A 57671-nucleotide genomic window follows, 5' to 3' on the forward strand; every position below is an offset into this window, starting at 1 on the left:
ATATCGACGGCGCGAGACTGCATTTTCGCGACGAAGGCACCGGACCCATACTGGTACTGCTGCACGGCTCGCGAGCGAGTTTGCACCAGTGGGACGGTTGGGTCGCCGAACTGGGCGGCCAATATCGCATCATTCGCGTCGATGCGCTGGCGCATGGACTGACCGCGAACGACGGCGGCGATTTCAGCGCGCAGCGGCAGGGTTATCTCCTCGACCGGCTGCTCGAGCGACTTGGGGCTCAGCACTTCGCGCTCGCAGGAACATCATCCGGTGCCACCCAGGCGATTGATCTTGCGGCAAGGCACCCTGAGCAGGTGGAGAAGTTGCTGCTGTCGACCGTGCCGCTGCGCCTTCCTTCCAGGCAGCGCCTGTCGGTGCACGACCGGCTGATTTTCTTTCTGCATGACGAGGTTCTCGGATCGAAAGGCACCGATCTGTATTGGCGGACCTTCCTGCAAAGCATTTATGGTGATCCGAGCAGGGTCACGCAGGCGTTGGTAACCCGGTATCGAATTCTGAATACCTTGCCGGGGCGGGAGGAGCAATTTCAGGCGCGACTCGCCAGCTGGCAGCGTCGTGGTGGGGCTGCGCGGGACTATGCGTTGGCGGGCAAAGTCCGGGTACCTGTACTTGTGCAGTGGGGTGGCGCTGGGTCCGTGCTGCCGCGGGAGCTGCATTGCGAGATAGTCGCCGCGTTCACCGCAGCCACGGTCACGACGATTACCTACCCCGAACTGGGCCACAAGCTGGTCATGGAAGATCCAGTGCGCACCGCTCGCGATGCCGCCGCTTTCCTCCGAGCCAGCGGCGAGCGTAGCGCCGATGACGGTCAGGCGGGTGCGCCCGCAGCTGGCTGCGGCCTGTCTGCATCCCGAAGCCTTGCCAGTGTGTCGGCGTCCAGCTTGTAGAGCATGATCAGGCCGATGCCAAGCAGCTGGCAGGCCGCCGGAACGAGCGCTACAGCGTAACGGGTCATGTCCACGGCCGATTGTGGCTGCGCGCCGCGCCCCGCATCACCGGAAATCATGCCCGCCGCGGAAAATGCAAATCCCACGATCAGCGGCCCCAACACGAATGATGTGGTTTGCATGAGTTCGAACAGGCCGACAAAAAGGCCGCCGCGCTGCTCCTTGCTGCACAATCGATCGTATTCGATGGTATCTGCAAGCATTGCCATGGCGACTAGTACGCTGCCACTGCCGAGCGCTCCGGACAGCACTGCGCGCAGCAGCAGAAATACCTGAGGCTCGCTCGGGACAGCGAACAACCACGACAGGTTGACGAGCCCCAAGGCAGCAAAAAGCGCAATCGCCAGGCTGCGTCGCTCGATGGTGCGCAGCGCCCGGTTCCACAACGGTACGGCTGCAACACCAACCAGATTGCTAGCCAGGCCAAACAGGGCGAGTGCACTTTCGCCGCGCCGCAATACATCCGACAGGAAGAACAAGAACGCGGCACCTATGAACGCTGTGCCGAGCTGAAGTGTCATCTTGACCAGAAGAATGACCAGGAACGGCTTGTTTTTCAGCGCTGAACGATACGATGCCGCAGGTGTCGATGTGCCGATCCCTGGCGATAGCGCGGGCGCTTTCCCGGTTGCTGCCACGACCCAAAGCATTGTCGCGCCAACGACAACTGCAGCGGCAACGGACATCAGTGCGTAAGCGTCCTTCTTGCCGCCGAGCGCTGCGATAAGGGCGGGGGCGCCTGCGGTGATGACGATTCCCGCCGTGTAGACAAAGAATGTGCGCCAGGCCATCAATGTCGCTCGCTCGGCATAGTCGTTTGTCATTTCAGCGCCCTGCGCCATGTACGGTATGGCGAACAGGGAGTACCCGGTGCAGTAGAGCAACAGCGCCGCGAGCGCAAACACGTAAAGCGCCGGTCCGATATTCATCGACGGCAAATTGAAAACCGCTACGCAGCCAGCTGTGGACAGCAAGGCCCCTGCGAACATCAACGGGCGCCTCTTGCCCCAGCGGCTTTGCGAGCGGTCACTCAGCGTGCCGATGAGGGGGTCGATCACGGCATCATAGATGCGAGTGATCGCGAGTAACGTACCCGCGATGGCCGCTGGCATACCTACATGACGTACCAGATAGAACACGACAAAGAGGTTGATGAGGTAGAGCATCGACGTCGCGCCGAGGCCGCCGAGTCCCCAGCTTGCCCGCAATGACAAGGGCAGGCCCGTGGTCATTGCGCGAGGTCGCGTGCAACACGAAAACCGAGGTGATCGTTGCGCGTTGCGATCGGATCTCCGATGCGTTGCGCCGTCCGTACGCTCCACGCGCTCAGTGACCACGCGCCCCCTCGCACGTTGCGCAAGCTGCAATCGCCACCGGTGATCCATGCCGACCCGTCTGTTGGCGCGGCTTCGTATGATTCGTGATGACAGTCCTCGAGCCATTGCGCGCTATTGCCCGTCATGTCATGGAGTCCGAAGCCGTTGGCCGGAAAAGATCCGACCTCGAGCGTTCCCTGGTGTGTTCGGCCGAAGTTCGCCTGGGACGCATCGAGCGTATCGCCCGAGTAGTACGCTGTGCTGGTTCCGGCGCGCGCCGCATATTCCCACTCGGCTTCGCTCAATAACCGATAGGGCTGTCCGGTGCGCTCGCGCAACCAATCGACGTAGGCCCTGGCGTCGGTCCAGTTGACGTTGATTACGGGGCGCCGTCCGCGACCCCAACCTGCATCGTCCGGCCGGTATCCCCTGCAACCGCCGTCGGCGACGCAGGCGTCCCACTCCGCGAACGTCACGCTGTAGCGCCCAACCGCGAATCGATAGCCGATGCGGACTTCATGCAGCGGGCTCTCCATTTTGTCGAACATGGCCAGCACCGCCAGTCTGCGGCGATCTTCCGCTCGCGAGCCCATGGTGTACCGTCCCGGCGGCAACACGACCATCTCCGGGCAGACCGCGCAGTCCTGCAGCCGCCGGCCTGGGGCAGGATCCCGACCTGCAGCAGCGCATCCACAGATCAACGCGAAAGCCAGCAGCGGCACTATGGCCTGCGGGTGAAATCTAGATTGCACAGTTCACCGGATTGTAGGCGAAGAGCCCCAGGCCTTCGTCGACGGTGACATTACCCACGGATCTGGAATAACGGTCGGGATCGCTGGCGTGAAAAATGCGCACCGCCTTGCGCGACTCCTCGAAGACGAAGCGCGCCCGTTCACGACGCGCAATCTCGTAGCGGTGCAATGCCGCGGGTATGGATTCGCCTGTGGCGAAACAGCGCGCAAGGACCACGGCATCTTCGATCGCGAGGACCGCTCCGTGCCCGAGAAAGGGCAGCACCGGATGGGCCGCATCGCCGAGGAGCGCGAGGTGTCCTTCGGTCCATCGCTCGAGTGGTGTGCGATCGAACAAGCCCCAGCGAAACAGCGCGCCGTCTGCAATTGCCATCATGATGAAGCGGACAGTGTCGGTCCAGCCCGAGAATTCCTCGAGCAGCTCGTCACGCTGCGCCGGTATCGACCAGCCCTCCTCGGTCCAGGTATTGCGTTCGGCGAAGGCAACGAGATTGAGCAGGCGGCCGCGCTGCACGGGATACACATTCACCATGTGGCCCGGTCCAATGAAAATGCCCGAGCTCGGTTGCAGGTCGAGTGCACTGAGATGCTCCATCGGGATGAGCGCGCGCCAGGCGACATAGCCCGTGAATCGCGGTTGCTCGGGCGAGAAAATCTGCGTACGCACCGAAGAGCGTTGACCATCAGCGGCGATGCAGGCAGCGGCAGTTTCGATGCTGCCATCCGCCATTTCGATCTCGACATGGGGCTCGAGGCGGCGCAGGCCACGCACTGCCTTCGCCAACTGAATTGCATCGGCATCGTTTGCGTGCACCGCGGCGGCCAATGCGCCATGCAGGTCGGCGCGATGAATGAGGTAATAGCGTTCGCCGAAGCGCTCGAGCAAACTCCGGCCACGGTTCGAAAGCATCAGCAGCCTGCCATCGCGGTAGTGCCGCGCGAACTGCTCCTCGGGCATGGTCGCGCGTTCGCGCAGGAATTCACCGAGCCCCAGATGATTGAGCGCGTGTGCGGCCGTTGGGCTGAGCGAAAGGCCCGCGCCGACTTCGGCTAGCTTTGGCGCCTGCTCGTAGACCCGCACTCGCAGGCCTGCGCGTTGCATTGCAAGCGCGGTGCATAGTCCGCCGATACCGGCGCCAATGATGGCGATCGAAGGTTCTTGCATGAGGGCAGGTCCGATCGGCAATATCCCATGCGAATCATCGATCGCCTGAATGAAGAGCATTGCCGCTCCTGGGGATTTCAATATTGGTCTCTGCGAATCGCGAGCACGGGTATTCGGAATTGCGTCGCGGCTGGCGCATGGTCATCGCCGCCCTGGTGGGCGTGGCTTGCGGATCCTCGCCAATTCCCTACACCGCGATTGGCCAGCTCATCGGTCCCATGCGCGAAGCGCTTGGTTGGTCGATCGCCGAGATCAGTCTGGCAATCACCTTGTTCGGCCTGTGCGCATCGGCTATGGCGCCCCTCGTCGGTGCCATTGCCGATCGGCGCGGCGTGCGTCCTGTTGCCTTGCTGTCATTGTTGTTGTTTGGTCTCGCATTCGCGGCGCTCGGCGCAACGCCCGCCGTCGTTGGCGCCTGGTGGTTGGCATGGGCGCTGGCCGGACTTGTGAGTGTCGGGTCGGGAACGTTGAGCTGGACGCGGGGTATCGGCCTGTGGTTCTTCCGCCAGCGCGGGATTGCGCTTGGATTGGCGCTGATCGGCACCAGTGTGACGGGTGTGATGGTGCCGCAGGTCGCGGGCTGGGCAATCGATCGTTTCGGTTGGCGCTCGGTGTTCCCGCTGCTCGCACTGCTGCCATTGCTGGTGGCATTGCCCGTGGTCTGGCGTTGGTTCCGTGAGCCGCCTCCCGAACACAGACCGCCCGAGGTTTTTGCGGAAGGAAAGCCGGTCGGTCTGCCCGTAGCCGCGGTTGTACGCGGCTACCGATTCTGGGTGATGATCGCCTCGATACTACTGATTGCGCTGGCCTATGGCGGCATCTTCGTGCACCTGCAGCAGATGCTGGAACTGGCGGGTTTCGACCGCACGGTCGCTCGCGGCGTGGTCAGCAGCATGGCCGCGGCAATTCTGCTCGGGCGCGTCGCTACGGGCTGGTTTCTCGATCGCTTCTGGGCGCCGTTGGTGACATTGCCCGTGCTCAGTCTGCCGGCGCTCGCTTGCATATTGCTGGCGAACGATACGCTCGTTCTGCCGATCGCGTTCTTCTGCGCACTTGCGGTTGGTCTCGCGGCCGGCGCGGAAACCGACATGATCGCCTTCATGGCGGCGCGGTATTTCGGCATGGCGCACTACGGCAGGATCTACGGACTGCTGTTCCTGCCCTTCGGCATTGCGTCGGCCATTTCACCGACACTCTATGGAATTGCCCGCGATCGGACCGGCGATTATGACGCGGCGCTTGCCTTCGCCGCCGGCATGTTCATCGTTGGCGCTGCGCTGCTGTTGGCACTCGGTCGTTATCCGGATTTCACGGCAGAGAAAAAAGCTGCCAACCCTGGTCACTTTGTGGCACCGGCTGCGAGCGCCGACTCGAGGGCGCGCTGAGTGAGCCGGGTCAGTCGTACGCCTTCGTCATGCAGTACACAACGATGCCTTTGGCCATGCACGGCGTGTGCGAACTCCTCGAGTTGGGTGCGAAAGTAGTGATCGAAATCGCGGCCACCCATCCGGTGCATCGCAGACGCGGGGAGTTGCGGCTCGATGATCAGTTCGTCGTCGACATACAGGTAGTCCCCGTCCTCGATCCGGACCATTGACCGCTCGAAGTGCACGCAACGGCGATCGACGACAAAGCTCTGGTTGTACGACAGGTGGATCTGCGCAAGACGGGATTGCGGATAACGAAGTATCATCATCGCCTCGTCTTCGCCTTGCCAATCCGCCTGGAGTCGTGCCGCCTGACACTGGACAGAATCAGCTTGCTCGCCCTGAAACACCAATTGCACGAAATCGAGCGCGTGTGGCGCGAACAAGGAAAGTATCAGTCCTTGCCGAGGCGTGCGCGTTGCCCACCAGGGCGCCTGCGGACCCTTCCAGTGCACAAGGTTGGCCACGCTGACGGCGCGCAGTGTGCCGAAATCATCACGATGATCCTGCAGCCATCGTATCGGCGCGCTGTGCCGCAACGTAAGCCCCACGGCAAGCACGCGGTCAAGACGATGCGCGGCATCTGCCATGCGTTCGGCGTCGTGCACCGTTTCCGCCATCGGTTTTTCGACCAGTACGTGCCGGCCGGCTTCGAGAGCGGCAATGGCCTGGGTCGCGTGCAGTGAGTTCGGCGTGCAAAGAACGACCGCATGCACGTCATCGCGCGCGAGTGCGATGTCGAGGTCGGCGCAGGCTGCAGCTGCGCCGTATTGATCGGCGAACCGACGGGCGCGGTCAACGTCCCTGTCGACGGCGGCGGTCAGGCGAAATTCACGCTGCAGCGCAAGAATCGCACGTGCATGTGCGTGCGCGATGCGGCCGCAACCTACGATAGCAACACGAATAGGAGAGTGGTTCATGTCAGGACGAATCCCGGTGCATCGCTACGGCGGCTTGACCAAAACCCTGCACTGGGGATTGGCGCTGCTGCTCATCATCGAGGTGCCTGCAGGTTTCGTAATGAGCGCAACCTATGGCCCCAGTTTCAAGGACCCGCAGGTGCTGTCGCTGCATCTGTTGGCGTCCCAGTTCCATCATACCGGCGGGTTCATCGTGCTGATTGCCGCAATGCTGTGGGCTGCGCGCAGGCTGGGTGCAGGTCGACCGGATTGGGACCCAGGCCAAGGCCTGGGACAAAGATGGGCCGCTACCGCCGTGCAAACCAGTCTATTGCTGTTACTGATATTTGTCCCCTGGGCGGGCTGGACCGCGTTGTCGGCGCTTGCTGATTCGCCGCAATTCGGCGTGACGCACCGCTGGTTGTTTGGTTTCGATGGCCTCGTGCCGCGCATTTGGGAGCCGCTGCCTTTCAGTGATCCTCGCGGTTACCGGCGCTTTGCGCAACTGCATGTCATCGGGCTGTGGGCAGGGCTCGGGTTGCTGGCCGCGCATGTCGGCGCCGCGCTCTGGCACCACTTCGTCAAACGTGACCGGGTGCTGCGGCGAATGTGGCCGCTCGGCGAGTCCTGACCGGGCGCATCGTCAGGGCCGCAGCTGCGGCGTCGCGGCTTCGATGTAGGCGCTTGTCAGCTGCGCGAAGCGTACCGGTACCTCGAGCGGTGGGTAATGCCCGACATCGGGCAGCATGACTTTCGACACCTGGGTACTGCTCAGATAGCCTGCCAGTTTGTCGGCCGATGCGGGCACCAGGAGTGCATCCCGTCCGCCCCAGATGAGCAGCGTCGGCGCCCTGACCCGAGCCATCGCCGCGCTCGCTTTGTCGTGATCGGCCACCAGCCCGATCAGTGCCGTGTAATTCTTCTCTATGACGCGCCGATTGAAATCATAGTACTGGGTACGGATCTCCCTCGACAGTCGCGAGGGTTCACCGCTGAAGAAATCAAGGAACGAGTTCCAGAATCGTTCCGACTGAAAACCTGTTTCCTTCGCTTCGCGCTGGGCATCGGCAAATTCAGGCGTGAACGTGATGTGGCCCGTACTGACCGGATCGGACGGCGTGTTCGACAGTATCAGTCGATCGACCCGATCCGGAAAATCCGCGGCGATGTACATGCAGGTCGTGCCGCCGCTCGATACTCCCACGCAGGTCACACGATCCACACCGAGGCTGTCGAGCAGATGTATGGCGAAAGATGCCGGTTCGACATGAGCAGCGGCTTCGTCCGAAACGGGCCCTGACAGACCCTGTGGCGGGATGTCGTAGCGGATGACGCGGTAGTTCCTTTGCAGCAGGGGCGCGATGAAGTCCCAGGTACGCAAGGTGCTCTGTGAACCGTGGATCATGAGAATGGCGGGCCCCTGCCCTTCGTCCCGGTAATGCACCTCGACGCCGTCGATTGTCGCAATGCGACCACCCGAATCGAGATACTTCGCCCGTAACTCGCTCACGGTGAGTCGTGGGTAGTTCGCTGCGAGAGCCACGGTCGGCGCCAGGATGACAACGGCAAGCCAGGCAACCCGGCGTGACAGAACATTGCGGCACTGAAGCATCATGACCTCACTTTAGGATTCATCCGCGCTGCGCGACGCCAAGATTAGCCCATTCGCCCGCAGGCAGGGCCTGGCCGGACCAGCAATTCAATATTGGAATTACTATCCTATCGCACTGCGTTGTACTGTGGCGCTTATGCCGGACTCCAATCTTCCTGTGGCGCGCGTTTCCCACTCGGTACTCGAGGCCCAGTGGCTTGCCGCCGAAGTGCAACGCCGCTATCGCGTGGCTGGCCGGGTGGTCGGCTTCCTGCTCTACCGCGGAATGAACGACGTTTACCTGATGCAGGATGACGATGCGCGCTATGCGTTGCGTGTCTGGCGGCGTAGCTGGCGCGATGTCGATGCGGTGCGCTATGAACTCGAGTTCCTGGACTTCCTGCGCCAACGGCAATTTCCTGCCTCGACGCCAATTCGTCAAGCGGCGGGCGATCTGTATTTCAAGGTCGACGCACCGGAAGGCGAGAGGGCGGTGGCGCTCTATACCTGGGCGCCCGGGCGCAAATTCGGCGAGGTGCTCGATGAGCGCACTGCGGAACGCATTGGCGCCGCATTTGCGCAGATGCATTTGCTCGGACTCGAGTACTACGGCGAACGACGCGCTTCCACAGACGATGCCATCAGCTTCATGGTCAATGTGCCGCCACTGCTCGAGTTTCTCTACGATCGGCCGGACGACGCGCGATTTTACGAGACGCTGGCGCCGCGCCTCGTCGAGCGCCTGCGGGTGCTTGGTCGTGCAGGTGTACCGATGGGCGTATGCCACCGTGACTTTCATCCGAGCAACGTCCATGTCGATGACGACCAGCGGCTGACATTGCTCGATTTCGACGCGGCAGGCGAAGATTTCCTGATGCAGGACGTCAAGAATTTCACCTGGGGCAATCTTTTCTACGGTTTCTCGCCTGTCTACGCCGAGGCCTTCGAGCGCGGCTACGATTCCGTGCGGCCGTTCACCACCCTGGAACTCGAGAACCAGGATCTTTTTCTACTTGCCAAGGCGTTCCGGCTGGTTGCCGGAATGGCGCACAGCTCCGCAGCCGTCGGACGCGGTACGTTGCGCTTCCGCGGCCTCGATTGGCTCGGCCAGTACATCCGCGATCGCGCGCGCGACTGTGATCTGGCGTGACGAGCCGCTCGGCCAGTCCGTGGTGGTTCGTAACGCTGTTGTCATTGGCCGCCGTACTGTCGATCATCGACCGCGGCATCATCAACCTGGTGGTCGATCCGTTGCGCGCCGAGCTCGGTCTGAGCGAAGTTCAGGTCGGCGCGCTACAGGGTCTCGCATTCGGCATGATCTATGCCGTAGGTGGCCTGCTGCTCGGCATGTGGGTCGATCGCGGCAATCGGCGCAATCTCGTGATTTTCGGTATCTCGGTGTGGAGTCTGGCAACGGTAGCCGCCGGACTTGCGCGCGGCTTCGGCGAAATGTTCGCCGCCCGGCTGATCGTGGGGCTTGGCGAGGCCGCGCTTGCGCCCGCGGCGATTTCACTCATCGCCGATTTGTTTCCGCCGCATCGGCGCGCGCGGCCGACCGGCGTGTTCATGGCCGCACAGGGGGTTGCTTTCGGAATTGCCATCAGCCTGACCGGGATGGTGATCGCTGCCGCGGCCGGGAATCAATTTGCAGTCATTGGTCTGCCAGCGACACTTTCGCCCTGGCGCATCACCTTCGTGCTTTGCGGCGCGGCGGGTTTCGTCCTCGTGCTTGCACTGGCCACTTGTCGCGAGCCGGCACGCAATTCGCGCGATGGAGCGCCGGATGTGCGGGCTCAGGCGCGGGCGGCCCTGCGCCACGGCCGCGATCGATGGCGCTTCCTGCTGCCGCTGTACCTCGGCTTCGCTGTCTGCTTCATGGCGGTCTACGGCGCCGCTGGGTGGAACCCGACGATGCTGATGCGCGGTTTCGCATTGACGCCCTCCGATCTTTCCGCAACGCTTGGGCCGCTCATGGTGGTATTCGCGGCCGCAGGGCCCCTGATCGGAGGTGCCATCATCGATCCCATCGTGCGTCGCGGCGGTGACCGTGCGCGGCTCAAGCTGGTCGCGGCCGTGACCCTGTTAGCAATTCCTTCGGGGCTCGCAACCCTGGCGCCTTCCAGCGCCATCGCGATCGGGCTGGTCGCTTCGGGGAGCGCGATTTATCCTTTTGTGGGACTCGGTGTGCTTACCTGCCTGCAATCACAACTGCCGGCCGACATGCGCGGACTCGGCGTTGCGGTGACGGGCCTGCTCAATACGTTTATCGGCGCCATCGGCGGACCACTTCTGATTGCCTGGATCACGGAGCGGCTGCTCGCGGATACTGCGCGGGTTGGCGAATCGATATCGTTCCTGGTCGTGCCCTGCCTTTTGCTCGCAAGCACGTTGTTCATGGTCGCTGCGAGAGCATTGCCGGCCGAGGGCCCGGGCGAGGTCCCGACTGGCCGCGTTGACGGAGTCAGGGCCGGTGAGCGCTGAAGATCTTGCGGGCGCCGGTGATCGCTGGGTCGGGGCGGCCGCACTGGCGGGTGGCAAGCACTATGCCTACTGCAATTTCGGTGCCCTGCACTATCGACGGCTGTGCAGTACGGAAAATTCGGGCGCGCTGCCGGCAGTCCTGTTGTTGCACCAGACGCCGTTCGGACTCGTTGAATGGGTCGACGTGCAGCCGCGGCTTGCCCGGCTCGGTTTCGATGTCATCGCACCCGACAATCCTGGCTTCGGAATGTCGGACCCACCGCCAGCGACGGTGACGATTGCGGATCTCGCGGACAATCTCGCGACCTTCCTCGATACGCTCGGGCTTGCGGACGTTGCTGTCGCCGGACATCACACCGGCGCGGCGATCGCTGCGGCGTTTGCTTCCCGCCACGCGAACCGCGTCAGCGCACTGGTGCTTCACGGCTGCCCGCTCTATTCCTTGCAGGAGCGCAGCGAGCGCCTGGCGCGAGCGCAACCTTCGCTTGCGCCGACAGCCGATGGCAGCCATCTCAGCGACCTGTTTCGCTCGATAAACGGGTACGCGGGCGATGCGACTGCCAATATGGTGTCAACCACCTGGGCCACATTGGGCGCAGCGCTTGCAGGCAGCTCGCCATCGGTTTACCGCGCGGTATTCGCCAACGACATGACAGGCGATATCGACGCGATCCGCGCTCCCACACTGGTGCTGACGGATGAGGCAGACAACCTGCACGACAAAGACCTGCAGGTGCAGGCGCGGCGTCAGGATTTCGAGCTGTCGATATTTTCAACGCGTGGTTCCTTTGCCCTGATGCAGGACCCGCATGCCTGGGCGGCGAAGGTTGCCGAGTTCCTGCGCAGGGCGCAGCCTCGGAGTTTGCCGGATTCCAGATCATGTTGAGACGGGGGGTACGCCGATGATTGCCAGAGCTTCTGATCCGACCGCTCGTGCACGGGGTCCCGCGCGGGTCGCGCTGGTACTCACGCTGCTTGGTTTTGCCGGACTCGGGCTCGCGGGCGATCTGCCGCGCCCCGGACGGAGCTTTCGCGACTGCAAGGTCTGTCCGCAGATGGTCGTCGTGCCACCCGGCAAATTCATGATGGGACGGGACGACGGCGAGGATGGACGCTATGAAGGGCCGGTACGGGAGGTGGTCATACCCAAAGCTTTCGCCGTGGGTCGTTTCGAGGTGACACAGGCGCAATATCGGGCTTTCGTCATCGCATCTGGTCACACGAGCGCCGGCACGGGTTGCAATGATTTCCGCGGCAACAAGGTCGAACCCGTGCCGGGTACGAACTGGCAGGATCCCGGCTACGGTGAACCCGTACAGGATGATCAACCCGTCGCCTGTGTACGCTGGAGTGATGCGGCCGCTTATGCAGCCTGGCTCGCGGGTCATACAGGAAAAAAATATCGGCTGCTCACCGAGGCCGAATGGGAATACGCAGCCCGCGCCGGCAGCAGCGGAACCTACACCTGGGGCGAGCAAGCTGAACTCGCCTGCCGGTTCGCGAATATTCATGATCGGTCCGCGGCTCGCAGGTATCCGGATCTGCCCTATGAGCCGCCCCCCTGCGACGATGGTTATGCGGGGCTCGCTCCCGTCGGGCGCTTCGCGCCAAACGCCTTCGGGCTCTACGACATGATCGGGAATGTCTGGGAGTGGATCGAGGATTGCTATGAAATGCCCTATGGTTCCACCCCGGTCGATGGTTCGGCTCAGCTCGCGGTGGGCTGTGACCGGCGCGGCGTTCGCGGCGGCTCGTGGCGCACCGCCTACAAACGTCAGCGTCCATCGTTTCGCGGGCGCGACCCGGAAGCGTTGACCAGCCAGATCTTTGGCATTCGAGTCGCGCGCGATTAGGGCGATTTTCGGTGATGACACTCGGAGGCTTCCATGATGCCTAGGCGACGCCTGGTCGAAATCCTTGGGCTTGGGCTGGCTGCGGCGTGCTCGTGCTCGGCAGGCGCTGCGACGCTCAGCATCGATACGGGCCGTATTGCCGGCGAGCGTCAGGGCGAGGTCACCGTGTTCAAGGGCATTCCCTACGCCGCGGCACCGGTAGGTGCATTGCGTTGGCGCGCACCACAGGCCCCGCCGAGTTGGCGAGGAGTGCGTGCGACGAAGCAATTCGGATCCGCGTGCCTGCAGCCGCAGCGCGATTCGGTCGCAGAGAACCTCGGCGCGCCCATATCCGAGGATTGCCTGTATCTCAATGTCTGGCGACCTGGCGAAGGCGAGGGGCCCTGGCCGGTCATGGTCTGGATTCACGGTGGCGCTTTGACCCACGGCGCAGCATCGACGCCCCAGACCGACGGTGCCGCCATCGCTGCTCGCGGCATCGTCTTCGTGTCGTTCAACTATCGCCTGGGTTACCTGGGATTCTTCTCCCATCCGGCGCTCACGCGCGAGGCGGCCGACGGCGGCCAGATCGCCAATTACGGGCTCATGGATCAGGTCGCAGCGCTGCGCTGGGTGAAGCGCAACATTCGCGCCTTCGGTGGCGACCCATCGCGTGTCACGGTTTTCGGCGAATCGGCTGGTGCCTTTTCGATTCAATTGTTGATGGTCAGTCCGCCCGCCCGCGGCCTGTTTGATCGGGCGATCATTCAGTCCGGATACTATCGCGGTTCATTCCCGCGCCTCGATGCGGTGGCCCCCGATGGCCGGGCGTCGGCACAATCTGCAGGCATCGCTGCGCTCGATGCCATCGGAGTCAAGGCGAAAAACGCCGATGAGCTTCGTGGACTCACCGTTCCACAGCTTCAAGCCATGCCGCAGCATGGTTTCAGTGGCGCTGTTCCGGCAATTGACGGCCGTTATGTCACTGACGACCTCTGGCCCGCGTGGCGCGCTGGCAAGGCGGCACCTGTTCCGATCATCGTCGGGGCGACGGCACTCGAGACGCCGGCATTGCCGCCGTCGATCCGCGCGCGTGTCAACGAGACGCTGTTGAAATTCATCTCGCTCGAGGAACAGGATGGATTGGTCGCGGCCTACGGCGGGCCAGCCGCTTTCGATGAGCATTTCAGCAGCGATTTTTCCTTCGCTGCGCTTCTTTACAGTTTCGCGCGAATGCATCGTGCGCACGGGCATCCCGCCTATCGCTACCGGTTCGGTGCATTACCGGAGTCGGCCGCCAATCGCTTCCGCGGATTGCCTCACGCCGGCGAGCTGCCTTATGTGTTTGGTACGCTGGAGCACGCCAACTGGCCGATGCAGGGGCGCGACCGGGAAATTTCGCGAGCGGCGCTCGATTATTGGACGGCATTTGCCCGCGGTGGAGTGCCAGCACCGCCGGATCGAACCGCCTGGCCGCTCGCTGACGATGATCAGATCATGTTGTTCGACAACGATGGCGCGCGCGCGATCATCGACGATCGGGCGCCACGGTATCGTGCCGCTGCAGCGATTCTCGATCCACGTTCCTGAGCGCGATGCGTGATCTCGTGCAGCCTTGGGCGAGCGCGGGGCAGCGGCCGTCAATCTGCGGTGGTCAGTCGCGGCGGGGCCGTGCAAGCCCACGCTGCACGGCCTCACGCTCGAGCAGGGTTTTTCGCCAGCGCACGACCCGAGGCCAGGCGGACAGTTCGCCATGTTCGTCGGCGAGGCCCGGTATGCGCAGCGCCGAATTGGTCCACGGGAATGTGGCAATGTCGGCGATCGAGTAGTCGGTTCCCGCCAGGTGACGTTGCACCTCCAGGCGGCGATCCATTACGCCGAGCAGGCGCTTCGCTTCGCGCGTGTAGCGTTCGATGCCATAGGGCACGCGTTCCCTGGCATAGATCGTGAAGTGACCAGCCTGGCCAAACATCGGCCCGACGCCCGCCATCTGGAACATCAACCACTGCAGTGTCGTGTAGCGTGCCTCGCCCGCGGCGGCCAGCAATGCACTGCCGGTCTTCTCGGCGAGATAGATGAGAATCGCGCCGGACTCCCACAGCGTGATCGGCCTGCCGCCGGGGCCCGATGGATCAACGATGGCCGGGATCTTGCCATTTGGATTGATGGCAAGAAAATCGGGCTGGAATTGTTGTTCCTGGGCAAGGTCGATCAGCCGGAGTTCATAGGGCAGCCCGACTTCCTCGAGCATGATCGAGACCTTGTGCCCATTGGGTGTGGCATGCGTGTAGAGTTGGATCATGGCTACAATGATAACGGCGATGCGGTCGATAACCGTTGGCGTATCGAATCTCGACACAGCGCTGCGCCTCTTTCATGACGTCATGGGCCTGTCGCTCGAGTGGCGAGAAGCCTTGCCGCTGGATCTTGCGGCGGCCTGGGGCCTGCCGGCGAAGCAGCGCGGCGAATGGGCCGAACTGTCCTGCCGCGCCTACCCGACAGGGCGCCTGCGGCTCCTTGCACTCGATCCGGCGCCCACGCAGCGGGTGCGCTTCGACAGCCTGCTCGGCGGTCCGGACAGCGGCCTGGACGTCGGCCCGAAGGCGATCGACTTCTATGTTCGCAGTCCCGCAGAGCGCTGGTGGCGCGAACTCGTCGATGCCGGATGCATTGCGCGCTCGCCGCCGGTGCGTCATGTAATCGGCGATGTCGACAGCGAAGAGGCGGTATTGTTCGGCCCCGATGGTGTGCCGCTGCTGATCATGGTCGGCCACCACCACCACGCCGCGCAGATGCGAGCCGGTTCGCCGCATGGTAATTACAGCGAAGTCGCAACGGTGTCCGTGGTGGCGGGGGACCTCGATGCGACACGTCGATTCTATGGCGACGTCCTCGGGCTGGTTGCGGTGCAGGACGACGAGACACCGGAGACGCATCGCGAGGCCGTCAATCGGCTGGTCGGCATACCCGCCGACTCCAGGGTGCGCTTTTTGCTGTACCAGGACCCGGGTGAGCCGAGCGGCAAGATCCTCATCGTGCATTTCGGCGGCGCGTCGCAAAAGTGCCTGGCGGGGCGCATGCATCCGTCGCGACTCGGTGTCGCTTTGTTTACGCATGGTTGCAGCGACCTGCCGCAACTGCATGCACGGGTCAGGGCCCTCGGCGACTCCCGCATCGGCCGCGTCGAAGTCCCACCGGTCGAAGCAGCCGGACGCGAACGTATGCTGCTCGGCGGGCCCAATGGCGAGCTGTTCGAAATCGAATCGAACTGACCGGCTTCCTGCCGACCGGGCGACTGTGACGCAGTTCCGCCGTTGCGCGTCGGCACATGAAACCGATCACAACCGCGAAACCAGCCGATCTGAAAAATCGCGTAGAACTCAATGATCGCGCGCGCCAACCGATAACCGCTTTTGCCACCGGTGCCGTTTCCCGGTGATTGAAAGCGATATGTCGAACCCGCACGCACAGGATGGCGTCGTCCTGCCCTCGCAAATCACGATTCGCGAGGCCGCGAAACTGCGCACGCAACTGCTCGCCGCGTTGTCGCAACCGAGCGAGCGCGTCGATGGCACGCAGGTTTCCCGGATAGACACAGCGGGGATCCAGGTAATTCTTGCCTATGTTCAAGATCGCGCCCGTGCCGGACGCAGCGTGAGCTGGTGCGCGGTGTCGGACGCGCTGCGCGATGCGGCTGCACGACTGGGGTTGACGCAGTCACTCGGGCTTGGGTCCTGAGGTTGTCGCGATGACCGTCGACCTGACCCAGTTTCATGCAGCATTCTTCGAAGAGAGCGTCGAGGCGCTCGACTCGATGGAGGCTGCGCTACTGAAGCTCGACGTCGGTACGCCGGATGCGGAGCTGATCAATACCATCTTTCGCGTGGCGCACTCTATCAAAGGAGGCAGCGCGACTTTCGGCTTCAAGGAGATCGCCTCCTTTACCCACTCCCTCGAGACCCTGCTCGATGAATTGCGCGGCCAGCGGCTCGATGTCTCGCAGTCGCTCCTCGATTTGCTGCTGAAATCCGTCGATGTCATGCGGGGCATGCTGAGTGCGACGCAGACGCAGCAGCCGATCGATGCGCAACTGGCCGCAGATGTGCAGTTCGATATCGAACTGGCGATCAATGCCAGGCCGCAGCCCAAAAGCGAAGCGGGCGAGCAACCCATGACTGCCGTGCCGGAAAAGGACGCGACCCCGGCGCAAGCGGGTTGGTCGATCCGATTCAGTCCCTGGCCGGAACTGCTGGCGAATGGCAACGATCCGCTGCGAATCATTGCCGAGCTCGAGGCGCTTGGCAGCGTGTCGGTGCATGCCGACCTGTCGCGCCTTACCGCCCTGGCGGATCTGGCGCCGGACAATTGCCTCCTGCAGTGGGTGATCGAAGTACGAAGTGAAGTTACCCGCGAAGTCATCGAACAGGTATTCGAGTGGGCAGAGGGTGAGTGCAGCCTCGTGATCGAAGCGCTCGCCGCCGGGCACGAGGCCGGCGCCGCCAAGGTCGCAGTCTCCGCAGCCGCGGCGGCAGCGATTGATCCGGGTCCCGCGGTTGCCGAAACGGTGACGACAGCGGCAGCAGCCATCGCATCACCCGCTTCGCAGGCGAAGCCGGCTCCCGCTGCGAAACCACCCGCCGCCAATGCAGATGCGGGTTCGATTCGCGTCGGCATCGAGAAAATCGATGAACTCATGAATACGGTTGGCGAACTGGTGATCACGCAATCCATGCTGACCCAGCTTGCGCTCAAGGCCGAAGGTCCGATGATGGATCGCATGCGCGAGGGCCTCGCGCAACTCGAACGCAACATGCGCGAGTTGCAGGACAGCGTCATGCGCGTACGCATGTTGCCGATCAGTTTCGTGTTCAGCCGGTTTCCGCGCATGGTGCGGGATCTGGCGCAAAAGCTCGGCAAGAGCGTCGAGTTGAAGATCACCGGCGAGAACACCGAACTCGACAAGACGGTGATGGAGAAAATCGGCGACCCTCTGGTGCACCTGGTCAGAAATTCCATTGACCATGGCCTCGAGTTGCCCGCCGACCGGCAAGCTGCCGGCAAGCCTTCGACCGGGACGGTGTCACTCAATGCGTTCCACCGCGGTGGGAATATCGTCATCGAGGTGTCGGACGATGGGCGGGGGCTTGCCCGAGAGAAGATTCTGGCCAAGGCGCGGGCGCGCAACCTGGTCGGCGCGAACGATGTGCTGACGGATGCGCAGATCAACGAGTTGATCTTCATGCCGGGTTTCTCCACCGTCGACCAGGCGACCGATGTATCCGGACGCGGTGTCGGCATGGATGTCGTGCGACGAAATATCAGCGAACTCGGGGGCGCGGTCGAGCTGCGCAGTGAGACCGGCAAGGGCAGCTGCTTCACGATTTCCCTGCCTTTGACGCTAGCGATCGTCGATGGCCAGACCGTCGATGTCGGCGGCCAGACCTATATCGTGCCGCTGCTGTCGATCATCGAGTCGCTGCAGCTCAAGCCTGGCACGATCAATCGCATCGCCGGTGGCAACGAAGTCTTCAGTTTTCGCGGTGAATATCTGCCGATCGTTCGGCTCTACGAGGTGTTCGGCGTAAAACCGCGCACGCGCGAACTCACGGAAGGCCTCGTGATGGTTGTCGAAGGTGATGGTCGTCGCATTGGACTGTTCGTTGACGAGTTGCTCGGGCAGCAACAGGTTGTCATCAAATCCATGGAGACCAACTACCGCCGAATCGACGGAGTGGCCGGCGCGACCATTCTCGGCGACGGCGAGGTTGCGCTCATTCTGGATCTTGCAGGCCTCGTGCGCCTGGTCAACCAGCGGATTGCCGCCTGATCCACATTCGGAGGAAAACACAGCATGTCGAGCGCAGACAATCACCATAACTTCGTCGCGAGTGACGACGCATCGCAGTACCTGACATTCATGGTGGCCGGGGAAGAATACGGCGTGGAGATCCTGCGCGTGCAGGGCATCCAGGGCTGGGACCGGGTGACGCAGATTCCGAACGCGCCTCCCTATGTCCTCGGTGTCATCAATTTGCGCGGAGCCATCGTGCCGATCGTGGATCTGCGTGTGCGCCTCGGTCTCGAGCCAATGCAATTGGCGCCGACCACGGTCGTGATCGTCGTCAAAGCGCAGGTCACAGAGGTCGAGCGCACCGTGGGTCTCGTGGTCGATGCGGTCTCTGATGTGCACAGCATCGGAGAGGGCGACCGCCGCAAAGCGCCAGACTTCGGCCAGGAGCGCAAGCTCGCTTTCATCTCGGCGCTGGGCGCCTTGGGCGAGAAGATGGTCATTCTGCTCGATCTCGATGTGTTGCTCGACGACAACGCGCTGCCGGAGGCGGTAGCGGCATGAAGCAAATCGCACAATACACGCAACGCAGCGTCACGCCGGCGCTGATCATGCTTTGTATCGGCATGGTTCTGGGGACGCCGCGAGCCGCAGCCTGCGATAGCGAAGAGCCCTGCGATGGCCTGTCGCTCGAAATCGGCTATACGGGCGATGGTCGCCATGTTGCCGCCGGCGGACTCGCAACCGGCACTGCGTACTCGGATGTACTTGATGTCGCCGCGGGTCTGCGATCGACCCGGCTGTTCTCGAGTAGCGACTTCACTGCACGCCTGTCATTGATGCACACCGGTGGTCGCAGCGCGAGCGAGGAGCTGGTCGGCGACATGCTGGGCATCAATGGGATCGACGCACCGCCTGGCTGGCGACTCTACGAAGCCTGGACGCAATGGGACTTCGGATCCCGACACACGATGTCCGTAAGGGCGGGTTGGCTTGATCTCAATGCGGAGTTCGATGCCCCTGCCACGGCAGAAATATTCACGCACTCGGCCTTCGGTCAGGGCGGCGACTTCGGCCAATCCGGCGTCAACGGGCCCGCGAGCTGGCCGATCACTGCGCTGGGCCTGCGCGTCGCGAGCGCGAGTCCCGCGGGATACGACTTTCGCCTGGGCGTCTACGAGGCCGTTGCGGGCGATGTGACCCGGGACCGATTCGTGACGACCGACTGGAGTTCTGCCGAAGGCGCTCTGCTGGTCGGAGAGCTCGGCGTGACCCGCGCCAGCTGGAACCGTCTCGCGATCGGCACGTGGTACTACAGCTCGAGCTTCGAGCGCATCGATGCCCCGCTTCGACCGGTAGCGGAGCAAAGCGGCTACGGAAACGGCGGCATCTATCTGCTGGCAGACAGGCGGATATTCGCCCTCGATCGCTGGCGCGTTGACGGATTCCTGCGGATCGGCGCGGCGGCAGAAGAGTTCAACCCCCTCGACAAGTTCCTGGCGACCGGTGCCGTCGTTGCCGGCCTCAATCCCTTCAGGCCCGATGACCGCGTTGCCATCGGTCTGCTGATCGGGCGAACCGGCGCACCCTACCGCCGGATCGTGCGCGCCGCCGCCCGTGAACCGGCGGCACAGGAGCTGGCGCTTGAGCTGCTTTATCGCGCCGAAATCGGCGACCGGCTGGCGATCGTGCCCAACCTGCAGCTCGTGCGCAGCCCCGGCGCCGACACGCAACTCAGCGATGCCTGGGTGGTTGGATTTCGTTTCGAGCTGGGTATGGCGCACGAGTTGCCATTGCAATCCCAGAGTGTCCGTGGTGCTCCCGCAGCCGCCGTGGCGGTGCGTTAGCGCAATGATTTCATCCCGAGGAAGATCCCATGTTTAGCAAACTCGCCAATCTGTCACTGCGTAGCAAGCTGTTCGCGATCCTGATCGCCATGCTGATACCCATCGTCATGCTTGCGTGGATGATGTCGTCCGCATCGCTGTCGGCCATTCAGGTCGGCAAGGACGAACTGTACGGCATTAGCGCAGTACGACCGCTCGCAGCACTCACCATCAATCTGGCCGAGCATCGTGATCACGTCGCTGCAGTGCTGGCCGGTCGCGACGAGGAGCGCGGCGAGCTGAACGAGCATGCCGCCGCCATACGCGAAGCCGTTGCCGAGCTCGACAAGGTCATGCCCGCGCAGGGTGCGACCGCTGCGGCCACCTGGCGCAGTGTACGCGCTGAAATGCTCGATGCGGCCGATCGCTCGCTGTCGCTCAGCATCGCTGCGAGCAACCAGAAACACGCCCGTCTCATCGACGCGGGCAATTCACTCATCACCGATGTGGCTGCGAGCAGCGGCCTCGAACTTGATCCCGCATCGGCGACTTTCAAACTGATGGCGGTCTCGGTGCTGACCTTGCCGAAAACGATCAGTGCCGCCGCGGAGGCGCGCCGATTCATCGAGCGTCTGGAGGAAGGCGCACCGACACAGGCCGAGTGGCTGCATTTCGGAGATCGGGTGGGTTTGGCCACCTACGGGATCGGCGAGTCCCTGCGCCAGCTGCAAGGAGCGGCCGAGTCGGACACGACCATTGCGGCGCGCGCACTCGATGGCGCCAAGAGTCTTGGTGACATGCAGGGTCAGTTCATCGCCGAGCTGCGCAAGCTCGCCGATGAGCGGAGTTTTGCGAGCGCGACGCTCGAGGACTTCTCGCACCGCGGCGAGCTGGCGGTCGAGCGTTTGGCAGAGATCCAGACCAGCTCGCTCGATGATCTCGAAGCGCTGCTGCAGGACAGGGTACGCGCGGACCAGCGTACCCTGTGGATTGATGCCGCGATAGTGGCCACATGCCTAAGCATTGCAGTCGCGCTGCTGTTCTGGGTCAGCGCCTACCTGACCCGAAAGGTCACTGCGGCGACTGCGGCATTCGCGAGGCTACAGGAGGGGCATTTCGACAACGCCATCGGGGAGCAACCGAGGGATGAACTGGGCCGATTACTGACCGCGCTCGACGGCATGCAGAGCGGGTTGCGACAGAAGATCGAAGCCGAGCGGGTAGCCGCAGCGGCCAACAGTCGCATCAAGGAAGCGCTGGATGCGACGTCGGCCAATGTCATGGTCGCCGACGAAAACCTCAACATCGCCTACGTCAATCGCAGTGCGCAACAGCTGATGCAGAATTGCCAGGCGGACTTTCGCAAGGACCTGCCGCGATTCGATGCGTCGAATCTCGTCGGGCAGTCGATCGACCTGTTCCATCGCGATCCGAGCCACCAGCGTCGGTTGCTGGCAACTTTGACCCAGACATTTTCGAGCGAAATGACCATCGGTGGACGGCGGATGCGCATCGTTGCCAATCCGGTTACGGATGGCAGCGGCCATCGGCTCGGTGCGATCGTCGAGTGGTTCGACCGCACGCAGGAGGTCGCAACCGAACAGGAAGTCGGTTCGCTCGTGGAGGCCGTCGCCGAGGGCAAGCTCGACACGCGCATCGCGCTCAGCGGCAAGGCGGGATTTTTCGAGACGTTGGCCAAGGGATTGAATGGCCTTGTAGACAATGTCGCGGGTGTGGTTGATGAAGTGCAGAAGCTGGTCGACGAGGCCAATCGTGGCGATCTCACCCATCGCATGGACCTCGAGGGCAAGCAAGGGCTATATGTCCGTATCGGCTCTGGCATCAACGCGCTGGTCGAGAACATGTCCGGCGTCGTCAGCCAGGTCAAGAAAGCGGCCACGGAAGTGTATCGTGGAGCGGAAGAAATCTCCGCGGGCAATGCCAACCTGTCGCAGCGCACAGAACAGCAGGCCTCTTCGCTGGAGGAAACAGCCTCCTCGATGGAGGAAATGACTTCCACCGTCAAGCAGAACGCCGATAACGCCGGCCAGGCCAATCAGCTCGCCATGGCGGCGCGCGACCAGGCGGAGAAGGGTGGTGCCGTGGTATCGCGCGCCGTCAAGGCAATGACGGAGATCAACGACTCGTCCAAGCGAATTGCCGACATTATCAGCGTCATCGATGAAATCGCCTTCCAGACCAACCTGCTGGCGCTGAATGCCGCGGTCGAAGCCGCTCGTGCGGGAGAGCAGGGGCGCGGCTTTGCGGTGGTTGCAAGCGAAGTGCGGAATCTCGCCGGGCGCAGTGCCACTGCGGCGAAGGAGATCAAGGATCTCATCCAGGAGAGTGTGCGTCGCGTGGATGAGGGCTCGACGCTCGTGACCCAGTCTGGAACGACGCTCGAGCAGATCGTCGCTGCCGTCAAGAAGGTGAGCGACATCGTTGCCGAAATCACGGCAGCCGGGCGCGAGCAATCGGCCGGCATTGATCAGGTCAACAAAGCCGTCATGCAGCTCGACGAATTGACACAGCAGAATGCTGCGCTGGTGGAAGAAGCCACGGCCGCCAGCCAGTCGATGGCGGACCAGGCGCGGATCCTTAACGAAACCATGCACAAGTATCGCGTGGCCGGCGGCGATGCCAGCGTCAGCGAGGCGCCCGCAGCGACCAAACAGGAACGCCGCAAAACAGGGAGGCCCTGGTCCAGGCCGGAAGCGAAGGTGGCGGCAGCGCAGCCTGCCAAGGTTGCCGTGGCGAATGGCAGCGACAGCGAGTGGCAGGAATTCTAGGCCGCGCGCCTTCGGAGGAATCAACCATGGCCAAGGTACTCGCTGTTGATGATTCGGTCGCCATGAGGCAGATGGTGGCTGCGACCCTGCAGACGGCCGGTCACGAAGTCGTTTCGGCAGGTGACGGCGTGGAGGCGCTCGAGCATGCGCGCCGGGAGAGCGTCGACATCGTGATCACCGACGTGAACATGCCCAACATGGATGGCATCACGCTGGTACGCGAGTTGCGTCAGCTCGACAGCTACCGCTACACGCCTCTGCTCATGCTCACGACGGAATCGAGCACGGAGAAGAAGATGGAGGGCAAGGCGGCCGGTGCCACCGGATGGATCGTCAAACCGTTCAATCCAGAGCGACTTCTGGCGACCGTTGCCAAGGTCGTTGGGTGAACACCGTGGCCAAATCGGAGGCGGACAGTGCATCGGTGGCCGTGCGCTCGGCCGAGCATATCGCCAGGTCCGTGGCTGCCTTTGAATCGAGCATGCACGGACTGTCCGATGCGTTCTCGGAAATCGCGACAGTGGCTGCGATGATCCGCAGGTTGCCGGACGCGAAGCTGCTCGGCGAACGTCTCGCCGCCGCCGCATCGCATGCAGCTGTGTGTCTGCAGGCCCATGACCGGCTCGTGCAGGAACTCGCCATCGTCTGCGATGAACTCGGCCGACCGATTGTCGGCGTGCCGGTCAGTCGCACGCTGCGCGACGTTGACGCGGAAGCGGGTCGCGGTTCCGTCGAGCTCTTCTGAGCTTTGATTCATATATGCAATCCGGCGCGAATGCAATTCCCGACAAACCGCGGCGACGCGATTTTCATCTCAGCGACACCGAGTTCAACGAGATCTGCCGTCGCGTCAAGGCGGTTGCCGGCATTGCCTTGTCCGAGAACAAGCGCGAGCTGGTCTATAGCCGGATCGCCCGCCGCCTGCGCGCGCTCGAGCTCGACGGTTTCGCCGACTACCTGCACATGCTCGATGAGGACGACGGCACGGAGCTGGTCGAGTTCTGCAATGCGTTGACGACCAATCTCACGTCTTTCTTTCGCGAGAATCACCACTTCGACTATTTGCGCGAGCAGGTGCTGAGGCCGCGGGTCGGGCAGGCGGCGGCGAGTCGTCGCATTCGCATCTGGTCGTCGGCCTGCTCGAGCGGCGAGGAACCCTATTCGATCGCGATGACCGTGGCGGAAGCAATTCCGGATTTTGCTCGCTGGGACATCAAGATCCTGGCGACGGACATCGACTCGGAAATGGTGGCGCGCGCCAAGGCAGGGCGATACCCGGAAGACAGGGTCAGGGGCATGGCATCGTCACGGCTGCAGCGGTTTTTCCGCGAGGCCTCCGATGCCGGGCGGAGCGAGTATCTGGTGTCCGAGCAGATTCGCGCGCTCATCACCTTCAAGCAGCTCAATCTGATGCAGGAACTGCCCATCAAGGGGCCTCTGGACGTGATCTTCTGCCGCAATGTCGTCATCTATTTCGACAAGGACACGCAAAGACAGCTTTTTGCGCGATTTGCGCCCCTGCAGCGCAAGGACCAGATTCTCTTCCTCGGTCATTCCGAAAGCCTGTTCAAGGTGTCCGAGGACTGGGAACTCATCGGCAAGACGATATACAGGCGGCGATGACATGGCGAGCAACAGACCGCTGAAAGCCCCGTCGCCACCCAGGCCATTGCCCGCTTTCGCGCATATTTCCCAACACTTCGACCGCGACCTTGGCAGCTGGTGCGCGCGGATACTGCCGGGTCAGTACTACGTGAGCCGCAACGATGAAATGATCGATACCGTGCTGGGTTCCTGCGTGTCGGCCTGCTTGCGCGACCCGCAAGCCGGTGTCGGCGGCATGAATCATTTCATGCTGCCTCAATCGAACGGCACGAGCGGCAATTCATGGCTCGATCCGAAGACCGGCCTTGCGACCCGCTACGGGAGCTTTGCCATGGAGAGCCTGATCAACGATCTCCTGAAGCTCGGCGCAGCCCGCGAGCGACTGGAGCTGAAATTGTTCGGTGGTGGCAAGATACTCGAGTCGAGCATCGATGTCGGTGAGCGCAATGCGGCGTTTGCCCGCGAATTCGCCCGGATCGAAGGGTTGCAGATCATTGCCCAGGACCTGGGCGACATCTATCCGCGCAAGGTGATCTATCACCCGTTGACAGGAAGGGTGAAGGTCAAGCGCCTGCATGCGCTGGACCGTGCGCGCATTGCGGGCGAAGAACGCAACTACGCAGCCACTATCCAGTCGGCGCCCGAAGGCAACGACGTAGAACTGTTCGACTGAACGGCATAATCAATCCGGGCAAGATTCATGTCAGCGAACACCAAGGGACAGACAGGCAGCCAGGGACGAACGCGTGTACTTATCGTCGATGACTCGGCGTTGGTCCGCCAACTCCTGACCGAAATTCTTTCGGCCGACAAAGGTATCGAAGTTCTGGGAGCTGCACCCGACGCGCTGGTCGCGCGAGAGAAGATCAAGAAGCTGAATCCGGATGTGCTTACTCTCGACGTCGAGATGCCAAAAATGGACGGACTCACGTTTCTGCGCAATCTGATGCGATTGCGGCCGATGCCCGTCGTCATGGTGTCATCCCTGACCCAGCAAGGCGCGGAAATCACCCTGGAGGCGCTGGCAATCGGCGCAGTCGATTTTCTGCCCAAGCCGCAACTCGACATCGCCGGTACATTGCGTGAGTATGGCGATGAGCTGATAGCAAAAGTACGGATGGCCGCGGGGGCGCGCGTGCGGCCCTATGACGCGCGACAATCTCCGCCGACCGCCGCATTGACCGACGCAATCGCGCCACGACTTTCGGCGGATGCGGTCCTGCCGAAGTCGGTGCCGCTGCGAAACCTGCGAACAACCGACAGGCTCATTGCCATTGGCGCATCCACCGGCGGTACGGAGGCCATCAAGGACGTACTGACACAGCTGCCGCATGACACGCCGGGCGTCGTTGTCACACAGCACATTCCCAAGGCGTTCAGCGGGCCTTTCGCACGCCGTATGGATGCCTGCTGCGCAATGAGTGTCTGCGAGGCGCAGGATGGCCAGCAGATACTGCCCGGCCATGTCTACATCGCGCCCGGAGATCAGCATCTACTGGTCGTGCGGGACGGCGCTCGCTATGTCTGCCGGCTCGACAACGGATCCCTGGTGAATCGTCACAAGCCAGCCGTCGATGTGTTGTTCCGCTCCGTCGCGCAGCAAGTCGGTCGAAATGCCATCGGTGTCATTCTGACCGGCATGGGCAAGGACGGTGCCGAGGGGCTGAAGGAGATGCTCGATGCGGGTGCCGCGACAGTGGCACAGGATGAAGCCAGCAGCGTCGTATGGGGCATGCCGGGCGAGGCCGTAGCGATCGGCGCTGCCCAGTTCGTAATGCCGCTCGAGCGCATCGCCGCAAAAATTCGCGCGCTCGCAGACCAGATGGATGTGACGCGAACAGGCAGCGCCGCCTGACGATCCGGAGTTGATTGACGATGCAAGCAAGGCGATGCTAGCGTCCGAGACTCGCGCATCAAGGGCGCGAAGTGACAGGTTTTCGTGCGCTGCCAGCAGCTTTTGCATCGCCAATTCGGCCAACCTGAGTCCGTGCTCGAGCTCGAGGACTGCGCACTGGATCCGCCGCGTGCCGGCCAGGCAATCGTTGCCATCGAAGCCGCGCCCATACACGCGGGGGATCTCAAGAACATCGCTGGCGGGAAAACCATGTACCGCCACGTGCGCGCAGGCTCCGAGCTTCATGTTGCCCTGCCGCAGGTTCCAGGTATCGAAGGAATCGCTCGAATCGTAGCAGTCGGCGAGGGCGGCGCACGGCGGGTCGGTGAGCGCGTGTTCCTGCCACCGCAATGTGGCAGCTGGCGAAGCCACATGCTCGTCGATGAGAGCGCACTCATAGGCGCTCCCGAGGGCGACGCATTACAGCTGTCGCTCATGGTCAACGCGTTCACGGCGGAGCTGGCATTGCGCGATCTTGCGCCGCTCGAAGCCGGCGACTGGTTCGTACAAAACGCAGCCAACTCCAACGTCGGTCGTGTCCTTATTCGCCTTGCGAAGGACCGCGGCCTGCGAACGGTCAACATCGTACGTCGTGCGGAACTCGTTGGCGAGTTGAGGCAACTCGGCGGCGACATCGTGATCGAGGATGGGGCTGATCTTGCTGCCCGGGTGCGCGCGCAGGTTGGCGACGCCAGGCTCAGTATTGCGCTCGATAGCATTGGTGGGTCGGCAACAGACCGGCTCGCCGAGGTGCTGTCCGATAGCGGCACGGTTGCAAGCATGGGCAGCATGAGCGGCGAACCCTGCAGCATCGCCAACTGGCTGCTGCTCTACCGACGGATCCGGCTGATCGGCTACTACGCGGGATTCAATCTGCGTTCACGGTCGCGACCCGAGCAGGCGCAAATCATCACGGAATTGGCCATGCAGATTGCCCGAGGCGATCTCTTTACGCCGATTGCAGCGACCTACCCGCTGACGGAATACCGCCGTGCCGTGCGGCATGCGGCAGGATCCGGTTCCGGGCGTAACGGCAAGGTCGTGTTCGTGCCGGCCTGAGGCCGCGGCACGCTTATTCATGGCGCAGCGCTTCGATGGGATCGAGCCGCGCCGCGCGCTGCGCAGGCCAGAGTCCAAATATCAGGCCCACTGCCGCGCTGAAGCCAAACGACAGCAGTACCGATTCGAAAGAAACGACCGTCTGCCAGCCCGCGAAACGCGATAGCAGTCCCGCCAGGCCCGTGCCGAAAAGAATGCCGAGCACGCCGCCCGCGACGCAAAGCGTGACCGATTCGAACAGGAACTGCAGGAGTATGTCCTTGCGCGTGGCGCCGAGCGCCTTGCGCACGCCAATCTCACGCGTGCGCTCGGTTACGGTGACCAGCATGATATTCATGATTCCAATGCCACCTACAAGCAGGCTGACGCCGGCGATGCCCGCGAGCAGGAACCCGAGTATTTCCGTGGTCGCCTGCTGCGTCGCGAGGAACTGGCGGCGGTCGATGATCAGAAAATCGTTGTCCTGCCCCGGCGGAATGCGATGCTCTCGCCGCAATACGCGTTCGATTTCCACCATTGCCGGCGCCGGCTCGATCCCCGGCTCATTCTGCACCAGAATGTTCTGCAACTGCTCGGCGCCGGTGATGCGATCACGCGAGGTCAGCAACGGAATGTAGAGATCATCATCGGGATTGCTGAAGCCCTGGCCGCCTTTCTTGCGCAGTACGCCGATCACTTCGAACGAGAGGTCCTTGATGTAGAGCATTGCGCCTATGAGCTGGGCCGGCGCAATGTCGAGCTGCTCTGCCACCTCGGCACCGATCACGACCACCCGACGGCGCCCGGCATCATCGGCCGCAGAGAACATGCGACCAACTTCGATGCTCATGTTATCGACAGCCAGATGATCGGGCGTGGTGCCGATGACGCTCAGATTCAGGTTGCGATTGCCGAACTTGATCTGCTGACGCCCGGATTGCTCGGGAACCACCGCGATGAAGCCATGACCGTCGCGGCGCAGTGCGGCCGCGTCGTCGATCGTGAGATTGGTCTGATTGCGCGCGACGCCCTGGATGAAACGCATGCCGCTGGTGACGGTGATGACGTTTGCGCCAAGCGCGGCGAGTTGTTCGTCGACTGCGCGCTGCGCGCCGGTGCCGAGCGCCAACATGGTGATGACGGCACCGACACCGATGATGACGCCGAGCATGGTCAAGGCGGCGCGGAACGGGTTGCCGCGCAGCGAATCGGCGGCGATCTGGGTGATTTGTATGGCGGCCATGATCGGCCTCAGCGGCTCGTGCCGGGGCGCGGCGTGATGCCGGGCACTCCGCCGCCGCGGCGTTGCATCATGTTCTGCAGATTCTCCTGGACCTTGAGCAGCGAAGTGCTGGGCAATTGCAGGACTTTGTCACCTTCGGCCAGTCCGGCCGAAATCTCGACATAGTCGAGATCGGTCACTCCGACTTCGACCGGGCGGGCAGTGCGCTGGCCCTTGATGTCGATGACCACCCAAAGTCCCTGCCCGAGTTTGAATGCGCTGCCACGCTCACCGCTCGTGGCATCGCTCGATGCGCGCATCCGGCTGAAAACTTCGCGCAGCAGTGCCCGTTCCTCGGCGCTGGGCTCGCCGCCCGAGCGGCGCTTTTCGATGGCACGGCGCACTGCATCGGGGTCGGTACCCTCCGGTATTTCGACGCGACGGCCACCAATGTCGATGAATTGCGGTTGCGCTGCGGCGGGGGCGGATTCCTCGCCGCGAAGCTCTGCCCTGGCGCGGTCGAGCTGTTGACGCAGCTCGTCCGGCGCGATACCGAGGAGTCCGGCAGTACTCTCGAGATCCGAATCCGTTCGCAACGACATCACCGGCACGGCCAACACGCCGTTGCGTTTGGCAACATCGAATTTCGCCTCGACGTTCATGCCTGGTTTCAACAGCCCATCCTTGTTGGGCAATGAGATGAGAACGGCGAATTGGGTGACATTCTGCTCGACGATTGCCTGCGGTTCGATCATCTCGATGCTGCCGGCGAAGCTGCGCCCCGGAAAGGCGGTGACGGTCACCGATGCCGCGATCCCGCTCCGCAATTTGCCGACGTCGGTTTCGTCGACCCTGACGCGCACCCGCACCGTGTCCAGGTTCGCCATGGTCAGGAGCAGCGTGCCGCCACCGACATCCTGGGTCGGGGAGGAAATGACCGTGCCGCGTTCGACGCGCTTGCTGATAATCGTTCCCGCGACAGGCGCGCGAACTTCCGTGTCCTCGAGCGCGATCCGCGCATTCTCGACATTGACTCGCTGGGTGACGAGGTCTGCCTCCGCGGTCGCGCGATCGAGCGCGAACTTGTCATAGTCGGCCTGATTGATCCACTTGTTCGCAAGCAGGGTCTTGGCGCGCCCGAGCTGGGTAACGGCATTGGCGAGTCGCGCCTGGGCGGCCTTGAATTCCGCTTCCGACTGCGCAAGACGATTGCGCGGCGTGCGCGGATCGACCTTGACGAGCAAGGCGTCGCGCTCGACCGTCGTGCCGACATCCGCGTTCAATTCGAGGATTTCACCTGAGGCTTTCGACTTGACCTCGACCGTGCGCAGCGGCTCGATGACACCTGCTGCCTCCACGGACACGGAAATGTCGCGGCGCGCGACTGCCACTTCGGTGTAGGACGATGCATCGCCCCCTGGGTCCTTGCGCGCACAGGCCGCGGACAGCAGGAGTGCTGCGATCAGTGGCAGGGTGATGGCGAGTCTAGTCATCATTTGTCGACCTTTCTGTCTGAGACCACGCTGCCGTCACGCAATTCAACGATCCGGCCGGAGCGCTGCGCAACCTCCGCTTCGTGCGTCACCATTACAATAGTATTGCCGGCGGCGTGCAGCTCATCGAACAGCCGGAGTATCTCCATGCCGGTCGCTGTGTCGAGGTTGCCGGTGGGCTCGTCGGCGAGCAGCAGCGCCGGGTCGGTCACGAGTGCCCGCGCGATTGCGACCCTTTGCCGCTGGCCGCCCGACAACTCGTTGGGCAAATGTGCCATGCGTTCGCCAAGGCCGACACGTTGCAAGGCCGCCGCGGCGCGCTGACGCCGGTCGCGACGCGGCACATGGGAGTAAATGAGCGGCAGTTCCACGTTCTGCAATGCGCTGGCGCGCGGCAGCAGGGCGAAGGACTGGAAGACGAATCCAATCTCGCGGTTGCGAACCTGGGCGAGGGCGCTGTCGGACATCTCGGAAACAACCTGTCCGTTCAATCGATAGCTGCCGCTGTCGGGGGTATCGAGACAGCCGATTACATTCATCAAAGTCGATTTGCCGGACCCGGATGGACCCATGATTGCCACATACTCGCCACGCATTACAGCGACACTGACATCGCGCAGGGCGACGACCGTTGCGCTGCCCATGCGGTATTCGCGGCGCAGGTTCTGCGCGTCGATGAGCAATTCCGCGCCGGAGGAAGTCACGGCGAACCCGCGGGAAGCATGATGGTTACGATCAGGCCGCTGCCTTCGCTCGCATTGGCGGCACTCACGGTCCCACCATGGGTCGCGACGACCCTTGCAGTGATGGCAAGCCCGATTCCTTCGCCGCCACTGCTGCGTTCGCGTGCGCCGGCGACGCGGTGGAACGGCTCGAAAATCTTCTGCAATTCCTGCTCGGGAACGCCTGGGCCCTGGTCGCTTATCGTGATCCGGGCCATTGCGTCCGATCGCTGCAGGGCGAGGTCGATGCGGCTGCCCACCGGTGCATGGCGTATGGCATTGCGCAGCACGTTATCGATCGCGCTTGCGAGCCACTGCGGATCGGCGCGCACTTCGAGATCGGTGGCGGCATCGTCGTCGAAATGCAAGCTCTGCGTGCGGGCACCGGCTTCGAGCCCGGCATCGCGAACGATCTCGCGCAGCAGTGACGATAATTGCACTGTCTCGAATGCGAGCCCCGGTTCGCTCGATGAGCCAAGCCGCGACAGCGCCAGAACCCGATCGACGAGCTCATCCATGCGTTCGGCTTCTTTCTCCACGCGGGCGAGCTGTGTCTGCAGGTCGGCGCCAGGTTGGCGCGCAATACCGATCGCGAGACGCATGCGCGTCAGCGGCGAGCGCAACTCATGGGAGACATCGCGCAGCAGGCGCTCGCGCGCGCCGAGCAATTCCCGGATACGCTCGGCCATGTGCGCAAAGCTTGCCGCCAGTGCGCCGAGCGCATCGCGGCGCCCCAGGCTGCGCGGACCTGGACCGGCCGTGAGATCGCCCTGCGCAAGCGCTTCGCTGACACGCCGCAAATCATCGATCGGCCGCGTAATGGACCGCGACAGCAGCAGGCTCACGATGGCTGTTATGAGCACGGCGGCCGCGAACCACGCGAGGCGAGCCTCGGCCCTTGGCGCCAATGCCGCGAATGGCCGGCGCGGCGGCAATATCAGCAGCTGATACTCGCTGCGATCCGTTCCGACCAGGATGGGCAAGGGCCGTGGCGGCCGGTATTCGACGCGGCCGAATCGTCTCGGCATGTCACGCGGCACGCCACTCAGCCAGGCGCGCAATGGCGGCGGCAATGGACGTCCCAGCAGGTCGCTGCCACTGCCATCGATGACATAGATGCGCGGGCTGCGCGGTCGCTGCGTCTGCTGCTCGAGCCAGGCGCGCAGGCCATTGCGTCCGCCGCTCTCGAGGGCGGCGGTGGCTGCCTGCAGCATCTGGTTGGGCAGCCTGCGTGCGGCATCTTCGCGCGCTGCGGCGTTCCAGGCGATGATGCCCGCTGCGGCGAGCACGATGAGCAGCATGGCAAGCCACAATGCAAGGAATATGCGCAGCGACAGGCTTCTCACGGCGTGATCCCGGACCTGTCGATCCACATATAGCCTTTGCCGCGGATACTGGCGATGCCGTATGGGCCGTCGTCGCGCATGGCGAGCTTGCGCCGCAGATTGCTCACATGTGTGTCGATGCTGCGGTCGAATGCAGCGAGTGGCCGGCCAAGCGCGCGCGCCGTCAGTTCCTCGCGCGTGATTTCTGCCGGCGCGGCGCGCAGAAGCTGCGCCAGCACCTGCATCTCGGCCCGGGTGAGCGCCACGGGTGCACCAGCTCGTGTGACGAGGCCTGCGCGCAGCTCGATGCGCAGATCGGCGCAGGCAAGCGTGGCGGGTTCGCCGCCATCCGCCGCAACGGCGCGCTTCAGTACGGCGCGGATTCGCAACAGCAGTTCCCTCGGATCGAAGGGTTTGGCGAGGTAGTCATCTGCGCCGAGTTCGAGCCCGGTGATTCGATCATCCGGCGTGCCGCGGGCCGTCAGCATGATGACCGGCACGTCCGCACCGCCCGCCCGAAGCGCCTGCAGCACGGTAAAGCCGTCCCTGCCCGGCAGCATGACATCGAGTATGACGAGGTCCGGCCGCGACGCAGCGATCTGGTCCATGCCGAGCGAGCCATCGGCCGCGTGGCTGACGGCGAATCCTTCGTGCTCCAGGAATTCACGCAGCATGGTCGCGAGCTCGGTGTCGTCGTCGATGATGAGAATGCGCTCATTCACAAAAGCGATGCTGCCGTGACTTCCCGGCAATGTCACGACCTTGACTCGCGCTTGACAATTCTTTGCACGATAGTTGGGGAACGATCGCTCGCTTTTGGGTACAAATGCCCTATCGGCAATACGGATTCTGGAGAGGAGCATTGTTGTGAAACGCAAATTGGTAATCGGCGCCGTGGCAGCACTCGCAATCGGCGCGCTGACGGTGGGATTTGCCCGCGAGCACGGTCCGGGCGGACATGGTGGTGGCGATTTCTTCGGCGGTCCCGGCATGTTCGGCCCGCAGATGCTCGAGCGGCTCGGCGACAAGCTCGAACTGAGCGACGAGCAGAAAACGTCGATTCGCGGGCTTATGGACTCGGCACGCCCGAATATGGAGCAGATGCGCGATGCGCTGCGCAACAACATGCAGCGCTTGCATGATACGGCGCCCGACAGCCCCGACTACAACGCCGTCGTGGCCTCGGTGAGCGGCGAAGCGGCCGAGCTGGCGCGCCGTTTCGTGACCGACTCGAGTCAACTACGCGCCCAGGTGTGGGCGGTACTCACGCCGGAGCAGCGAGCGAAAGCTCAGCAACTGCGCGATGAGTGGCAGGCGAAGCGCGAGGAGCGGCGCTCGAAATGGCAGAAGCGCCGCGAGCAGCGTGACGGGGCACCGCCCGCCGGCGGGCCGCCTCCTGCCAGCTGAGGCGTGATGCCCGGGGCGGTTGACCGGCCGAAAATTCGGCTGCCGAGGTCAACCGCTCCGGTCGACCGGCGTTGTCTTCACGGTACAGCACAACCGTGGAGACCCGGTCATGACTTCTATTGGACATAAATTACGTGCCTGGCTGCTGATCGCAGCCACATTGGTACTCGCCGCCTGCGGTGGCGGCGGTTCGGCGGGCAACACGCCCGCGCCGTCGAGCGGCTGCGACGCAGGCAACTGTGGCGAACTGCTGATCGGCTTGACCGATGCAGATGGCGATTTCCTGAGCTACACGGTCGATGTCGTGTCGCTCAGCTTGCGCAAGGCCAATGGCGCAACCGTCGAAGCTTTGCCAAACCGGCTGCGGGTCGATTTCGCCGATCTCGTAACAGTCAACGAGCTGATATCCGCGGCCGCCGTCCCGAACGGCAGTTACGTTGCCGGATCCATCCGGCTCGATTACAGCAATGCGGACATCAATGTTGACGTCGGCGGCGAGTCACGGGCAGCCGTTGCGGTCGACGCCAATGGCGCGCCGCTTGGCGTGCTCGACCTCGACATCCAGCTCGACAATCGCAAACAGCTGGTCATTGCGCCGGGGCGACCGGCACTGCTCGAGCTGGATTTCGATCTCGCGGCCTCCAACAGCGCGGATCTGGCGCAGAATCCCGTCGCGGTTTCCGTCTCGCCCTTCCTCGTGGCAAGCGTCGAGCCCATCGATGGCCGCGAGCGGCGGGTGCGCGGGCCGCTGGTCGATGTCAACCCGGGCGCTTTCGAGTACACCATCGATGTCCGTCCGTTTCGGCACCCGAGTGCGCGTCATGGCCGACTCACGGTTCATGTAACGGACGCGACTGCCTTCGAGATCGATGGCATCGCCTACTCGGGCAGCGAGGGACTGCGCGCGCTCGCAACGAAACCTGCTGGCACGCCGACAGCGGCCTTCGGAACGCTCTCCATCAGCGAGCGCAGTTTCACGGCCGAGCGAGTGCATGCAGGCAGCAGCGTCGATGCACCGGATGTCGACGCATTGCGTGGCACGGTCATCGCCCGCAGCGGCGATCGCCTGACGGTGCGCGGCGGGACATTGCTGCGCCGTGATGGTACGGCGATCTTCCAGCGCCGGGATGTCACGGTACTGGTGGGTCCGGACACGGGCGTCACCAGGGATGGCGCTGCAGACGGGACTCTCGACGCCGCTGCGATCTCGGTTGGCCAGGTGGTTCATGCTTTCGGTCAATTCGACGTCGGCGATCCTGCAGCTCCCGTACTCGATGCGACTGCGGGGCGGGTGCGTCTGCACCTGACGCCGCTCGCCGGCCGGGTGGTTGCCGCCGATGCGGGCGAGGTACGTGTTGAGCTCGCCGCGCTAGGGCGACTGCGCCCCGCCGTGATGGACTTCACCGGTACCGGCGCCACCTTGCCCGAGGATGCGGATCCTGCGGACTACCAGGTCGCTACGGACCTGGCGGCTGCAGCCACGCTTGAAGTCGGCTCTGCGGTGCGCGCTTTCGGCTTCGTTACACCCTTTGGCAGCGCAGCGCCGGATTATCGTGCACGCACCCTGGTGTCATTGCCGCAGATCCCGGCATTGCTTGCGATCAGCTGGCAGGATGCCGGTAGCGCGACGCCGTTCCTTTCGGTCGATGTGTCGGGAATTGTCCTCGACACCATGAGCAGCGAGCTCGGCACCCGCCACCATATCGTTGTCGGCGATCGATTGCTCGATCTGGCCACGCAGGCTGCGCCGCTACGCATTGTGGCCCGCGAGAACTCGCGCGGTCTCTACGCAATCGAGGTGAACCGGCGCATCGAGATTTTCAGCGACTTCGCGGACTACACGGCCGCGCTGACCCGTGCCCTGAACGACGGACACAAGTTGAAGGCAATGATTGGCAGCGGCGAGTATGACGCCGCAGCCAATGAGCTTGCGAGCGCGCGCATGCTGGCCAAATTCGGACGCTTTGGTGCCAGCTCCCAGTAACCGCCGTTCGGATTCACCATTCGATGCCTGGCCCCGCCCCGTGCGGGGCCTTTTTTTTGAGCCATGCGGCCGCACAGCGGAACCGCAGCGCCCTGGCGATGGTCTTCAGCTAGAATGGCAGGCCTCGCCGGCGCTCAATCAAGACACATCGTGCGCGGCCCCCGCGAATAACAGGAATGGCTGCATGAATCTCTTTGCGACGTATGGGAAGACCCTGGGCTTTGTGCTGGCCGTGGCCGTGCTACTGCCGATGGCCGGCTGCCTGAGCAGCGCGCCGACCGGCGCTCCGGAGATTACCCAACAGCCAGAAGATCTTGCCGGCTTTGAAACCCAGACCGTGGTCTTTCGAGTCGGAGCAAAGGGTGGCGTGCCCCTGACCTTCCAATGGCAGCGCGATGGCGTCGATATTTCAGGTGCTACGCTTTCCACCTATACGACCGGCGTACTCACCGCGGCGGACACCGGAGCGCGTTTTCGCGTTGTGGTCACCAATCCCAAGGGGACCGCGACCAGCGACGAAGCGACGTTGACGGTCAATCCTCCACCGACCATCACCGCGGAGCCTGCTGCGCAGGCGGTGGATGCCGGAGCGACAGCGACATTCAGTGTGACGGCCAGTGGTGAGAGCATCACCTACCAATGGTTGCGCGATGGTGTTGGCATCAGTGGCGCAACCTCGGCCACGTACACGACGGATGCGACGGTGGCCGCCGATGATGCAGTCGAGTTCAGGGTGGTCGTTTCCAACCCGGCAGGCAATGTCATCAGCAACGCGGCTGTTCTTACCGTGCGTGGTCCAGCTGCGGTGACTGGTGAGCCCGCATCGCAGACTGTCGCGACTGGCGAACCGGCCATTTTCGCCGTCGTCGCGACAGGTGGCGAACTGACCTACCAGTGGCAACGCAACGGCGCCGATATCGCCGGCGCCACCGCGCCGACCTATCTGCTGGGCGCAGCCGCAGCCAGTGATGATGGTGCGCAGTTTCGTGCCATCGTCACCAATGTCCGCGGTGTTGCGACCAGTGCCGCGGCGACGCTCAACGTAGTATCGCGACCAATCGATCCGCTGCCGGCGCGGTCAGTCGAAGTCGTTGCCAGCAAAACGGCGACCAACGCTTCTGCATTCGCCGTGGCACTCATCGCAGATGGCAGCCTGAAGGCCTGGGGGGCCAATCAGGATGGCCAGTTCGGGGACGGCAGTGCGTCGTTGACACCCACCGAAACACCGGTCACGGTCGCGATGCCGGCCGGCTCGGTGGTAACGGCCGTCAGCGCTGGTAATGCACATGTGCTTGCCTTGTTGGACGATGGACGGGTTTTCAGCTGGGGACGCAACACCTCTGGGCAACTTGGCAATGGCACGGCCGTCACGACGCCGACACCAGGCGAAGTGACGTTGCCTGCCGCTGCCGTCGCTATCGCTGCCGGCGGTGATTTTTCGCTCGCAGTCCTCGCGGACGGACGGATTTACAGTTGGGGCACGAATGGTATCGGCCAGTTGGGCGTGGCCGATCGAACGATCGTGGGTTCCGTTACGCCGGTGCAGGTCAGCGGCGTCGCGAACGCGCTGGCGGTTGCCGCGGGCAGTCTGCATGCTGTCGCGTTACTTGCCGACGGCAGCGTCGTCACCTGGGGCGCAAATACCTCTGGTCAGCTCGGTACGGGTAATTTGCGCCAGGCGCGCACACCCGTTGCGACCGGGCTGACAGGCATCGTCGCGGTGCGTGCCAATGCCACGAGCAGCATGGCCATCAGTTCGCGCCGCACGTTGTATGCCTGGGGTGAGAATTCCGATGGCCAGCTCGGCCGCGACGGCAGTCCGGCCAATGACGTTGCCGCTCCCGCCGGTATCCTACCCGATGTGGTCGATGCTGCGGCCACGGACAAGATCATGCTCGCCGTGCGCAGCGACGGCACGGTAGCGGGCGCGGGCAGCAATGAAGCCGGCTCTCTCGGTGACGGCACCACGACCGCGCGCGCGACCTTCGCCACAGCACTTGTCATGACCGACGCCCGGACCATCAGCGCCGGTGGCAGTTCATTCGCGCTCGCCGTTCAGGGTGACGGTTCGGTTTATGCCTGGGGCGATAACACCGGCGAGCAACTTGCCAACGGCAGCCTGACGGCGGCGGGCACATCGACACCGACATTGGTGCCGGGACTCGACCTGATTCCCTAAGTGGCGACGGCGGAGACTCTCGCTTCGCGACTCTCCGGCGCGCAACTTGCGCTATTGACCGACGCCGATCCGCTCTGCGCCAGTTCGCTCGCCCGCGCTCTGCCGTCGAGCGACTTCATATGCGAATCGTTGCAGCGCGATGGGGACTTGCTGGCGGACCTGCTGCGCGGACCGTTACTGGCCCGCGAGCGCAGCCAGCCGGCCCTCGCCGAAACGCGCATGAGCGTCGCTGAGGCACTCGCCTGTACGGACGATGAATTCATGGATTGGCTGCGGCGGTGGCGGCGCCGTGAAATGGTGCGCATCGCCTGGCGCGACCTCGGCGCACTCGCCGATCTCGACGAGACCCTCACGGATACGAGCGGGTTCGCCGATGCGGCGATCGAAATCGCTTACCGGAAGGCTTATCAATACTGTTGTCAGCGCCACGGTACGCCGCGCATTGCCGGCTCCGAAGCACAGCCGCTCATTGTGCTCGCCATGGGCAAGCTTGGCGGGGGCGAACTCAATTTTTCCTCGGACATCGATCTGGTGTTCCTGTTCCCCGAATATGGCGAGACCGATCATCCGACGAGACCAGTAAGTCACGACGAATTCTTCATTCGTCTCGGCCAGCTGCTGATACGTTACCTGTCGCAACCGACGACCGAGGGCATCGTATTTAGGGTCGATATGCGCCTGCGCCCCTTTGGCGACAGCGGTCCGCTCGCCTGCGGTTTCTCGGCATTCGAAGACTATCTGGTAAGTCACGGCCGCGACTGGGAACGCTATGCCTACGTGAAGGCGCGCGCCATCACGGGACAGGACTACTTCGCCGACCTGTACGGCAATACATTGCGGCCTTTCGTCTACCGACGCTACCTCGACTACGGAGTCTTCGAGAGCCTGCGCGACATGAAACTGCAGATTCAGCGCCAGGTCGAACGGCGCGATCTGGCGCAACACGTGAAGCTCGGGCCCGGCGGGATTCGCGAAATCGAATTCATTGTCCAGGCGATGCAGCTGATCCGCGGCGGTCAGGACCCCGAGTTGCAACGGCCATCGTTGCTGCAGACCCTGCCATTGCTCGCTGGCAGCCGGCTACTGCCACAGGATGTCGTGCAAGAGCTGCAGGGGGCCTACGTCTTCCTGCGAAAGCTCGAGAACCGGCTGCAGATGTGGCGCGACGAACAGACGCACACGCTGCCGGAGAGCGATGAGGGACAGGAGCGTATCGCCCGCGCGATGGGCCATGCAAGTGCCGCGGAGCTACACGCGCAGCTCGAACACTGGCGTGGGATCGTCGGCGGGCATTTCAATGCCCTGCTCTTCGGGCCGGAGCGACAGCGCTCGCCGGATTTGCCGCGCGCGGACCTGGGCCCACTTTGGGACGCGAACGCCGCCGCCGCGACCGTGCAAGCGGCGCTGGAGCCGAGTCGCCTGGCCGGGTCGGCCGAAGCCGCACAGCTGCTGCTCGATTTTCGGAGCGGCAACCTGGTCAGGCGCCTTGACCAGACAGGATTTCGCCGGCTGCAGCGGCTGATCAGCAATTGCCTCCACGATTTGCCGGATGAGCATGCGGTTACCGTGTTGCGTCGACTATTGCGCATCATCGAAGCGATCGGCGTGCGCTCGTCCTATTTCGCATTGCTCAACGAGAACGAAGGTGCAAGGTCGCGGCTGATCAGCATTTGCCAGAGCGGCGATTTTCTCACCGGGCAGATTGCCGCTCACCCGCTGTTGCTCGATGAACTGATCGATGCGCGATTATTCGAAAGCGTCCCGCAGCGTGCCGAGCTCGTTGCCGACCTCGAACGCCGCCTGCAACGCGCCGATCGCGAGGACCCGGAACGGGAAATCGAAGCGTTATGCGAGTTCAAACGCGCCGCGGTATTTCGCATTGGCGCGGCCGATGTGCAGAATCGCATGCCGCTCATGCGGGTGAGCGATCGCTTGACCGATGTCGCGGAGCTCCTGGTCGAAGCCGCCATGGGTCTCGCGTGGCAGCAGATTACCGCGCAGCTCGGCGTGCCTCGCTGCACCGATGCAGGCCATGCGCGCGGAGTGGCCGTCGCCGCCCTCGGCTACGGCAAGCTCGGCGGCATGGAACTGTCCTACGCATCGGATCTCGATCTCGTGTTCGTGCATGACTCGCGGGGCGAGCAGCAGGAGACGCAGGGTCGCCGCAGTGTCGACAACCAGGTCTTCTTCGTGCGCCTTGCACAGCGCATCGTCCATATCCTTACCGTGCATACGCGCGCGGGCCGCCTTTATGAGGTCGACATGCGACTGCGGCCATCCGGCAAGGGCGGCATGCTGGTCACCAGTATCGATGCTTTTCGTGAATACCAACGCAGCGAAGCCTGGACCTGGGAGCATCAGGCACTTCTGCATGCACGGGCAGTGGCCGGGGCGCCGCATTTGCGCGCGGCACTCGAGACGCTGCGCCTCGATGTGCTTCAGCACGATGTGCGGCGCGACACACTGCGCGCGGAAGTCCGCAACATGCGCGAGCGCATGCGCAGCGAACTCTCGCGTGGCAGTGCGGCGCAGTTCGACCTCAAGCAGGATCGTGGCGGTATCGCCGATATCGAATTCCTTGCGCAGTACTTCGCACTGCGCTGGGCGGCGGAGCAGCCCCCGGTAATCATGTACTCGGACACGATACGTCAGCTGGAGTCGGTCGCCTCAGGCAATCTCGTAGCCCAGGAAACCGTTGACGTGCTGGTGGCCTGCTACCGGAGGTTCCGCACGGTTGTGCATCATCGGGCGCTCGATGATCTGCCTGCCTTGGTACCGGCCGAGGAATTCACGGCGGAGCGCAACGCCGTTGCGGCCGTCTGGACGGCTACCATGGACGATCCTCTATAATGGTTGCGGTCAATCCCTCGTTCAGGACACACGCCACCATGGGCGCCGAGCCACAGCCGCAGCTACCCGCCAATTCGCAGACCCGGTACGAAGTGCGTCGCGCCGACCTGCCTTTGTCCTGTCCGATGCCGCAGATGTATCTGTGGAATTCGCACCCGCGGGTCTATCTGCCGATCGAGGAGACCGGTGCCGCCGTTTGCCCCTATTGCGGGGCGGAGTACGTCCTCACCGATTGATGCCGGAGTCCTCGGCGCCGAGTAGCGCGCGGTCGTGGCTCGCATCGAAGCCGGCAGCCGAAGCATTCTCCGGACGCAGCAGCGATACCAGAATCGCGACCACGAATGCCACCGGCATCGACACGAGCGCCGGATTCTTCAGTGGAAACGGTGCGCTGGCATGCCCCAATATGTCGATCTGCACCGTAGGTGAGAGCAGGATCAGTGCGCAGGCGAGCACAGTGCCGCTCGCGATCGCTACCACGGCGCCCGCCGTCGTCAGGCCACGCCAGAAGATCGCCAATACCAGGGCCGGAAAATTGCCGGAGGCGGCCACGGCGAAAGCAAGCCCGACCATGAATGCGACATTCTGTCCCTTGAACCACAGACCGAGCGCAACCGCCGCGATACCAAGTACGATGGTTGCGATCCTCGCAATCCGCAATTGCTCCATGACGTCGGCCTTGCCATGTCGTATCACATGGGTCCACAGGTCGTGGGAGAGTGCCGCCGCGCCAGACAGCGTAAGCCCCGCGACCACGGCAAGTATGGTCGCGAATGCGACGGCCGCGATGAAGCCGAGCAGGGCGGTGCCGCCTAGCGCCTGTGCCAACAGCGGCGCCGCCATGTTTCCACCCGCGTCGATCGCGACGATCGCGTCCTTGCCGACGAGCACCATCGCGCCGAAACCGAGCACGAAGGTCAACAAATAGAAGAATCCAATCAAGCCTGTCGCCCAGAAAACCGACTGCCGGGCCGCGCGCGCATCGGGCACGGTGTAGAAGCGCATCAGGATATGCGGCAGTCCTGCCGTGCCGAACATCAGCGCAAGACCCAGGGACACGGCTTCCCAGGGCGATGAGATCAGCTTGCCGGGCGCCAGCACTTCGCCGCCGTATCGTGTCGCGGCTGCATCGAACAGTGCCAGTGGATCGAAGCCGAATTGCCCGAGCACGAGCAGCGCGAGCAATGCCGCCCCGGCGAGCAGCAACGCGGCTTTTACGATCTGTACCCAGGTCGTGGCAATCATGCCGCCGAACAGGACATAGGCGAGCATCACGGCACCTACGATCACGATGGCCGATTCATAGGACAGGCCGAACATGAGCTTGATCAAGTTGCCGGCACCGACCATTTGCGCGATCAGGTACAGGGCTACGACCGCGAGCGAACTGATCGCAGCGGCGATACGCACAGGACGCTGTTGCAGGCGCACGGTCAGCACGTCGGCAAACGTGTAGCGACCGAGATTTCGCAATGGCTCTGCGATCAGAAACAGGACGATGGGCCAGCCGACCAGCCACCCGGTCGAGTAGATGAGTCCGTCGAAGCCCGAAGTGGCAACGAGGCCGGCGATACCGAGAAAGCTCGCGGCGCTCATGTAATCGCCGGCGAGCGCAAAGCCATTTTGTCGGCCGCTGATGCGCCGGCCGGCGGCGAAGAAATCCTCCGTCGTGCGGGTTCGTGAAGCCGCCCACCAGGTAATGACAAGTGTGAGCAGCACGAAGCCCAGGAAGAACGAAACGGCGGTAACATTCGGCGCGCCGAGCGCCAGCGAACTGTTGCTCATGAGCGCGATTTCGCGCGCAGGCGGTTAGTTGCGGCGTCATGGTGATTGTTGGCCCAGCGCACATATACCCAGGTCGTGAGCCAGGAAATCACGATGACGAGCGCACCACTGACGATGCCGAGGCTGAGACCGGGCGCGAGGAGCGCCGCGAGCGTATCGCGCCGGAAGGCGATCATCAGGATAAAACCGAAATAGCAGACGAAGACGATCGCACTCAAAGACAGCGCAATGCGCCAGCGCCGTAGCGCCAGCTCCCGCGCCGATTCCGCAGTTGTGGTATTCACCGTCTGACCCCCGTCAGTAGGCCTGGTAGGATTTTTCCTCGACGATCACAGAGCCGAGTGCGGTATTGATGCGTCGCTTGATGGCCGCGCGCTCGTCGTTGGTGACATATACGGCGCGCGCCAGCTCGACGAACGCCGGACCAAAGTCGCGACGGGCTTCGAGCTCGCGCAATCGGTCCTCGATGTCCCAAAGTCGTTCGTTGACACGCTGAAGTGCCGCGGCCTCTTTCGCGAGCGAGTCGCCCGAATTGCCGGCGCCATGCCAGGTGCGCTCGAGGAGCTGCAGCTCATGGCGCACGTTCGCGAGCTTGTCGGTATCGGTGATGCGCATGGCCTTGATACGCAAAATCGTGATCTTGTCGAGCAATTCGCCGGGTGAAACCGGCACCAGCAGCTCCTTCATTGCCTCGATCCTAGCAGTTTGTCGAGCTGGGTGGTGACATCAGCGACCGTGATCAGATCCATTACGCCAGGCTCCTCGATCTTGCAATGCCAGGGTAAAGCATCGGCGTGCTTGCCCCGGAAACGCCGCGCGGCTTCGCCGTAACGGTCGATACACCATTGCCGCGACCGGTAGGGACCACTGCGCGCGGGGTTGGTTGCTGCATAAAGGCCTATGACCGGTGTCGCCGTGATGGTCGCCATGTGGACGGGCCCGGAATCGGGAGAGAGCAGCACCGTAGCGCGCTCGAGGAGCGCAAGCAGCTGCGGCAGGTCATCGGCGCCGATTCGGTTCTGTACTGGTGTCGTGGCGGCGGCGGCAATGCGCTCTGCCATCGCCCGCTCCGCCGACGACGACCCACCCACCAGCATCACGGTCATGCCGTGTTGCCGATGAGCATGATCGGCGACGGCAGCGTAGCCGGCTGCATGCCAATTGCGCAGCTCATGGCTCGAGCAGGGATTGATGAGCAGGACCCGCACACCGTCAGCGATCAGTGCGCTCGCGCGCTCGCGCGTCGCCTGGCTGGGCACAAGTGGCCAGACGGGCGGGGCAGGTGGCGCGAGCCCGAGCGCGATCGCGAACTCCATGAACGAGTCCTGCACGTGCTGGCGTTCGCGTGCGGCGATGGATGCGTTGGTGAACAGCCATTGCAGCTCACGCGCCCGCGCGCGGTTGAAACCGAGGCGAACCCGGGCGCGGACCAGGGAAGAGACAATGCTCGCGCGCAATGCCAGTTGCAGGTGCAATAGCAGGTCGAAGCGACGGCTGGCCAGGACGCGTCGCAGTCGGCGCAGTTCAGCAAGTCCGCCGCGTTTATCGACGATGATAAACTCCACCTCCGGTAGCAGGCTCATCAGCCTCGCCTCCGTACGGCCGATGATCCAGGTGATCTGTGCGTTGGGCCAGGCCTGCCGCAGGCAATGGAGCAGGGGCAGGACGTGGCAGCTATCGCCGATTGCCGATAGTCGCAGCAGGCAAATGCTTGCGGGGATTGTCGCGGCGATGAATTCTGGAGTCTCGGACATCTGGCTATTGGAGTGTATCGATGCGCCGCGCTTGGACAACCGGCCCGGAAGTGAGGCGAGTCGTCATAAACGGCGGCGCCATGCTATACGACGTATCCCGTGCCAGCAATTTGACGCCGCTGTGGTTCGATCCGGGATTCTGGCATGCGCGCAATGAAGTGAGCGGTGAGGCGCGCGGGCGCGGCAAGACCTTGTTCATCGAGGCCGCGAACCGGCACTTCGTGCTGCGCCACTATCGACGCGGCGGGCTCATGGCGCGCGTGAGCGAAGACCAATACCTCTGGTCGGGCGAGTACAACACGCGTCCTTTCGATGAGTGGCATCTGACCTATCACCTGCGCCGCGCCGGTCTGCCGGTCGCTGCTCCGGTTGCAGCGCGCTATCAGCGCCAGGGCAGGCATTACACCGGAGATCTCCTGACCGAACGCCTGCTCGACACCAAGTCCCTCGCGCAGTCGCTCCATGAAGGCAGCCTTGCGCTCGATCGCTGGGTGGCCATAGGTCGTTGCATAGGCCAGTTCCACGACTTCGGCGTGGAGCACGCGGATCTGAATGCGCACAACATTCTGCTGCGCGAGTCGGGCAACCAGGTTTTCCTGATCGATTTCGACCGTGGCCGTCTGCGCCGGCGCGGCCTGTGGTGCGACGTCACCATCGTGCGTTTGCGGCGCTCGCTCGAGAAGATCGCCATGCAATTGCCGCGCGCGCGCTTTACCGAGGCGGATTGGCATGCATTGCTGTCAGGTTACCGTGAGCGCGCCATCGCCATAGCGCCAGCCGCGACCGGCTGAGCCCCGCGGTGCGCATCCTCTACATTGTCCTTGCCTACCTCGCGGCGCCGCTGGTGCTCGCTGTCATGCTGTGGCGCGGTCTGCGCGACCGCAGCTATTGGCAGGGCTTGCCGCAGCGCTTCGGCTTTGGCCCGCAGATTGCCGAGGCATCGACGATCTGGCTGCACGCGGTATCGGTCGGCGAGGTGCAAGCAGCTGCGCCACTGGTGCGACGGCTGATTGCGGACTATCCGCGTGCGCCGGTGTTGCTGACCACGGTGACTCCCACCGGTGCCGCACGCGCTCGGGCGCTCTTTGGCGAGAGCATCGAGCTTCGCTTCGTGCCCTACGACCTGCCGGGTGCCGTGCGGCGGTTCTTCGACCGCGCGCGGCCGCGCGCGGCGATCATTCTCGAGACCGAGTTGTGGCCGAACCTCTATCACGAATGTGGACGCCGGCGCGTGCCCTTGCTGCTCGCGAGCGCGCGCATCTCGCCGCGGTCCGTCGGCCGCTACCGGATGCTGGCGCGGTTGTTCCGCGAGACGCTCTCGCATGGCATCGTGATTGCCGCCCAAAGCGAGGCCGACGCCGAGCGTTTCCGCCAGATCGGCGCCAACCCGGAGCGCACGCACGTCGTTGGCAACATCAAGTTCGACGTTGAGGTACCGCAGGCCGCGGCGGCGGCGGGCAGACAATGGCGCGCCGATTGCGCCGCGACCCGGCCGGTTTGGATCGCCGGCAGTACCCACGATGTGGAAGAGCAAAAGGTGTTGCAGGCGCATCGTGCCGTTCGAGCGGCGTTGCCCGGCGCACTTTTGCTACTGGCGCCGCGTCATCCGAATCGCTTCGAGGAGGTTGCGCGCTGGCTCGGGAGCGAACAAGTGCGTTTCGCACGCCGCAGCAGGCAGGAGCAGCCCGACGATCACTGTGAAGTCTTTTTGCTGGACAGTTTGGGCGAGCTCGCCGGCTTCTACGCAGCGGCCGACGTTGCCTTCGTCGGCGGCAGCCTGATCCCGATCGGCGGACACAATCTGCTCGAACCGGCTGCGCTCGGCAAGCCCATCCTGACCGGTCCGCACAATTTCAACTCGGCGGATATCGCGCAACTGATGTTCGATGCGGCTGCCGCAGTCGTGGTCACGGACGAGACTGAACTCGCGCAGCGGCTTGGGGAATTGCTGGGAGATGCCGCAGCGCGCGATGCTCGCGGCGCCGCCGCGCAGGCGGTGGTGAATGCCAATCGGGGTACGGTCGACCGGCTGATGCAGGTGATCCGGCCGGTGATCGACAGCGGTCTCGTCGAGGCGCCGGAAGACGCGCGCGGCGATCGCTAGGGTGATGGCGCTTCCGGCGCGGTCTCGCTCAACCAGCTGTTGATCTCTGCGAGTGTCTCTTCGTTCAAGGTGCCGGCGGCCAGCCGCAGATTGATGACGTTGTTGATGTAGTCGTAGCGGCTGCGCAGATAGTTGGTCTCCGCCTGCACCAGTGTCCGGCGCGAATCGAGTACGTCGACCGCCGTTCGGGTGCCCACCTCGTAGCCCGCTTCGGTCGCCTTGAGGGCAGTGCGGCTGGATTCCAGGGCCTGGCGCAGCGCCTGCACGCGACTGATCTCGCTGATGACACCAAGATAGGCATCGCGTGCCTGGCGCTCGGTTGCACGCGACGTGCGCTCGAGACGCTCCTTGGCAGCGATCCAGCGGTATTGGGATGCACGCACCTGGGACTGGGCTGCGCCGCCGGAGAATATAGGCACCGACAATTGCAGGCTGACCGACTTGTCGTTCGAGTCGCTCGTGGATATGCCACTGTTGCCGCTCGCGAAATTGACAGTGGATTCCTGGTTGGTGTTGCTGCGGCTCGCGACCAGATCGATCGACGGCAGGTGGCCGCCGAAGGCGGCGCGCACATCGTCGCGTGCAATGTCCGCGGCCAGGCGGCTCGAAATCAGCCCCAGATTCTGCTCCATGGAGACCTCGACCCAGCGGTTTTCATCGGCCGGATCGGGCGAGGCAAGCGGCATGTCGGTACGCGGGGCGGCCAGGAGATCGTATTCGCTGCCGGTTACTTCGCGCAGGGCTTCCTCGGTGCTCGACAGCTGTCGCTTGGCAGCGATCACCTGGGCTGCCGCGTTGTCGCGCGCGGCCTTGGCTTCCTGGACATCGGTGATTGCGATGAGACCGACTTCGAAGCGCTTCTCCGCCTGCTCGAGCTGGCGCGCGAAGGCATCGCGCGCTGCCTCCTGGGCCTGCAGGTTGTCCTTGGCGGCGAGCACGTCGAAATAACGCGAGGCGACGCGGGAAATCAGGTCCTGCTCGGCCGCGGCATAATCGGCTTCGGCCTGGGCAACCTGCTTGTTGGCGCGCTTCAGCGCAACCCAGTTCTCCCAGGCGAAGACCGATTGGCGAAGGTCGATGCTCCAGCGATCGGTCTCGGGCTTCGAGTCGCTTGAGCCGACGAAGTTGAACACCACGAAATTACCCGAGCCCGCCGGCTGCTCGATTTCCTGCGGTCGCTGACCGGTCGATGAGCTGTCGGCCTTGGTGCGGCTCGCGGAGCCGGCGATCTGCGGCAGAAGCCCCGCCAGCGCCTGCGGCCGCGCCTCCCGATTGGCCAGGCGTGTGGCGTCCGCCTCGCGGATCAGCGGGTCGTTTGCCTTGGCCTGCTGGAATACGGCGAGCAGGTCCGCTGCGTGGACCGGGGTTGTGAGAGGTAACACCAGGGCGATGGCAGGCAGCAGGAATCTCATGATTCGGTCTCTTGATATACTGTTATACAACACTATAACTGTTGTTCGATGTCGATTCAATAGGTTGGCAGGGACGGATCGACCTGTGCCCGCCAGGCGAGCATGCCGCCCGCCAGATTGACGACTCGTTGAAATCCCTGCGCCGCAAGCCACTGCGCGACGCTGTAACTGCGCGCGCCGGACCGGCAAATCACTACGACCTCGCGAGCCGGGTCGAGTTCCGGCACGCGCTTGCCGATGTCGTTCATCGGAATATTGATGATATCCGCGAGGCGCATGATGTCGAGTTCCCATGGCTCGCGCACATCGAGGAGGACGGGCAAGGTTGTCCCCGAGAGTCGTTCTTTGAGTTCAAGCGGTGAAATTTCGGTAACGGTCATCTCAGAACTCGAAGGCTGCAGGTTCGGGCGCGTTGCGCAGGGTATCGACCGAGGTTTCGAACAGGTCTTCGCTGGCGAAATCCTGGTCGTTGCCGCGACGGACGAGCTGCGCGGTCATGAGCGGCGCGCGACCCGTGATGACGAACATGCGTCCGCCCGGCGCGAGATGCTCGCGAAAATGGCGGTCCGGCAGCGGTAGCGAACCGGTCACGGCGATGACGTCATAGGGTCCGCCGAGTTCGCTCGCGAAGGCATCGCCGGTGACGAAATCGACATTGCGGTAATCGAATGGAGCGAGATTCGCGCGCGCCGTTGTTGCGAGGTCGCTGTGGATTTCGATGCTGCGCAGCATTTGGCACGATCTGGCAAGGAGCGCGGTGACATAGCCCGTCCCCGTGCCGATCTCGAGCACTTGTTCATCGCCACGCAGCTGCAGGACCTGCAGCATGCGCCCAACCAGCTTGGGCGCGAGCATGTGTTCACCGTGGCCGATCGGGATCGCCGTGTCGGCAAAGGCAACACTCGCGAATTCCCCGGGCACGAAACGCTCGCGCGGTACCCGCCGCATGGCTGTCAGGACCGCGTCGTCGAGTACCTCCCAGGCGCGCACCTGCTGCGAAATCATCTGTTCACGGGCCGCTTCGACCAGCATGAGATAATGCTCCTACAATTGGACTTATTCTGACCCAGGATGCGGCAGGCAAAGGTACGGGTTTTCGGCCTGTCTGCCAAGCGGCGCCGCCCTTAGGATCATATGGTTAATGCACATGGGGTTCCGCGACGGACTCAGCTATTCTTCTTGTGACAAACCAGCGGTGTTTGCCGCTGATACAACAACAAGGTCATCACCCCTGGTGGTGAACAAGAGGCTTCACTCTTGACGATGTCGTTCCTCGGGCTTGCGAGCCTGGCACTGGTGGTGGCCATCATCGCCGTGGTGCTGCTGGCCGTACTTTATTTTCTGCAGCGCCGCCAGATTCGCGCGGTGGAGCGCATGTCGCGCGAGCTGCAACGGGTTGCCGTTGGCGGCAAGCTCACCGAGCGCATCAATGTGTCGTCGGACCAGCCCGCGCTTGCCGCACTCGAAACCGCGGTCAATCATCTGCTCGGCCGTGTTGCGACGGCCACCGACCGGCAGCGCCAGCAGCCCGCGCTGTTCGCTGAGCTCGGCGATCGCATCCACGAAGCCGTGCTGGTGCATCGCGAGATCATCCTGTACGCGAATCGCCAGTTCGCGAGCCTGCTTGGAGTCGATCGCGCCGACCTGGTCGGTCGCAGGCTCGAGGACCTCGTCGCGCCGGAATACAGCGAGCTCGTCGCCGACAACCTGGCGGCGCGGCTGGCGGGGCGCGAGGCCGCCCCTCGCTATGAAATTGAAATGGTCGGCATGCAAGGCCAGTTGAGCCGACTCGAGATCACGACGACGCCCATCGACTTCGAAGGCAACAACGCGCTGCTGATCACGGGGGTCGAGGTCGTCGAGACGCGCTCCATGCCCGCGCTGGTTCAGGCTGCTGCGCCAGCATCGCCTGGCAACACGGGCGCCCTCGCCCTGGAAGCCATAGGCGAGGCTGTCGTCACTCTCGATGGTGATGGTCGCATCGCCTATGCCAATCCGGCGGCGCTGAAGTTGATGAATGGCGCGGCGAGCGATGCCCTCGGCCGGCGCATCGACGAAGCCCTGTCGCTGGCCGACGCTGCCGACCGGCGTATGGTGGGCGAGCCGGTATTGCAGGCGCTCTCGCAGAACACCGCAATCATCGGCAGGCGCGCCTTTGTGGTTCGCCTCGGAAACGGCGCCGAGCGCGCCGTCGAGTTCAGCGCCTGGCCAATGGCGCGCGACGGCAGCACTTCGGCAAGTGGTGTCGTGCTGCTTCTGAAAGATGTCACCGAACAACGCGGTCTGGTACGGCAGATGTCCTACCAGGCGACCCACGATGCATTGACCGGGCTCATCAACCGTGCCGAATTCGATCACCGCCTCGCCGATGCCATCGAAGCGGCGCGATGCAATGAAGCGCACCATGTGCTTTGCTATCTCGACCTCGATCGATTCAAGCTGGTCAACGACACCAGCGGTCACCTTGCGGGCGACAGCATGCTGCGTGAACTGGCCAAGGTCATGAAGGATTGCGTGCGCGACTCGGATACGGTCGCGCGTGTCGGCGGCGATGAATTCGCGATACTGCTGGTCGGCTGCCCGCTCGACAAGGCGCGCCAGATCGCCGATGACGTGACCCGCAAGATCGCCGACTACCGATTCGTATGGAAAGACCGGATTTTCAATGTCGGCGTGAGCATCGGCCTCGTGGAAATCGGTCGCGAGGCCGGCAGCGCGGAAGAAACCCTCTCGGCCGCCGACTCAGCCTGCTATGTAGCGAAGAAGCAGGGCGCGGGTCGTGTTACCGTCTACTCGGCGCGCGATGAAGCGCTGGCGCGGCAAACCGGCGAGATCCAGTGGTTGCAGCGCCTGCAATCGGCGTTGCGCGACAGTCGCTTCGAACTCAACACGCAGCAGATCGAGCGGGTCGATCAGCTCTGCGAGGATGGTCCGGCCGTCGAGGTGCTGGTCAGGCTCAAGGACGACAATGGCGAGGCCATCGCGCCGCTCGAATTCGTACGTGCCGCCGAGCGCTATCGCCTGATGGGACTGGTTGACCGCTGGGTCGTGCAGACGACCCTGTCGGCCCTCAGCCGCGAGCTCATTGCATTGCCGGCCGACCGCTCGGTTGCGATCAATGTCTCGGGTCAGACCATCGCCGATCCGCAATTCCTCGAGTTCGTCGTCGAGTGTTTCGATCGCACGGGCGTGGCGCCCCAGCAAGTCTGTTTTGAAATGAGCGAATCGGCCGTGGTAGCCAATCTCGAGCATGCGCGGCGCTTCGTCGGCGTACTGCATGGCATCGGCTGCGAGTTCGCGCTTGATGATTTCGGCTCGGGCGTGGGCTCTTTCTCGAACCTCAAGAACCTGCCGATCGACTACCTGAAGATCGACGGCAGCTTCACCCGCAATCTTGCCCGCGACAGTGTCAGCCGTGCAATGGTGGGCGCGATGATCGAGCTCGCGAGGACCATGCACTTCAAGGTGATCGCCGAGCAGGTCGAGGACGCAGCGGCGCTCGACGCCGTGCGCCAGGCCGGTTTCGACTACGTGCAAGGCTATGCGATCGGCCGACCGCAACCATTGAAAAGCGCCGCCTGAGCGCGAGCAAGCACGCACCACGGCATTACGGCCGGCGCTCCCCCAACGACTCGCGCGCCCGTTGGCGCAGATAGTGGCGTATCGATTCGAGCGCATCCTCGTCGAGTTCCGCAAAGGCGGGCATGCCGCGCAGCTCGAGTGCGCCACCCCGAACAACCGAAGCAAATCCTGCGGCTGATAGCGCGACCGGCGAGGCGCGCAGATCGGGCGCGAAGCCGCCGGCAACGCCTGCCAGTCCGTGGCAGGTCGTGCACTTGCGCGCATAGAGTACGGCACCTCGCTCGGCCTTACCCGAATCGATTTGCATCGTGGGGTCGTCGACGGCGACGGCCTGCGCCGGCGGTGGCGTGCCGGGCAACCGGGCCTTGCCATCGAGCGTGAAGACCAGCAGGCGATGCGGATGAGCGCCGGCTCGCCAGCCGTGCTGCGCCGCAAGCGAACCGAGGAACGCCGGCGCCGCGCCTCCGAAACCCGCAACGACCGCGATGTATTGCCGGGTGCCCGCCAGAAAGCTGATCGGCGCGCCGCTGATGCCCATGTGCGCATCGAAAGACCATAGGCGCTTGCCATTGCGCGCATCGTAGGCATTGAATCGACCATCCGCCTGGCCCTGAAAGACCAGGTCACCCGCCGTGGTCATGGTGCCGCCATTCCACAGGCCGGGGGTTGTTACAGCCCAAACCCGCCGTTGTCCGATGGGGTCCCATGCGATGAGTTCGCTGCTGCCGGCATCCGGTGGTGCATCCTGGAGAAAATCGCCGATGCCCGGATTGATTTCCGTTGGCACCATACGGTATCGAGCGCGATCGATGCCGCTGTCGTCGTATAGACCGGCGATGGTCTGGGTAGGTATGTAGACAAGGCCGACGGCCGCGTTGAATGACATCGGTTGCCAGTTGTGCGCACCGATGCCGCCTGGGTAGATGAGTGCGGGCGCGTTCTCGTAGCGCACGCCCGGTGCCTCGATTGGCCGTCCGCTGGTCAGGTCGATGCGTTCCGCCCAGGTTACCTTGGCAAATTTTTCCGCGCCAAGCAGGCGCCCGTCCTTGCGGTCGATGACATAGAAGAATCCATTCTTGGGCGCATGAAGGATAACGTCACGCATCCTGCCGGCGATGCGCAGGCGCGCGAGCGTGATGTCCATGGCCGAGTTGTAATCCCAACTCTCGCCCGGTACGGTCTGATAGTGCCACTGGTATTCGCCCGTATCAGCATCGAGCGCCACGATCGAACAGACGAACAGGTTGTCACCGCCGCCGGGGCTGCGTATTTTGCGGTTCCACGGCGTGCCATTGCCGGTGCCGAGATAGATCCGATTGAATTTCGGATCGTAGGTCATCGCGTTCCAGACATTGCCGCCGCCGCCGAATCGCCACCATTCACCGCTCCAGGTTCGTGCCGCCATCGCCATGGCGTCGTTCTCGAAGCCGTCCGCGGGATTGCCCGGTACGGTATAGAAACGCCAGCGTTCCTTGCCGGTAGCGGTATCGTAGGCCGTCACATAGCCGCGTAACGGACCGTACTCGGAGCCGGCATGGCCGATGATCACCAAGTCGTTGAATACACGCGGGGGACCGGTGATGGTGCGCTGGTCGTTCTCGTTCACCGTGAGTACGCGCCACACTTCCTCGCCGGTGCCTGCATCGAGTGCCAGCAGATGACCGCTGGTCGTGCCGACGTAGATGCGCCCCCGCCAGTAGGCTATGCCGCGCGGTCCCCAGGTAATGCGTAGCTTCTGGCCGGCGATCTTGCTCACCTGCGGATCGTGACGCCACAGCAATTTGCCGCTGCGCGCATCGACCGCGTGCACGATGCTCTGGTCGACCGTGAAATAAATGGTGCCGTCGACCGCGAGGGGCACGGTTGCACCATTGTGTACATCCGCCAGGTCGAGCGACCAGGCGAGCCCGAGGCGCCCGACGTTGCGCCTGTTGACCTGGTCGAGTGGGGAGGCGTGCTGCTCGCTGTAACTGCGTCCGTATGAAGCCCAGTTACGGCCGTCGCGCTCATCGGACAGCGCGCGGCCATCGACTGGCGGCCCCGTCGCGCCACCGGCGGCGAGCGCGGCACAGGCCAGATAGAGCCCCGTGCCGATACTCGCGCGCGCCGACATCGAAACTACGCGTCGTTGCGGCGGTGGCCGATCACAGCAGCGGCACCAGCAGCAGCGCCACGATGTTGATGATCTTGATGAGCGGGTTGATGGCAGGACCCGCGGTGTCCTTGTACGGATCGCCGACCGTGTCGCCGGTGACCGCAGCCTTGTGCGCATCGGAACCCTTGCCGCCGAAATTGCCTTCCTCAATATATTTCTTGGCGTTATCCCAGGCGCCACCGCCGGTGCACATGGAGATCGCGACGAACAGCCCCGTGACGATGGTGCCGATCAGCAGTCCGCCGAGCGCGCGTATGCCGGCACCGGGACCCATCAGCCAGTTCATGCCGAACGCGATGACCACCGGCACCAGTATCGGCAACAAGGACGGCACGATCATCTCCTTGATGGCCGCGCGTGTCAGCAGGTCGACGGCGCGCGAGTACTCCGGCTTCGCCGTACCCTCCATGATGCCCTTGATCTCGCGAAATTGACGGCGCACTTCCGTGACCACGCTGCTTGCGGCCCGGCCGACCGCCTGCATCGCCATTGCGCCGAATAGGTAAGGTACGAGACCGCCGATGAACAGGCCGATGATCACGGCCGGATCGGACAGTTCGAACTGCACCAGCTTGCCTGTCTCCTCGAGCTTGTGGGTGTAATCGGCGAACAGCACCAGCGCCGCGAGGCCGGCCGAACCGATGGCGTAGCCCTTGGTCACGGCCTTGGTGGTATTGCCGACCGCATCGAGCGGGTCGGTGATGTCACGTACGGCTTTCGGCAGATCCGACATCTCGGCGATTCCGCCGGCGTTGTCGGTGATCGGGCCGTAGGCGTCGAGTGCGACGACCATGCCGGTCATCGACAGCATCGCGGTGGCCGCGACCGCAATGCCGTAGAGGCCCGCCATCGAGTACGACGCCCAGATGGCGATACACACCGCAAGCACCGGCAGCGCCGTGGACTTCATCGACACGGCAAGGCCGGCGATGATGTTGGTGGCATGTCCTGTTTCGGATGCCTGCGACACCGTGCGTACCGGCGCGTACTCGGTCGCCGTGTAGTACTCGGTGATGATGATCATTGCCGCCGTGAGGCCGAGGCCGATCAGCGTGCAATAGAACATCGGCATGACGTTGTCCGGCATGATCTCGCGGGTGATGAAATAGAACGCGATGGCCGCGATCACGCCCGAGACGATGACGCCGCGATAGAGCGCGTTCATGATCTTGCCGCCGTCGCGCACCTTGACGAAGAAGGTTCCGACAATGGAGGCGATGATCGATGCGGCGCCGAGCGCGAGCGGGTAGATGATCGCCGCTTCGCCGGCGCCCTGCAGCATCAGGCCGCCGAGGAGCATGGTGGCGACAACCGTCACGGCATAGGTCTCGAAGAGGTCCGCCGCCATGCCGGCACAGTCGCCGACATTGTCGCCGACGTTATCGGCGATGACCGCGGGATTGCGAGGGTCATCTTCGGGAATGCCCGCTTCGACCTTGCCCACCAGGTCGGCGCCGACGTCAGCGCCCTTGGTGAAGATGCCGCCGCCGAGGCGCGCGAAAATCGAAATGAGCGAGCCGCCAAAGGCGAGCCCGACCAGCGAGCGCAGCGCATGATCGCTGCCGACCGCCGGGGCCATCAGCTTGTAGTAGAGCGCAACGCCAAGGAGTCCCAGGCCCACGACCAGCATGCCGGTGATCGCACCGCCCTTGAATGCGACCTGCAGCGCGGCATTGAGGCCCTTGTTCGCAGCTTCCGCGGTGCGCACGTTGGCGCGCACGGAGATGTTCATGCCGATATAGCCGGCAAGGCCCGAGAGCACGGCGCCGACGGCGAAACCACCGGCGGTCGGCCAGTCACCGAGGCCGAGGCCCAGCACCAGGAAGAGGATGACGCCGACGATGCCGATCGTGCTGTATTGGCGATTGAGATAGGCTTTCGCGCCGGCCTGCACTGCGGCTGCGATTTCCTGCATTCGCGCGCTGCCGGCCGGCAGGTTGAGAATGGACATGATCGATACAACGCCGTAAAGCACGGCAATCAGGCCGGCGGCTACTGCAAGCCACAGCCACGTCGAGGCATCCATGGGGCTTCTCCCGAAAAATCAATCAGTTGTAGTTGTTCATGCGGGGCCCGCCGAACGGCGGGCCCGCAGCCAAAAGGCCGCGCACTATAGCACGATGACCGCCTCGTCCGTCAGCCGCCGCAGGGTGCTGGAAGCCTGCCTCGGCGGCCTGGTCGCCGGCCCGGCGCTCGCAGCGGCGGAACCAGCCGTACTGGTCTATGCGGCTGCTTCGTTGACCGAGGCGCTCGAACAGGCGACGGCGGCCGCTACGGGGCTGCCGCCAACCCGGTTCTCCTTCGCAGCCTCGTCGCTCCTGGCGCGGCAGATCGCTGCCGGCGCGCCAGCCGACATATTCTGGTCGGCAGACGAGGAGTGGATGGACTATCTCGCAAGCCGCGATTTGATCGCCACGGACTCCAGGCGCAGCGTGCTCGGCACAGGCCTCGTCCTGATCGCGAGTGCAACGAGCGATGCGAGCGTGCGCCTCGACGATGCCGCGTCGCTCCTGCAGGCGCTCGGGGCGAATGGCCGGCTGGCGCTGGGTGATCCGCTGCATGTCCCTGCCGGTCGCTACGCGCGCATCGCCCTGCAACGGTTGTCATTGTGGCAAGCGCTGGCACAGCGTCTGGCGCCGGCCGACAATGTGCGCGCTGCACTCGAGTTCGTAGCGCGTGGTGCCGCGCCGCTTGGCATCGTCTACACGACCGATGCCTTGCGTGAGCCGCGCGTGCGCGTACTCGCACGCTTTGCGCCCGAAACACATCCGCCCGTGCGCTACCAGGTTGCGATGACCCGTACCGGTCAGCGTGCCGCGGCGCTTCGCGTGTACGATGAGCTGGTGAGTGCACGCGCCTTCGAAATCTATCGCCACCTGGGGTTCGATGTTCCCGGCTGATTGGCTCGGCGCAGGCGAGTGGCAGGCGCTGCGGGTCAGCCTCATCGTTGGTGCGCGCGCGGTCGCCTTCACCCTGCCGCTGGCGATTGCAACAGCCTGGTTGCTAGCGCGCGGCCGCTTCTTCGGCAAGACCGTCATCGACGCGCTGGTCCACTCGCCCCTGGTGTTGCCGCCGGTCGTGGTGGGGTACTGCCTGCTGCTCGTGTTCGGGATCGGTACGCCGATCGGCGGCTGGCTCGAACGCTGGTTCGATCTTCGACTGCCATTTACTTCGACGGGTGCCTCGCTTGCGGCAGGCATCGTCGCGTTTCCGATCATGGTGCGTGCGATCCGCCTGTCCTTCGAGGCGATCGACCCCGGGCTCGAGCTCGCCGCACGTTCGCTCGGCGCGGGTGCGCTCGATCGTTTCGTCCATATCAGCCTGCCGATGGCGCTTCCGGGCATACTGGCAGCGCTCGTGGTCGGCTTTGCAATTTCGCTCGGCGAATTCGGTGCGGTGATCACTTTTGCCGCGAACATTCCCGGCGAGACGCAGACGCTGCCGCTGGCGATATACAGTGCGCTGCAGGTCCCGGGCGGTGAAGCCGTGGCACTGCGCCTCGCCATCGTGGCCCTGCTGATCGCACTGGCCGCATTGCTTGCGGCCGAGGCGCTCGCGCGGATTTCGCGACGCTGGAGCGGACGCTGATGCTCGCCGTCAAGGTGTTCCGGTCACTCGGAGCGCGGCGCTTCGAGTTCGATTTTTGCTCGCCTGCGCAGGGCGTCACGGCGTTGTTCGGGGCATCGGGCGCCGGCAAGAGTACGGCGCTTGCGCTCATCGCCGGCGCGCTCGAACCCGCTACGGGGAGCGTCAGTCTCGATGGCGAGACCTGGTTCGACTCGGCGGCACGGATCAACCACCCGTTGCATCGGCGCGGCATCGGTTGGGTCTTTCAGGACGCGCGGCTTTTTCCGCATCTGAGCGTAGCAGGCAATCTCGATTTCGGCGCATCACGATTGCGCCAGCGGCCCTTGCGCGTGCAACGCGAGCAGGTCATCGAAGTGCTCGCGATCGCGCCGCTCCTCGGCCGCAGGCCGCAGCAATTGTCGGGCGGCGAGCGCCAGCGCGTCGCACTGGGCCGCGCATTGCTGGCACAGCCGCGCTTGCTGCTGCTCGATGAGCCGCTGGCGGCGCTCGAGGCGCCATTGCGCTCGCAGATCATGAGCTTCATCGAGCGGATCAAGCGCGAGTTTACGGTGCCCATGCTCTATGTCACCCATAGCCAGGCCGAGGTACTGCGTCTTGCGGACCATCTGCTCCTGATCGACGACGGCCGTATCGTTGCCCACGGGCGCTGCGAGGAGCTGTTCGGCCACGCTGGCGTGCCTTGGCTCGCTGCGCGCGAAGATGCTGGAAGCCTGTTGCATGGTCGCGTTCTGCGCCAGA

General features: G+C 63.7%; 51 protein-coding genes (2 of these 51 running past the window's edge). 31 read left to right on the forward strand and 20 right to left on the reverse strand.

Translation table 11 applies throughout. From position 1 onward, the window contains the following. Positions 1-908: the 3' portion of an alpha/beta hydrolase gene (locus R3E77_03435; protein ID MEZ5498467.1), read on the forward strand. Its footprint begins 142 nt before the window's first position; the window shows 908 of its 1050 coding nt (coding positions 143-1050); its start codon lies beyond the left edge, outside the window; the stop codon is at positions 906-908. On the opposite strand, the gene R3E77_03440 is transcribed toward R3E77_03435, so the two are convergent. The 3 genes from R3E77_03440 to R3E77_03450 are packed head-to-tail and all read right to left on the reverse strand — an operon-like array spanning position 830 to position 4261. After that, on the reverse strand, positions 830-2200 hold the full coding sequence (locus R3E77_03440) for an MFS transporter (GenBank protein MEZ5498468.1): 1371 nt from the start codon (positions 2198-2200) through the stop codon (positions 830-832). The genes R3E77_03435 and R3E77_03440 overlap by 79 nt on opposite strands. Then, entirely contained in the window at positions 2197-3036 is an 840-nt protein-coding gene (locus tag R3E77_03445; protein ID MEZ5498469.1) for a formylglycine-generating enzyme family protein, read from the reverse strand. The genes R3E77_03440 and R3E77_03445 overlap by 4 nt, the downstream gene beginning before the upstream one ends. After that, a complete protein-coding gene (locus R3E77_03450; protein MEZ5498470.1) occupies positions 3026-4261 on the reverse strand; it encodes an FAD-dependent monooxygenase in 1236 nt (411 codons plus the stop codon). The genes R3E77_03445 and R3E77_03450 overlap by 11 nt, the downstream gene beginning before the upstream one ends. Positions 4262-4284: 23 nt before the next feature. On the opposite strand from R3E77_03450, the gene R3E77_03455 reads away from it, so the two are divergent. Continuing rightward, the gene (locus R3E77_03455; GenBank protein MEZ5498471.1) at positions 4285-5586 is read left to right on the forward strand and encodes an MFS transporter; all 1302 of its coding nucleotides are present in this window, start codon (positions 4285-4287) and stop codon (positions 5584-5586) included. Here the strand turns inward: R3E77_03455 and R3E77_03460 are convergent. After that, positions 5541-6548 (reverse strand): Gfo/Idh/MocA family oxidoreductase, encoded by a 1008-nt coding sequence (locus R3E77_03460; GenBank protein ID MEZ5498472.1) that lies wholly within the window; start codon positions 6546-6548, stop codon positions 5541-5543. The two genes, R3E77_03455 and R3E77_03460, sit on opposite strands and share 46 nt — an antisense overlap. Here R3E77_03460 and R3E77_03465 point away from each other — a divergent pair. After that, entirely contained in the window at positions 6547-7158 is a 612-nt protein-coding gene (locus tag R3E77_03465; GenBank protein ID MEZ5498473.1) for a cytochrome b/b6 domain-containing protein, read from the forward strand. The genes R3E77_03460 and R3E77_03465 overlap by 2 nt on opposite strands. 12 nt (positions 7159-7170) lie before the next feature. On the opposite strand, the gene R3E77_03470 is transcribed toward R3E77_03465, so the two are convergent. Then, the gene (locus tag R3E77_03470) at positions 7171-8142 is read right to left on the reverse strand and encodes an alpha/beta hydrolase (protein MEZ5498474.1); all 972 of its coding nucleotides are present in this window, start codon (positions 8140-8142) and stop codon (positions 7171-7173) included. 154 nt (positions 8143-8296) lie between these two features. On the opposite strand from R3E77_03470, the gene R3E77_03475 reads away from it, so the two are divergent. The 5 genes from R3E77_03475 to R3E77_03495 are packed head-to-tail and all read left to right on the forward strand — an operon-like array spanning position 8297 to position 14021. Continuing rightward, positions 8297-9268: a phosphotransferase gene (locus R3E77_03475; GenBank protein ID MEZ5498475.1), complete on the forward strand. Its 972-nt coding sequence runs from the start codon at positions 8297-8299 to the stop codon at positions 9266-9268. Beyond that, positions 9265-10599: an MFS transporter gene (locus R3E77_03480; GenBank protein ID MEZ5498476.1), complete on the forward strand. Its 1335-nt coding sequence runs from the start codon at positions 9265-9267 to the stop codon at positions 10597-10599. Before R3E77_03475 ends, R3E77_03480 begins: the two co-directional genes overlap by 4 nt. Continuing rightward, a complete protein-coding gene (locus R3E77_03485) occupies positions 10589-11485 on the forward strand; it encodes an alpha/beta fold hydrolase (protein ID MEZ5498477.1) in 897 nt (298 codons plus the stop codon). The genes R3E77_03480 and R3E77_03485 overlap by 11 nt, the downstream gene beginning before the upstream one ends. 16 nt (positions 11486-11501) lie before the next feature. Continuing rightward, positions 11502-12452, forward strand: coding sequence for a formylglycine-generating enzyme family protein (locus R3E77_03490; protein ID MEZ5498478.1), 951 nt, complete (start codon positions 11502-11504; stop codon positions 12450-12452). 33 nt (positions 12453-12485) lie between these two features. Continuing rightward, entirely contained in the window at positions 12486-14021 is a 1536-nt protein-coding gene (locus tag R3E77_03495) for a carboxylesterase family protein (GenBank protein MEZ5498479.1), read from the forward strand. Positions 14022-14085: 64 nt separating this feature from the next. Here the strand turns inward: R3E77_03495 and R3E77_03500 are convergent, their stop codons facing one another. Further along, a complete protein-coding gene (locus tag R3E77_03500; GenBank protein MEZ5498480.1) occupies positions 14086-14733 on the reverse strand; it encodes a glutathione S-transferase N-terminal domain-containing protein in 648 nt (215 codons plus the stop codon). On the opposite strand from R3E77_03500, the gene R3E77_03505 reads away from it, so the two are divergent. The 12 genes from R3E77_03505 to R3E77_03560 all read left to right on the forward strand — a co-directional run bounded on the left by R3E77_03505 (position 14732) and on the right by R3E77_03560 (position 27392). Then, positions 14732-15703, forward strand: coding sequence for a VOC family protein (locus tag R3E77_03505; protein MEZ5498481.1), 972 nt, complete (start codon positions 14732-14734; stop codon positions 15701-15703). The two genes, R3E77_03500 and R3E77_03505, sit on opposite strands and share 2 nt — an antisense overlap. A gap of 178 nt (positions 15704-15881) precedes the next feature. Then, positions 15882-16169, forward strand: a complete 288-nt coding sequence (locus R3E77_03510) for an STAS domain-containing protein (GenBank protein ID MEZ5498482.1) — start codon at positions 15882-15884, stop codon at positions 16167-16169. A 10-nt stretch (positions 16170-16179) separates the two neighbouring features. Further along, positions 16180-18258, forward strand: a complete 2079-nt coding sequence (locus R3E77_03515) for a chemotaxis protein CheA (GenBank protein ID MEZ5498483.1) — start codon at positions 16180-16182, stop codon at positions 18256-18258. A gap of 24 nt (positions 18259-18282) precedes the next feature. After that, positions 18283-18783, forward strand: coding sequence for a chemotaxis protein CheW (locus R3E77_03520; GenBank protein MEZ5498484.1), 501 nt, complete (start codon positions 18283-18285; stop codon positions 18781-18783). After that, a complete protein-coding gene (locus R3E77_03525; protein MEZ5498485.1) occupies positions 18780-20066 on the forward strand; it encodes a carbohydrate porin in 1287 nt (428 codons plus the stop codon). The genes R3E77_03520 and R3E77_03525 overlap by 4 nt, the downstream gene beginning before the upstream one ends. Positions 20067-20095: 29 nt before the next feature. Continuing rightward, on the forward strand, positions 20096-22834 hold the full coding sequence (locus R3E77_03530) for a methyl-accepting chemotaxis protein (GenBank protein MEZ5498486.1): 2739 nt from the start codon (positions 20096-20098) through the stop codon (positions 22832-22834). 26 nt (positions 22835-22860) lie between these two features. Then, positions 22861-23223 carry a response regulator gene (locus R3E77_03535; protein MEZ5498487.1) on the forward strand — a complete coding sequence of 121 codons (363 nt, stop codon included), beginning with the start codon at positions 22861-22863 and terminating at the stop codon, positions 23221-23223. Between the two features lie 5 nt (positions 23224-23228). Beyond that, positions 23229-23579 carry a hypothetical protein gene (locus R3E77_03540; protein ID MEZ5498488.1) on the forward strand — a complete coding sequence of 117 codons (351 nt, stop codon included), beginning with the start codon at positions 23229-23231 and terminating at the stop codon, positions 23577-23579. 14 nt (positions 23580-23593) lie between these two features. Continuing rightward, entirely contained in the window at positions 23594-24457 is an 864-nt protein-coding gene (locus R3E77_03545) for a protein-glutamate O-methyltransferase CheR (GenBank protein MEZ5498489.1), read from the forward strand. Position 24458: 1 nt separating this feature from the next. Beyond that, positions 24459-25112: a chemoreceptor glutamine deamidase CheD gene (gene cheD, locus R3E77_03550; GenBank protein MEZ5498490.1), complete on the forward strand. Its 654-nt coding sequence runs from the start codon at positions 24459-24461 to the stop codon at positions 25110-25112. Between the two features lie 27 nt (positions 25113-25139). Further along, positions 25140-26294: a chemotaxis response regulator protein-glutamate methylesterase gene (locus R3E77_03555; protein ID MEZ5498491.1), complete on the forward strand. Its 1155-nt coding sequence runs from the start codon at positions 25140-25142 to the stop codon at positions 26292-26294. A gap of 84 nt (positions 26295-26378) precedes the next feature. Next, a complete protein-coding gene (locus R3E77_03560) occupies positions 26379-27392 on the forward strand; it encodes a zinc-dependent alcohol dehydrogenase family protein (GenBank protein MEZ5498492.1) in 1014 nt (337 codons plus the stop codon). 13 nt (positions 27393-27405) lie between these two features. Here the strand turns inward: R3E77_03560 and R3E77_03565 are convergent, their stop codons facing one another. Genes R3E77_03565 through R3E77_03585 form a run of 5 tightly spaced genes read right to left on the reverse strand, consistent with a single transcriptional unit; the run spans position 27406 to position 32855 of the window. After that, positions 27406-28614, reverse strand: coding sequence for an ABC transporter permease (locus R3E77_03565; protein ID MEZ5498493.1), 1209 nt, complete (start codon positions 28612-28614; stop codon positions 27406-27408). 8 nt (positions 28615-28622) lie between these two features. Next, positions 28623-30089, reverse strand: coding sequence for an efflux RND transporter periplasmic adaptor subunit (locus R3E77_03570; protein MEZ5498494.1), 1467 nt, complete (start codon positions 30087-30089; stop codon positions 28623-28625). Then, a complete protein-coding gene (locus tag R3E77_03575; GenBank protein ID MEZ5498495.1) occupies positions 30086-30790 on the reverse strand; it encodes an ABC transporter ATP-binding protein in 705 nt (234 codons plus the stop codon). The genes R3E77_03570 and R3E77_03575 overlap by 4 nt, the downstream gene beginning before the upstream one ends. Continuing rightward, the gene (locus R3E77_03580) at positions 30787-32154 is read right to left on the reverse strand and encodes an ATP-binding protein (protein MEZ5498496.1); all 1368 of its coding nucleotides are present in this window, start codon (positions 32152-32154) and stop codon (positions 30787-30789) included. The genes R3E77_03575 and R3E77_03580 overlap by 4 nt, the downstream gene beginning before the upstream one ends. Beyond that, positions 32151-32855: a response regulator transcription factor gene (locus R3E77_03585; protein ID MEZ5498497.1), complete on the reverse strand. Its 705-nt coding sequence runs from the start codon at positions 32853-32855 to the stop codon at positions 32151-32153. The genes R3E77_03580 and R3E77_03585 overlap by 4 nt, the downstream gene beginning before the upstream one ends. A 145-nt stretch (positions 32856-33000) precedes the next feature. Between R3E77_03585 and R3E77_03590 the strand changes: the two genes are divergently transcribed. The 5 genes from R3E77_03590 (at position 33001) to R3E77_03610 (ending at position 40789) form a co-directional block, all read left to right on the forward strand. Then, complete coding sequence (locus R3E77_03590; GenBank protein MEZ5498498.1) at positions 33001-33540, forward strand: Spy/CpxP family protein refolding chaperone; 540 nt, start codon at positions 33001-33003, stop codon at positions 33538-33540. A gap of 109 nt (positions 33541-33649) precedes the next feature. Continuing rightward, complete coding sequence (locus R3E77_03595; protein MEZ5498499.1) at positions 33650-35524, forward strand: hypothetical protein; 1875 nt, start codon at positions 33650-33652, stop codon at positions 35522-35524. 184 nt (positions 35525-35708) lie between these two features. After that, positions 35709-37703 (forward strand): hypothetical protein, encoded by a 1995-nt coding sequence (locus R3E77_03600; protein ID MEZ5498500.1) that lies wholly within the window; start codon positions 35709-35711, stop codon positions 37701-37703. Continuing rightward, the gene (gene glnE, locus R3E77_03605) at positions 37704-40553 is read left to right on the forward strand and encodes a bifunctional [glutamate--ammonia ligase]-adenylyl-L-tyrosine phosphorylase/[glutamate--ammonia-ligase] adenylyltransferase (GenBank protein ID MEZ5498501.1); all 2850 of its coding nucleotides are present in this window, start codon (positions 37704-37706) and stop codon (positions 40551-40553) included. It abuts the gene before it with no gap. Further along, a complete protein-coding gene (locus R3E77_03610) occupies positions 40553-40789 on the forward strand; it encodes a zinc-finger domain-containing protein (protein ID MEZ5498502.1) in 237 nt (78 codons plus the stop codon). The genes glnE and R3E77_03610 overlap by 1 nt, the downstream gene beginning before the upstream one ends. On the opposite strand, the gene R3E77_03615 is transcribed toward R3E77_03610, so the two are convergent. Genes R3E77_03615 through R3E77_03630 form a run of 4 tightly spaced genes read right to left on the reverse strand, consistent with a single transcriptional unit; the run spans position 40779 to position 44092 of the window. After that, positions 40779-42338, reverse strand: a complete 1560-nt coding sequence (locus tag R3E77_03615; protein MEZ5498503.1) for a sodium/solute symporter — start codon at positions 42336-42338, stop codon at positions 40779-40781. The genes R3E77_03610 and R3E77_03615 overlap by 11 nt on opposite strands. Continuing rightward, positions 42335-42622, reverse strand: coding sequence for a DUF485 domain-containing protein (locus R3E77_03620; GenBank protein ID MEZ5498504.1), 288 nt, complete (start codon positions 42620-42622; stop codon positions 42335-42337). The genes R3E77_03615 and R3E77_03620 overlap by 4 nt, the downstream gene beginning before the upstream one ends. Positions 42623-42635: 13 nt before the next feature. Further along, on the reverse strand, positions 42636-43025 hold the full coding sequence (locus tag R3E77_03625) for a DUF6165 family protein (GenBank protein ID MEZ5498505.1): 390 nt from the start codon (positions 43023-43025) through the stop codon (positions 42636-42638). Then, positions 43022-44092 (reverse strand): glycosyltransferase family 9 protein, encoded by a 1071-nt coding sequence (locus tag R3E77_03630; GenBank protein ID MEZ5498506.1) that lies wholly within the window; start codon positions 44090-44092, stop codon positions 43022-43024. Before R3E77_03630 ends, R3E77_03625 begins: the two co-directional genes overlap by 4 nt. Before the next feature lie 80 nt (positions 44093-44172). On the opposite strand from R3E77_03630, the gene R3E77_03635 reads away from it, so the two are divergent. Next, complete coding sequence (locus R3E77_03635; protein MEZ5498507.1) at positions 44173-44883, forward strand: 3-deoxy-D-manno-octulosonic acid kinase; 711 nt, start codon at positions 44173-44175, stop codon at positions 44881-44883. Between the two features lie 8 nt (positions 44884-44891). Beyond that, positions 44892-46196, forward strand: a complete 1305-nt coding sequence (gene waaA, locus R3E77_03640) for a lipid IV(A) 3-deoxy-D-manno-octulosonic acid transferase (protein MEZ5498508.1) — start codon at positions 44892-44894, stop codon at positions 46194-46196. Here waaA and R3E77_03645 read toward each other — a convergent pair. From R3E77_03645 to R3E77_03655, 3 genes are read right to left on the reverse strand one after another with little or no spacing between them, the layout of a single operon-like run. Beyond that, positions 46193-47608, reverse strand: a complete 1416-nt coding sequence (locus R3E77_03645; protein MEZ5498509.1) for a TolC family outer membrane protein — start codon at positions 47606-47608, stop codon at positions 46193-46195. The two genes, waaA and R3E77_03645, sit on opposite strands and share 4 nt — an antisense overlap. 56 nt (positions 47609-47664) lie before the next feature. Then, positions 47665-47988: a rhodanese-like domain-containing protein gene (locus tag R3E77_03650; protein ID MEZ5498510.1), complete on the reverse strand. Its 324-nt coding sequence runs from the start codon at positions 47986-47988 to the stop codon at positions 47665-47667. Position 47989: 1 nt separating this feature from the next. Next, positions 47990-48640 carry a protein-L-isoaspartate O-methyltransferase gene (locus tag R3E77_03655; GenBank protein MEZ5498511.1) on the reverse strand — a complete coding sequence of 217 codons (651 nt, stop codon included), beginning with the start codon at positions 48638-48640 and terminating at the stop codon, positions 47990-47992. Positions 48641-48871: 231 nt separating this feature from the next. Here R3E77_03655 and R3E77_03660 point away from each other — a divergent pair, with 231 nt between their 5' ends. Further along, complete coding sequence (locus tag R3E77_03660) at positions 48872-51190, forward strand: EAL domain-containing protein (GenBank protein MEZ5498512.1); 2319 nt, start codon at positions 48872-48874, stop codon at positions 51188-51190. Positions 51191-51215: 25 nt separating this feature from the next. Here the strand turns inward: R3E77_03660 and R3E77_03665 are convergent, their stop codons facing one another. Together R3E77_03665 and R3E77_03670 are read right to left on the reverse strand one after the other, a co-directional pair. Next, complete coding sequence (locus R3E77_03665; GenBank protein MEZ5498513.1) at positions 51216-53303, reverse strand: PQQ-dependent dehydrogenase, methanol/ethanol family; 2088 nt, start codon at positions 53301-53303, stop codon at positions 51216-51218. A 31-nt stretch (positions 53304-53334) separates the two neighbouring features. After that, positions 53335-55371, reverse strand: a complete 2037-nt coding sequence (locus R3E77_03670) for a sodium-translocating pyrophosphatase (GenBank protein ID MEZ5498514.1) — start codon at positions 55369-55371, stop codon at positions 53335-53337. Positions 55372-55465: 94 nt separating this feature from the next. On the opposite strand from R3E77_03670, the gene modA reads away from it, so the two are divergent. The 3 genes in view from modA to modC are tightly spaced (each overlapping or abutting the next) and all read left to right on the forward strand, a layout consistent with a single transcriptional unit that may run on beyond the window. Beyond that, positions 55466-56245 (forward strand): molybdate ABC transporter substrate-binding protein, encoded by a 780-nt coding sequence (modA, locus tag R3E77_03675; GenBank protein ID MEZ5498515.1) that lies wholly within the window; start codon positions 55466-55468, stop codon positions 56243-56245. Beyond that, entirely contained in the window at positions 56232-56933 is a 702-nt protein-coding gene (gene modB / locus R3E77_03680; GenBank protein MEZ5498516.1) for a molybdate ABC transporter permease subunit, read from the forward strand. The genes modA and modB overlap by 14 nt, the downstream gene beginning before the upstream one ends. Then, a protein-coding gene (gene modC / locus R3E77_03685; protein ID MEZ5498517.1) for a molybdenum ABC transporter ATP-binding protein crosses the window boundary here: on the forward strand, positions 56933-57671 show its 5' portion. 356 nt of this gene lie beyond the right edge of the window; 739 of the gene's 1095 nt are visible here — the first part of the coding sequence; its start codon is at positions 56933-56935; the stop codon falls past the right edge of the window. The genes modB and modC overlap by 1 nt, the downstream gene beginning before the upstream one ends.

This window comes from Steroidobacteraceae bacterium (assembly GCA_041395505.1).
Lineage (GTDB): Bacteria > Pseudomonadota > Gammaproteobacteria > Steroidobacterales > Steroidobacteraceae > JAWLAG01.

What these genes read in the sequence shown, in the direction of transcription:
- R3E77_03450 (MEZ5498470.1), bottom strand. Translation starts at nt 4,261, where the DNA reads ATGCTCTTCATTCAGGCGATCGATGATTCGCATGGGATATTGCCGATC.
- R3E77_03460 (MEZ5498472.1), bottom strand. Translation starts at nt 6,548, where the DNA reads ATGAACCACTCTCCTATTCGTGTTGCTATCGTAGGTTGCGGCCGCATC.
- R3E77_03630 (MEZ5498506.1), bottom strand. Translation starts at nt 44,092, where the DNA reads ATGTCCGAGACTCCAGAATTCATCGCCGCGACAATCCCCGCAAGCATT.
- R3E77_03665 (MEZ5498513.1), bottom strand. Translation starts at nt 53,303, where the DNA reads ATGTCGGCGCGCGCGAGTATCGGCACGGGGCTCTATCTGGCCTGTGCC.
- R3E77_03545 (MEZ5498489.1), top strand. Translation starts at nt 23,594, where the DNA reads ATGCAATCCGGCGCGAATGCAATTCCCGACAAACCGCGGCGACGCGAT.
- modB (MEZ5498516.1), top strand. Translation starts at nt 56,232, where the DNA reads ATGTTCCCGGCTGATTGGCTCGGCGCAGGCGAGTGGCAGGCGCTGCGG.
- R3E77_03595 (MEZ5498499.1), top strand. Translation starts at nt 33,650, where the DNA reads ATGACTTCTATTGGACATAAATTACGTGCCTGGCTGCTGATCGCAGCC.
- R3E77_03535 (MEZ5498487.1), top strand. Translation starts at nt 22,861, where the DNA reads ATGGCCAAGGTACTCGCTGTTGATGATTCGGTCGCCATGAGGCAGATG.
- R3E77_03530 (MEZ5498486.1), top strand. Translation starts at nt 20,096, where the DNA reads ATGTTTAGCAAACTCGCCAATCTGTCACTGCGTAGCAAGCTGTTCGCG.
- R3E77_03490 (MEZ5498478.1), top strand. Translation starts at nt 11,502, where the DNA reads ATGATTGCCAGAGCTTCTGATCCGACCGCTCGTGCACGGGGTCCCGCG.
- R3E77_03555 (MEZ5498491.1), top strand. Translation starts at nt 25,140, where the DNA reads ATGTCAGCGAACACCAAGGGACAGACAGGCAGCCAGGGACGAACGCGT.
- R3E77_03660 (MEZ5498512.1), top strand. Translation starts at nt 48,872, where the DNA reads ATGTCGTTCCTCGGGCTTGCGAGCCTGGCACTGGTGGTGGCCATCATC.
- R3E77_03670 (MEZ5498514.1), bottom strand. Translation starts at nt 55,371, where the DNA reads ATGGATGCCTCGACGTGGCTGTGGCTTGCAGTAGCCGCCGGCCTGATT.
- cheD (MEZ5498490.1), top strand. Translation starts at nt 24,459, where the DNA reads ATGGCGAGCAACAGACCGCTGAAAGCCCCGTCGCCACCCAGGCCATTG.
- R3E77_03470 (MEZ5498474.1), bottom strand. Translation starts at nt 8,142, where the DNA reads ATGATGCTTCAGTGCCGCAATGTTCTGTCACGCCGGGTTGCCTGGCTT.
- R3E77_03655 (MEZ5498511.1), bottom strand. Translation starts at nt 48,640, where the DNA reads ATGCTGGTCGAAGCGGCCCGTGAACAGATGATTTCGCAGCAGGTGCGC.
- R3E77_03510 (MEZ5498482.1), top strand. Translation starts at nt 15,882, where the DNA reads ATGTCGAACCCGCACGCACAGGATGGCGTCGTCCTGCCCTCGCAAATC.
- R3E77_03625 (MEZ5498505.1), bottom strand. Translation starts at nt 43,025, where the DNA reads ATGAAGGAGCTGCTGGTGCCGGTTTCACCCGGCGAATTGCTCGACAAG.
- R3E77_03505 (MEZ5498481.1), top strand. Translation starts at nt 14,732, where the DNA reads ATGGCTACAATGATAACGGCGATGCGGTCGATAACCGTTGGCGTATCG.
- R3E77_03570 (MEZ5498494.1), bottom strand. Translation starts at nt 30,089, where the DNA reads ATGATGACTAGACTCGCCATCACCCTGCCACTGATCGCAGCACTCCTG.
- R3E77_03515 (MEZ5498483.1), top strand. Translation starts at nt 16,180, where the DNA reads ATGACCGTCGACCTGACCCAGTTTCATGCAGCATTCTTCGAAGAGAGC.
- modA (MEZ5498515.1), top strand. Translation starts at nt 55,466, where the DNA reads ATGACCGCCTCGTCCGTCAGCCGCCGCAGGGTGCTGGAAGCCTGCCTC.
- R3E77_03615 (MEZ5498503.1), bottom strand. Translation starts at nt 42,338, where the DNA reads ATGAGCAACAGTTCGCTGGCGCTCGGCGCGCCGAATGTTACCGCCGTT.
- R3E77_03565 (MEZ5498493.1), bottom strand. Translation starts at nt 28,614, where the DNA reads ATGGCCGCCATACAAATCACCCAGATCGCCGCCGATTCGCTGCGCGGC.
- R3E77_03465 (MEZ5498473.1), top strand. Translation starts at nt 6,547, where the DNA reads ATGTCAGGACGAATCCCGGTGCATCGCTACGGCGGCTTGACCAAAACC.
- R3E77_03525 (MEZ5498485.1), top strand. Translation starts at nt 18,780, where the DNA reads ATGAAGCAAATCGCACAATACACGCAACGCAGCGTCACGCCGGCGCTG.
- R3E77_03500 (MEZ5498480.1), bottom strand. Translation starts at nt 14,733, where the DNA reads ATGATCCAACTCTACACGCATGCCACACCCAATGGGCACAAGGTCTCG.
- R3E77_03520 (MEZ5498484.1), top strand. Translation starts at nt 18,283, where the DNA reads ATGTCGAGCGCAGACAATCACCATAACTTCGTCGCGAGTGACGACGCA.
- R3E77_03635 (MEZ5498507.1), top strand. Translation starts at nt 44,173, where the DNA reads ATGCTATACGACGTATCCCGTGCCAGCAATTTGACGCCGCTGTGGTTC.
- R3E77_03610 (MEZ5498502.1), top strand. Translation starts at nt 40,553, where the DNA reads ATGGTTGCGGTCAATCCCTCGTTCAGGACACACGCCACCATGGGCGCC.
- R3E77_03600 (MEZ5498500.1), top strand. Translation starts at nt 35,709, where the DNA reads ATGAATCTCTTTGCGACGTATGGGAAGACCCTGGGCTTTGTGCTGGCC.
- R3E77_03440 (MEZ5498468.1), bottom strand. Translation starts at nt 2,200, where the DNA reads ATGACCACGGGCCTGCCCTTGTCATTGCGGGCAAGCTGGGGACTCGGC.
- R3E77_03650 (MEZ5498510.1), bottom strand. Translation starts at nt 47,988, where the DNA reads ATGACCGTTACCGAAATTTCACCGCTTGAACTCAAAGAACGACTCTCG.
- R3E77_03495 (MEZ5498479.1), top strand. Translation starts at nt 12,486, where the DNA reads ATGATGCCTAGGCGACGCCTGGTCGAAATCCTTGGGCTTGGGCTGGCT.
- R3E77_03645 (MEZ5498509.1), bottom strand. Translation starts at nt 47,608, where the DNA reads ATGAGATTCCTGCTGCCTGCCATCGCCCTGGTGTTACCTCTCACAACC.